The sequence below is a fragment of the Pseudomonas sp. GM30 genome, assembly GCF_000282275.2.
Taxonomy (GTDB): domain Bacteria; phylum Pseudomonadota; class Gammaproteobacteria; order Pseudomonadales; family Pseudomonadaceae; genus Aquipseudomonas.
Genome location: NZ_AKJP02000026.1, coordinates 287,961 through 344,223, shown reverse-complemented (window position 1 = coordinate 344,223; position 56,263 = coordinate 287,961). Strand labels below are relative to the sequence as shown.

The window sequence follows — 56,263 nt, the reverse complement described above, 5'->3', positions numbered from 1 at the left end:
GAAGACCACTTCGATATCAGCTATGAGCTGGAAAACCAGATCAAAGGCACCGACAAGGAGAAATACCTGGTCGGCATCCGCAAACTGCTGGACGAGTGCTCGTTCTCCTACACCCGTCAGACCGAAATGAAAGGCCTGGGCCACGCGATTCTCACCGGTCGCCCGCTGATCGGTGACGAGCCGTTCGCCGTGGTGCTGGCGGACGACTTGTGCGTCAACCTCGAAGGCGACGGCGTACTGACCCAGATGGTCAAGCTGTACAAGCAGTTCCGCTGCTCGATCATCGCCATTCAGGAAGTTGATCCGCAGGAAACCAGCAAATACGGCGTGATCGCCGGCGAGATGATCCGCGACGACATCTACCGCGTACACAGCATGGTCGAGAAGCCAAAGCCGGAAGACGCTCCATCGAACCTGGCGATCATTGGTCGTTACATCCTGACCCCGGACATCTTCGATCTGATCGAGCAGACCGAGCCAGGCAAGGGCGGTGAAATCCAGATCACCGACGCCCTGATGAAGCAGGCCCAGAACGGCTGCGTCATGGCTTACAAGTTCAAGGGCAAGCGTTTTGACTGCGGTGGCGCTGAAGGCTACATCGAAGCGACCAACTTCTGCTTCGAGAACTTCTACAAGACCGGCAAGGCTTACTGATAGCGCCGGACCTGCATCGCGAAGGGTGTGAGAGCACCCAAGTGAACGCACCCACAAACGCCCCGACTTGTTCGGGGCGTTTGTTTTTGTGCCGGGAAAAGCCTTGAGCCCTGCGGCGCGATTGACTGTCGCCCTCTGAGCGCTCTGGCTGCTTTTTCAGGGAGGAGGGTACGTGCGAGCATGCTGGCTGCTCCGATTTCCCTCAGGCGGCACAGTAGAGCTCCGTAGGCGCAGGCGACCTGTCCGCCCAGAACGGAAAAAGCTCCGTATCGCAAGATACGGAGCTTTTTCTTTATGCGTTACACCGGTTGCGATCTCGCGAAACCGGCGCCTTTCGAGCGGTTACTGTTGCACGACATTCGCAGCGGTGGGGTCGACCTTTTTCGGCTTCATCAGGCTGAAGTCGATCAAGGCGCGCTGCTCGCGTTCGTACGGGTTGCCGATCATCAGTGGACGCGGTTTGAAGCTGTCGCTGACCAGGCTTTTGCTGCGGTCCAGTTCATCGAAACTCAAACCGGCCAGGTCCGCCCAGGTGTGGATCAGGTGCGAGCTGCTGTACGGCCGGCCCAGGTCGGCGGCAAAGTTCCAGTCGTGGGTCTCGCGCCATTTCGGCGACGCCCAGGCCATGAACGGAATGGTGTACATCGGCGCGGTCGGTTTGTTCTCGTTACGGCCAAGGGTATTGTGGCCGGCGGAGTCAAACACGTCTTCACCGTGGTCGGAGAGATACAGCAAGAAGCCGTTCGGATCGGACTTGGCGTAGTCCTTGATCAGGCTCGACACCACGAAATCGTTGTACAGCACGGCGTTGTCGTAGCTGTTGTAGGTCGGCACCTGATCGTCACGCACGCCGGCCGGCACGCCGGTACGGTCCTGGAACTTGTCGAAGGTCGGCGGATAGCGGTACTGGTAGCTCATGTGAGTACCGAGCAAGTGCACGACGATCAGCTTGCGCTGCGCCGGGTCGGTCAGCGCCTTGTTGAACGGCTCGATCACGTCACCGTCGTACTGCGCGGCGTTCTGGTTGCGGTTGTTGTTCAGGTACACCTGCTCGTCGGCTTGCTCGGAGAAGGTCGTGAGCATGGTGTTGCGCTTGGTCATGGTCTGTTGGTTGGTGATCCAGAACGTCTTGTAACCGGCCTGTTTCATCATGCTGACCAGCGACGGCGTGGACAGGTACAGATCAGGGTTTTCTTCATCGGCGAAGGTCAGGACCTGCTGCAGCGCTTCAATGGTGTAGGGGCGTGGGGTGATGACGTTGTCGAACACCGCGAGCTGATCCTTGAGCTTGTCCAGCTCGGGGGTGGTCTTGCGTCCATAGCCGTACAGGCTCATGCGCTGACGGTTGGTCGACTCGCCGATCACCAGCACCAGGGTCGACGGTTTATCGGCGTCGGCAGCTTTCAGGTTATGCAGCGGCGGCACCTTGCTGGTGCTGTGCAGCATGTCCTGCATGCCGGCCAGGGTGTCGAGGTAACGGTGGTAAGCCACTGCCATCTGCCAGGGCACGGCTGGCTCGATGCGGTCTTCGAACTTCTCGAAACCGCCGGCGAAACTGCCGGTACGCTGGGTCTGTTTGATCAGCGGGTAACCGACCACGGCGAAGACGATCGCGATCGCGGCCACGAACGCACGGCCTCGGGGCATGTACACCGGGCGCAGGCGGGTCCACAGGAAATAGGCGAAAGCGGTATGGGCGAGGAACGCCGGGATCATCCACCAGGCGAAGTACTGCGTCATGTATTCGCCGGCTTCAGAGATGTTCGACTCGAACATGATGAAGATGACGCTTTGCGAGAACTCCTGCTGATAGATGAAGAAGTAGCCCAGGCTGGCCATGGAGCAGGCCCACAGGACTACGCCGATCAGCGCGGCCAGCAGTTTGGTGCGTTTGGGGAACGCCAGCATCGGGGCGAGCCACAGCGCACTCATCACGAAAGCCTGACGGAAACCGCTGAAACCGGAGGTGCCGGTCAGCTGGATCAACAGTTGGGTGATACCCGAGAAATACCAGAAGAACGCGAACAGCCAGAGAACCCCGGCCCAGTCGAAACCTGTCGCAGTCGTTTTGCTGCGTTTGAACAATGCCATTCAGCACTCCAGCTCATCGTCACTAACCACCGTCGGAGCGCTACATCAAACCGACGAACGGAAGCCGCGCGCAAACGCACGGCCAGAATGGGCCGGAGTATCACCAAGGCAATGTGAAAACTTCGTTAGTTGCTGATCAGGGGCAGGGGAGCATCATGTCGGGAACGACAGGCGCCGTTCCCGAAGCTGGCGGGGCAGGTCAGGCGTGCGGATGGCGCTGGACCACCGGCAGAGGTTTGGGCTGAGCGCCCTGGGTCAGCGAGCGCAGCTGCGCCAGCTCCTGCTTCAACTGGTCGCGCTCGTCTTTCAACTGGCGCAATTCATCGCGACGGATTGTGACGTACAGGGTTTGTGGCGGCATTGCTGTGTGTACTGTGCCCATTGCTCACCTCGCAAATGGCGTGTCTCAACTGCAAATCGTCCCCGCGTCGGGGCTACTGACTTGCTATCGGCGCCAATTTTGATTTCTTTTGCCCATGAATGGAACTTTTTTATTTTTCATGGTCGGTGTGTCTTCGGCAGGATTCGGGGCGTTATCAGTCTGGATCGGGCACAATGCCCGGAAACTTCATCGCAACGCTCTGGACTAACCTCCATCAGTCGCGTTGGGCTATAACCAATGACACACATTTATTTGTAGTAAGGAGCATCAGCACATGCAACTCGGGATTATTGGACTGGGCCGCATGGGCGGCAATATTGCGCGACGTCTGATGCTCAACGGTCACACCACCGTTGTTTACGACCGCAATACCGCTTTCATCGATAACCTGGTCGCCGAGGGCTCCACCGGCGTTGCCGACCTGCCCGCTCTGGTGGCAGGCCTGGCCAAGCCACGTGCCGTATGGGTCATGCTGCCGGCCGGCGCGCCGACCGAAGACACCATCAACACTCTGAGCGACTTGCTGGAAGCCGGTGACACCATCATCGACGGCGGCAACACCAACTATAAGGATGACATTCGCCGGGCGAAAACCCTGGCCGAGAAGGGCTTGCACTACATCGACGTCGGTACCTCCGGCGGCGTCTGGGGCCTGGAGCGCGGCTACTGCATGATGATCGGCGGCGACGCCGAGACCGTGAACCGTCTGGACCCACTGTTCGCAGCGCTGGCGCCGGGTATGGGCAACATTCCGCGCACCAAGGATCGCAAATCCGAGGATCACCGCGCCGAGCACGGCTACATTCACGCCGGTCCTGCCGGTGCCGGGCACTTCGTGAAGATGATTCACAACGGCATCGAATACGGCATGATGGCCGCCTTCGCCGAAGGCTTCGACATCCTCAAGACCAAGTCCAGCGAGCGTCTGCCGGAAGATCAGCGTTTCGACCTGAACGTGGCCGACATCGCCGAAGTCTGGCGCCGTGGCAGCGTGGTCTCGTCCTGGCTGCTCGATCTGACCGCCGACGCACTGGCCAGCGATCCGAAACTCGACGGTTTCTCCGGTTCGGTGGCTGACAGCGGCGAAGGTCAATGGACCATCGAAGCGGCCATGGAGCAGGCGGTGCCGGTTCCGGTGCTGTCCAACTCGCTGTTCTCGCGCTACCGCTCGCGCGGTCAGGGCACTTTTGGCGACAAGATTCTTTCGGCCCAGCGCTTCGGCTTCGGCGGCCACGTGGAGACACCGAAGAAATGACCCATACGATCCGCAGAAAATCCAAGGCAGAACCCGCACCACCGACCACGCTGTTTCTGTTCGGTGCCCACGGCGACCTGGTCAAGCGCTTGCTGATGCCGGCGCTGTACAACCTCAGTCGCGACGGCTTGCTGGACGAAAATCTGCGGATCGTCGGCGTTGATCACAACGCCATTACCGATGAAGCCTTCGCGCAAAAGCTCGAAGACTTCATCCGCACCGAAGTGGCGGCGAAAGTTGGCAAGGGCGATCAGATGCTTGATCCGGCCTTGTGGGCCAAGCTCGCCAAAGGCATCAGCTACGTCCAGGGCGACTTCCTGGACGACAGCACTTATTCCGCGCTGGCGGCAAAAATTGCCGACAGCGGCACTGGCAATGCGGTGTTCTACCTGGCCACCGCGCCACGTTTCTTCAGCGAAGTGGTACGCCGTCTCGGCGCCGCCAAGTTGTTGGAGGAAACCCCGGAAGCATTCAGAAGGGTGGTCATCGAGAAGCCGTTCGGCTCCGATCTGCAAACTGCCGAAGCGTTGAACGCCTGCCTGCTCAAGGTCATGTCCGAGAAACAGATCTATCGGATCGACCATTACCTGGGCAAGGAAACCGTGCAGAACATTCTGGTCAGCCGGTTCTCCAACAGTCTGTTTGAGGCCTTCTGGAACAACCATTACATCGACCACGTGCAAATCACCGCGGCAGAAACCGTCGGCGTTGAAACCCGTGGCAGTTTTTACGAGCACACCGGTGCGCTGCGTGACATGGTGCCCAATCACCTGTTCCAGTTGCTGGCGATGGTCGCCATGGAACCGCCGGCCGCATTCGGCGCTGACGCCGTGCGCGGCGAGAAGGCCAAAGTGGTTGGCGCGATCCGCCCGTGGAGCGTTGAAGAGGCGCGAGCCAACTCGGTACGCGGCCAGTACCGCGCCGGCGAGGTCGATGGCAAAGCGTTGAATGGCTATCGTCAGGAAGCCAACGTGGCGCCTGACAGCAACACCGAAACCTACGTCGCGCTGAAAGTCATGATCGACAACTGGCGCTGGGTCGGCGTGCCGTTCTACCTGCGCACCGGCAAGCGCATGAGCGTGCGCGACACCGAGATCGTCATCTGCTTCAAACCGGCGCCGTACGCGCAGTTCCGCGACACCGAAGTCGACGAGTTGCAGCCGACCTATCTGCGCATCCAGATCCAGCCCAACGAAGGCATGTGGTTCGACCTGCTGGCCAAACGGCCGGGGCCGGCGCTGAACATGGCCAACATCGAGCTGGGTTTTGCCTACAAGGATTTCTTCGAGATGCAGCCGTCCACCGGCTACGAAACGCTGATCTACGATTGCCTGACGGGCGACCAGACACTGTTCCAGCGCGCCGACAACATCGAGAACGGCTGGCGTGCGGTGCAACCGTTCCTCGATGCCTGGCAACAGGATGCAAGCGTGGAGACTTACGCTGCCGGGGAAGACGGCCCGCAAGCCGCCAATGATCTGCTGACTCGCGATGGTCGCGTCTGGCATGGTCTGGGATGAGTGACTCGATCCGCTTTTTACTGAGTGATATGGACGGCACGCTGTTGCTGCCCGATCACAGCCTGAGCCAGCGCACCATTGACGCCGTGCGTTCGCTGCGCGAGGCCGGCGTGTTGTTCAGCCTGGCCACCGGGCGCCCGCCCAAAGCCATGTTGCAGCAGATCGAAGCCTTGGGTGTCGATCTGCCGACCGCCGCCTTCAATGGCGGCACCATCGTCAATCCGGATGGCAGCCTGTTGGTGGCGCACTACCTGCCGGTGCCGACGGCGCTGATTGCCCTGGCGTTGTTTGCTGACCAGTCGGATGTGGAAATCTGGGTGTTCAGCGGTGGCGACTGGCTGCTCAAGGATCCGCACGGGCCGATGGTGCCGCGCGAGCAGCATGGCCTCGGTTATCCGCCGGTTGTGGTCGAGAGTTTCGAGCCGTACCTGGAACGCATCGACAAGATCGTCGCCACCAGTAACAACACCGATTTGCTGATCGAGCTTGAGGCGCGTCTGCTGCCCAAGGTCAACGGTATGGCGCAGGTTTCGCGCTCGCAACCGGTGTATCTGGACGTCACAGCGCTGGAAGCCAATAAGGGCACCGCACTGACGACGATTGCCGCACATCTGGGCATCCCGCTGGAGCAGACGGCGGCGATTGGCGATGGCGGCAACGACCCGGCGATGTTCCATTGCGCGGGCCTGTCGATTGCCATGGGGCAGGCGGAGGAGGCGGTGAAGCGCCAGGCTGATGTCGTTACAGCCCCCAACACCGAAGACGGTGTGGCGCAGGCAATCGAGAAGTACATCCTCCGTCGCTGAACTCACCCCAAAACAAATGTAGGAGTGAGCCTGCTCGCGATAGCAATGTTTCAGTAACCTTTCTGGGCTGACACACCGCTATCGCGAGCAGGCTCACTCCTACAGTTTTTGCGCGGCGGAATTACAGCCAGTAGCTGACGGCGTACCAGCCCAGTAACCCCATCACTACGGTGTACGGCAACGCCATCCACACCATCCGCCCGTACGACAGGCGCACCAGCGGCGCAATCGCCGAGGTCAGCAGGAACAGGAACGCCGCCTGACCATTCGGGGTCGCCACGCTTGGCAGATTGGTACCGGTGTTAATCGCGATCGCCAGGTTCTCGAAGTGCTCGCGACTCATGTGCCCGGACAGGAAGGCCTGTTTCACTTCGGTGATGTAGATCGTGGCGACGAACACGTTGTCGCTGATCGCCGAGAGCAGGCCGTTGGCGATGAACAGCATGCCCGGCTGTTGCTCCGCCGGCAGCGCCAGCACCCACTGGATCAGTGGCGCGAACAGTTGTTGATCGTGAATCACCGCGACCACGGCAAAAAACACCACCAGCAATGCAGTGAACGGCATGGCGTCCTTGAACGCGCTGCCGAGGCGATGCTCGTCGGTGATGCCGGTGAACGCGGTGATCAACACGATCACCATCAGGCCGATCAAGCCGACTTCAGCAACGTGAAACGCCAGGCAGCCAATCAGAATCAACGCGGCAGTGCCTTGCACCAGCAGGGCGGCACGCTGACGCGGAGTGCGTTCGGCGTTGTCTTCGGCGGCGTAATTGGCCAGTACGGCGCGGACGTTGTCCGGCAGCAGGGTGCCGTAGCCAAACCAGCGCAGTTTTTCCAGCAGCAGACAGGTTAGCAGGCCGGCCACCAGTACCGGCAGCGAGACCGGCGCGACTTTCTGGAAGAATTCTGCGAAGTGCCAGCCCATTTCATGACCGATCAGCAAATTCTGCGGCTCGCCCACCAGGGTGCAGACCCCGCCGAGGGCAGTACCGACCGCGCCGTGCATCAGCAGGCTGCGCAGAAATGCGCGGAATTGCTCCAGATCTTCATGGTGCAGGGCCGGCAGATGGCGGTCGTCGCTGAATTCGCTGTCCTGACGCGGATCGTTGCCCGAGGCCACACGGTGGTAGACCGAATAGAAGCCGACCGCCGCGCTGATGATTACTGCGGTGACGGTCAAGGCATCGAGAAACGCCGACAGAAAGGCCGAGAGGAAGCAGAACATCAGCGCCAGCAGCGCCTTGGAGCGTACGGCCAGCAACAGTCGCGAGAACAGAAACAGCAGCAGGTCTTTCATGAAGTAGATACCCGCGACCATGAACATCAGCAGCAGGATCACCGGGAAATTGTGCAGCAACTCATCGTACAGTGCCTGCGGGGTGGTCATCTTCAGCAGCAGGGCTTCGATCAGCAACAAGCCGCCGGGCATCAACGGATAGCACTTGAGCGCCATGGCCAGGGTGAAAATGAACTCGATCACCAACAACCAGCCGGCGGCGACCGGGCCGACAGTGAACAGCACCACGGCGTTGAGGATCAGGAACCCGACGATGCACGCCTTGTACCAGCGGGGCGAATGCCCGAGGAAGTTATGCGCGAACGCCTGGGCCAGTGAACCGGACATCGGTTGCTCCTTGTATTAAGAAGCGCGCAAGTTGCCGCAAGTGCCTGGCAAGTTCAAGTCCGGGGGGAATTATTGATTCAGATAGCGCGCGACCATGGCGCGGTAGTTGCCGTCCAGTGAATAGCCGCCGACCAATATGTGTCCGTCCGCCTGCACCGCGAGGGAATTGGCGGTGTCGAGGCTGCGTCCCAGCCGCGTGCGCAGCCAGCCGTGGCCGTTGCCAAACTCGCGGTCAAGTTGGCCATCAGGCAAATAGCGCGCGACGATGAAATCCGCTTCGATTCCGCCAATGGTCGCGCCCACCGCGATGATGCGGCCATCGGCCATGCACTGGGCGGCGCTCCACTGGCAACCACTGGGGCCGATTTCCAGCAGATGCGGATGACCGGCGTTGTTGCGCAACTCCGGTCGGCCGTTGTTGTGCAGGCTCAGTGCCAGACAGCGGATCGGATCGCGGCTGCTGCCAAAGCAGTGCAGATGCTCCTGCGACTCGATGACCTGACTGACCATGGCGCTTTGGCCGTGGGCCTTGAAGGCGAGGAAACCATCCACCGCGAAGCGCTCATCCAGACGCCCGTCAGGCAGATAGCGCGCCACCAGCCCCTCTTGGGGGAAGTCGATGGAGCCGGCGACGAGGATCCGCCCGTCCTGCTGCAGTGCAAGGCTGCTGAGCCAGGTGTTGAGCAGCAAATGACGAATCATCACGAAGCCGCGGCCATTGAAGCTCGGATCAAGCGCACCGTCTGGCATCAGGCGAATCAGCATGCCGGCATGGTCGGCGAGTTCGAAATGATGATTGGCGATCAGCAGAATGTGCCCGTCGTCCTGCACGGCAATGTCGCAGGCTTCGGCGCCAGGCACGCCGGGCGGCAGCCAGGCATCGCGGGAGCCGATGGACAGGTCGCCGGGCAGGCGCACCACTTTACGGCCATTTTCACCAAAGCTCGGGTCCGGGATGCCGTCGGCGCTGAACAAGGCAAGCGCGGGCAGGGTGCGATGGGCGGTTTGATAATGCAGACCGGCCAGCAGGATACGTCCGTCGGGTAACACCTGGATTTTGCCGGCGGTGGCTTCGAAACCGGGTTCAAACTCGCCGATGACGCTGCCTTGTTGACCGAAAGCGAGGTCGGCCGAACCGTCAGCGAGTATTCGCGCCAAGCCAAACCGGCTGCCCTGAGCGGTGCCGATCTTGGCCGCGACCAGCACGCGCCCCTGTCGGTCCAGCGCAACACCCTGGGTCATGCTGGATACACTGCCAGCGAAATAGACCTGAGCAACGCCAGTCTTGGCGAATTGTCTGTCCAGTTGTCCGCAGCGATTGAGTAGTGCCGGTCGCGCAAAGGCGTTCTCGGAGGACATGCATGCTTCTCCTTGCAAGTTGACCAGGCCCGAATCGGGCGGGTAACTGCATGAGCGGAACATTCAATCCCTGAATACACGCAAGTTCAACTGACAGAACTAACAGGTGGAGGGTCGCACTGTGCCATAACAGTGTCTTTTTGAACCAAATGAAAGCATGCCAAGCAGTGGCGCCTGATGCTTTAAGGGAAGTTGTACAAAAGTACTGGAGACGAACTACCGCAGGTAACTAACAGAACAGAGGGCGGATGACCTGAGCGTCATCCGCATGATCCTCTGATCAATGTGGCATCGACCACGATTGCAGCAGGTAACCTTCTTTGCTCAATTCGGCGCGGGCCTGTTGCAACAGCAGTTCCAGTTGCGCCGGATCGGAGTAGGCGCTGCTCGGGATCTGCTGGCGACCAATGTGCGAGTTGGTGCGATCGATGACGGTCAGGTTCAGTTCGCCGTTGCCGTCTTGTGGGGCCCAGGCCACGCACTGAAAGGGTTTGAACGCGTGGTTGGCAATCAAAAGAGCTTCGTTGATACGGAGCGGGGCGGTCATTGGGGTCTTCTCTCTGTCGTGCCCAATCAAGTGATGTGCCGTCGGTTGGGCTTACCGTTCGGCTGGTTACTTGTACTGATGCACGCAACCCCGTGGCAGGTCACACACGAAACAAAGAAATTTCAACTTAATTGCTCAGGCTCAACATTCTGAACGTTTTTGAAAGCCTGGTGAAAGATAGCAACTCGATAGCTGACTAATAAACTCCCTTCTTATAACTCGTTAGCTTGTACACCTATAAGCAATCGATACAAGGCGCTGTCAATTTCTTGCTAATGTTACAGTCGGGTCTGCCAAATGACTGTTTTTACAATAATTTCCTTAAATTTGGCGCCAAGGAACAGTCATGATCGAAGCGCCAGCGTTACGACGTTTATTGGTAGTCGACCCTTGTGACGACTGCCATCGCCTGTTACCCGGATTGCGCACGGTGGGCTGGGATGTCGACAGTTGTACCCTGGAAAATGCCGCCGATCGGACATGCGATGTCGGGCTGCTGCGACTGCAACCTTTTCACCTTGAACGTCCCGAAGCGGTCAAGGAATTGATCAGCCGCAGCGGCACCGAGTGGATCGCGGTGTTGAACCAGGAAGTCCTGCGGTTGCAGAACGTCGGTGACTTCGTCTGCGAATGGTTTTTCGATTTCCACACCTTGCCGTTCGATGTCTCGCGGGTCCAGGTGACCCTGGGGCGCGCATTCGGCATGGCGCGCCTGCGCGGGCAAGGCACGATTCACGTCGATCAGCCGGAACATGAACTGCTCGGCGACAGCAAGCCGATCCGCGAGCTGCGCAAGTTATTGAGCAAACTGGCGCCGACCGAATCCCCGGTGCTGATCCGCGGTGAAAGTGGAACCGGTAAAGAACTGGTAGCGCGCACGCTGCACCGCCAGTCCCAGCGCCACAGCAAGCCGTTTGTGGCGATCAATTGCGGGGCGATTCCCGAACACTTGATTCAGTCCGAACTGTTCGGCCACGAAAAAGGTGCCTTCACCGGTGCGCATCAGCGCAAGGTCGGGCGCATCGAGGCCGCCAATGGCGGCACGCTGTTTCTCGATGAAATCGGCGATCTGCCGCTGGAATTGCAGGCCAATCTGCTGCGCTTTCTGCAGGAAAAACACATCGAGCGCGTCGGTGGCAGTCAGCCGATTCCGGTTGATGTTCGCGTGCTGGCGGCCACCCACGTCGACCTCGAAGCCGCCATCGAGAAAAAGCGTTTTCGCGAAGACCTGTATTACCGCCTCAATGTGCTGCAGGTGGTGACCGCGCCATTGCGCGAGCGCCATGGTGATCTGTCGATGCTGGCCAACCATTTCTCGCACTTCTACAGCCACGAAACCGGCCGCCGTCCGCGCAGCTTCAGTGAGGATGCGTTGATCGCCATGGGCAAGCACGACTGGCCGGGCAATGTGCGCGAGCTGGCCAACCGCGTGCGACGGGGTCTGGTTCTGGCAGAAGGTCGACAGATCGAAGCCCGCGATCTGGGATTGCTCAGCCAGCACACGATTTCTACGCCGATGGGTACGCTGGAAGACTACAAGACCCGCGCCGAACGCCAGGCGCTGTGCGATGTATTGAACCGCCACAGCGACAACCTCAGTGTGGCGGCGAAGGTGCTGGGGGTGTCGCGGCCGACGTTTTATCGGCTGCTGCACAAACATCAGATTCGCTAGAGACCAAAGCTCAAAAGATCGCAGCCTGCGGCAGCTCCTACAGTTGTAACCCTGTAGGAGCCGTCGCAGGCTGCGATCTTTTGCTTTAGAAGTAGTACGGGAATTTCAGGCTGAAGGAAAAGTCCGGGGCATCGTCGGTCATGCCGATCGACAGGTTGGGCACAATGGTCAAGTTATCCGTGGCGGCAATGGTCATGCCGACGTTGAAGTAACCGGCGTTGGCGTCACTGGACACCACCGATTGCCAATCACCGCCATCCTGTTTCAGCTTGCTCTTGCGCTGCACCAGGTCAGACACCGAGAACGACATACTCATCTTTTCGTTCAGAGCGAACGCAATACCCGCGCCGATCTGGAAGCTGTCGCCAATTTTTACCTTGCCCGGGTTTTTCTGGTTGACGGTCGAACTGATGTCGTCGAACGACTCTTCCAGGTTGTGGGTGTAGGACAAGCTGCCGAACAGAACAGCCGGGTCGAAGGTCTTGACCAGCGAGACGCCGGGGGTGATCGACCAGACGCCGTTGCCGGTTGGCAGCGTGTCAGGCACGAACAGGTTGGAGTTGGCGTCGGTCTGGCGCAGTTTGATACCGAACGGATCCTTGCCGGTGGGTGCCTTGACCCGCAGGGTGACCACGGCGTCCGGCGTGTTGACCGACTCGTCGAGGAACTTGTACGCGATGCCGAAGTTGACGTCGCCGATGGTCGGGTCGCGCGAAACATCCTGTTCCGTCGTGACGTTCGATGCACCACCGTTGCCGCCGCCAGACTGGTAGGTCGATTCGCGGTAAACCACCGGCACGTTCACGTCGAACTGCCAACGGTTGTCGAAGTTGTAGCGCCCGGTCAGGTCCAGCGTCCAGGTGTCGGCCTTGATCCGGTCGAGGTTGATGTTGCCGAGAAAGATCGAGTCCAGCGCGAGGAAGCCGTTGAGGATCAGCTGCCGGGTGTCGTAACGCGAGTAGGTCACGCCGGTTTCAAAGCTGAATTTACCACCGCCGAAGAAGCCGCTGGCCTCGTCGTAGAGGTTGGACACGCTCTGTGCCGGTTGCGAATCATCGGCCAGCGATTGACCGTACGAAGCGCCACTACCCCCGGCCGCGCCCCCCGACGCTGCTGCGGCACCAGTACCAGGCGCTCCGGTACTGGTAGCGACTTTCGGATTGCCTTTCATGTCAGACGGCGACTTGGCCAGGCGTTTGGGTTGCGGGGCTGCCGGTTGATCTTCGACCTGACGGACCCGTTGCTCGAGCACCGCCAGGGCCTTTTGTTGTACTTCGTATCGTTGCTTCAGCTCCAGAAGTTCCTGTTTCAGGGTCTCCACATCTGCGTCGGGTGCTGCTTGCAGCATCGCCGCGGGTAGAAGAGTACTCAGACATACAGCGGCACGCAGTGATACTGATCGATACATGAATAAGCCGTCCCTTTAAGCCCAATGATCGAGACTCAGCGTAGTTCAATATCCGATATTGCGTAGTGCCCTGAGTTGAGTCAGGTTGCAGTCCAATGCGCCGGGGCTGATACCGTTATTGTTAAGCACAACATTGAGTTGGGTCATGTTGTTGACCACGTTGGCGCTGCCCAGCAGGCGAGTGTTCTGCAGCAGGCCACCCTGGGCCACTTGTTGCAGGGCGGTGCCTTGATTGCCCGAGGCCTGAATGGCCATTTGCACGCCACTGTTGCTGGCCGAAACGGCGACACTGCCGGCGGCATTGCTGGCCCCGATGGTCTGCCCGGCCATCAGCGCCTGGCCTTGTGCGGGGGCCAGTGGAGGAGGGGTGTTGGCTTCTTTGACGTTGATCGCCACGTTGTTGCTGGCGGTGTTGCCGTCGCCGGCGGCGCGTACGCTTTGGGTCACGCCCTGGCTGCTGTTGAGTGCCGCGCCACCAATGACATTGCCAGTACCCGGAGTCGGGGTGCTGCCGTTGCCCTGTTCCTTGATGGTCGAGACATAGAATTCCGGTTTGATCGTGGCGGCCTGGATTTGCATCGACGTCGCAGCGCCGATCAGATCACCGCTGGCGTTGCGCCAGGTACTGCTCATGACAATGCCGAAGCTGATGATCCGCCCCGGCATGACGTAACGACCACGAAGCTGGGACAGCTCCTGATCCTGAACTTCGATGGGTTTGAATCCTGCATTGGCATAGCCTGACACGCTCGCTGCCAGGCAGGCGGCGGCCAGCCAGTATGAGGTTTTCATCTGCTGCTCCCGGGACATCCAGTCCCATTCTTTATAATCGGCGATTAAAAGAAGTCGCTCTGTATGAACCCGAAGTCCATCAATTCAGCATCTCTGACAGGGTTGAAGTTATCCAGCTTGTTCTTCGCGGTCAGCGGGGTCGGTGGCATGCGCAATGCATTGGTTTTGTCATAACCGGGGCCGACGATGGCGAAGACGATGCCGTTCCAACCTTTGACAAAGTCATCATGGGCGTAGCGTTTGTGGCCTAAGACGGGATCTCCGATATAAACCCAATCCTTGTCCGAACGCTGCAGCACCACGAAATGCTTGTAGCCGCGAATTTCCATCAGTACCACCACCGGGATTGTTACGTCGTCGAGTTTTTCCGGTGGAATCTTGTAGCCCCTGGCGCGCATGCCGATGCTTTCTATATAGCGTTTCATGTCCAGCATGGAAAAACCTTGCGTACGCACAAGGTCCTGGTCAGCGTTGACCAGCATGCCTTTGATGATGTGCTCTTCATCGACGTCGAGCCAATAAGCCTGGCGCAATACCGTGGCCAGTGCGGCGGCGCCGCAGCTGAAATCGGTTTTCTGTTCGACGATGTCGGCAAACTTGCGTTCACGAATGCTTTGCACGTTCTTGTAGACGAGTACGCCGCCGGGCAGGGCAGCGACGGGCATCTGGGCAGCCTGGGTCAGGCCGGACAGGCAAAGCAGGGCGATAAAGGCAGTCTTACGCATGATCGATACGCCTTTGCGGACTGAGGAAAAGCCCCGTTTCCGGGGCTTTCGTTTCGATCGCGATTACATGCAGGCTTTGCAACCTGCAGCGATGGACAGCGAGTTGCTTTGTTGGTTGCCAACACCGGCGGCGTTGTTGTAACCAGCGTTACCGGAGAAGTTGTTACCAACGTTCGAGATGTTCGCGTTGTTGGTCACAGGGTTTTTCCAGCCATCAGGGGTCAGCACTTGTTGAGTGGTGACGCCAGCCAGGCCGAAGACACCGACAGCTTCGAAGGTGGCTTTCTGATCTTTGCTGCCGCCGTTACCGCCATGGCCGCGATCGTTGTCGCCATAGCCGCCACCGCCGTGGCCTTTATCACCTTCGATGGTAGCCTTGCCAACGGCAGCGAACGCGCCGACGGCGGCCACGGTGCCGGTGAGGGTATCTTTTTTGTAGGTTTGAGTGCCGTTATTGGACACAGTCAGGCCAGTGGAGCTTTGGTTCGCAGCAGCAGCAGCGTTAGCTACACGACCACCCGATACAGCAATAGCCAGGTTGTTTTTCTGTTGGTTGAAGTTGCCGGCACTGTTGTTCACGCCAATGTTGCCGGAACCGCCGTTACCCACGTTGTTGAGGTTGGCGTTGTTGGTTGTCGAGTAGTTGGCAACCGCGTTGTTGTTGTTGACCTGAGTGGCGCTGGAGACAGATACCGCGCTGCCGAAGATAAAGCTTTCGTCGGCAGTCGCCAGTGCAGCAGCGTTGTCTTGCTGGTTGCCATCGCCGGCGGTGTTGTTCATGCCGACGTTGCCGTTGGTGCCATTGGCCGAGTTATTGACGTTGGCATCGTTTTTGGTGCCTTGGTTGCCCACCAGGTTGCCATCGCTGTTCTGCGTATCGAGTACGGCAGCCCCGGCGCCGGCTCCGATTTGCAGAAGTTGTTCCAGGGTAGGGCCTTTGGGTTCATGGTTGCCATGGCCATTGCCGTGCCCGTTACCATGATCATTGCCGCCTGCCTGAGCCGCCATTGCCATTACTGCTGCAAGTGCGAAAACCAGTGGTTTGAGAGCCATTGTAGGTTTCATGGTGTTTCTCCATCGTGCTTATTAGTTGGTTAAGTGTTGGTACTTTCTAATTGCACTGCTTTTGTTGTTTGGGTCAGTCAGCGACCCGGATGCTCAGGGTGTTAGCCATACGGTTCCCCACCCCGGCACTCTGGTTCACCTGAATCACCCCTCGGCTGCCGGTGAAGGCCTGATCACTTGTCGTGACCTGGCGACTGCCGGGTGAGGTGCCAGTTGCTCCTGAGCTCGGTAAAAGCGCCACGTTCTGTTGCGACAGGGCGCTGTCGTCAACGCTTTGCGGGGCAGCACTGATGCTGACGCGCGTCACGTTGGCCATCTGGTTGTTGGCACCGGCGCCCTGGTTCACGCCCAGGATTCCGTTGCCATTACTGAAAGAGGTGCCGCCAATGGTGGCGCTGGCGTTCATCGACGGGTTGGCAGGGGTGTCCAGCTTTTGCCTGACGATGGTGGTGGCACTGGCGTTGGTGCCAATGGCGATCGCTTTGGTATTGGTCTGTTGCATCTGGTCGCCGGCGGCCTGGTTGACGTTGAAGTTGCCGCGGTACTGCACACCGGTATCCTGAATGTCCGCGTTGTTCACGGAACTCGGATCGGCCATGACGCGGGCACAGCTGAAGAGGGCAAACAGCAGAAGGGAACGATTCATTTCATTGACCTCCAGCCATGCGGGTCAATGGCGCGAGACCGGTGCTCAACGAGCGATTGATCGTATTGGAGATCGTGCCGCCACCGCCGCCGCCATGACCGGCACTCATGCCAGGCAGGCCGTTGGGGTTGGTCAGCACGTTCATGCCGGGCATGTCCGAGTTTGGCGTGATTATGTTGCTGCGGATCGAAGCGCCACTGGCTACACTGGCAAACTCACCGTCATTGAGTTCGGTGCTGGTCATTGCTTGATGGATTCGATCGGAAGGGTTGGCGTTGACCGTGGTTGGGTAGGGGTCTTTGCCACCGCTGCGCCCGATGGGAATGGGCTGGACGTCGCGGTTGAGAACGATCACGCCATTGCCTTCGGCCTGAACGTTGAAACTGATGAATGTGCTGGCGGCTGATCCAATCAGCAGAAGGCAGGTCAGGCCTTTATTGATATTCCCCACGGCGGCAATTCCTTCTTCAGTGGGCTGGCTCTTGTCAGCGTTGGGAAGGAGAGAGCGAAAGCTGTGCCGCTTTTGAGTTGTTGTTGGTTTTCAACGGGTTGGCGATGGGCCGTGCAGCGCTGATACAAATGCTGTTTCAGCGCTGAAACAGTCACCCAGACACCCACAGGGTCAATGGCGGCGCAAAGCTCTGGAACAAGGGTTTGCCGGGGACTGTTTCACTGGCGTAACAGATGTCCTTGCAGAATGATGAAGGCCATTTAAACGGCTGCTTTGCGCGGGATCGGGTGTTTCAGGAATGGACACTTGGGTCCCGAAAGGAGCTGTTTGCCAGGTCAATCAGCCATCAAACGCGCGACTGCTTCGAAAGTCTGAAACCGCCGGTCATCCCAGTTGCCCTGAATGATCTGCAACGGTTGCCCGTGCTGTTCCAGCCAGTCGCGGGTGGCCTGAAAGAATGCCATGCGTTCGCTGAGCTGCGGCTGGCAGCGTTGGCCGTCGTCAGTCCAGTCGATCTGCTCCGGCGACAACAGCAGGTGCAGGTCGTAATGCCGGGCCAGCAGTTCGGTTTCCAGCCACGCCGGGCAATCGCCAAACAGGGTCTGGCTCCACAGGATGTTGCTCAGCAAATGGGTGTCGAGAATCAGCAATGGCGGTTGCTGCGCCCGAGCCTGATCTTCCCACTGCAACTGCCCACGGGCGATGTCGGGGATGTCGTTGAGGCAGGTATCGCGTGGATTCTGCTCGATGAACCAGCGCACGTATTCGTCCACCCGCAGGCCGCCAAAGCGCTCCTGAAGGCCAGCGGCCAACCAGCTTTTGCCGGTGGATTCCGGGCCGGTGAGGACAACCACCTTCATCGCTGCAACGCCGGATCGGCGCGCCATTCGCGCCAGCCCTGCACGGCGATCAGAGTGAACAGTGCATACAGCGCGGCGGTGAGGTACAGGCCCTTATAAAGGAACAGGCCGACGAAAATCACATCCAGCACGAACCACAGCGCCCAGCATTGCAGGCGTTTCTGCGCCATCCACAATTGCGCAACCAGGCTGAACGCCGTCAGTGCGGCATCGAGCCAGGGCTGCGCCGCGTCGGTCCAGTACGCCATGGCCGTACCCAGCAGCAGGCTGCCGAGGGCGCCTACGCTCAGGCCGAGCAGGATCGAGCGCCGGTCCAGACGCGTGACTTCACGGCCGTCATGCATCGTCCCGGCGCGGGTCCATTGCCACCAGCCGTAGACTTGCAGCGCGGCGTAAATCACTTGCAGCAACATGTCCGAGTACAGCTTCACGTCGTAGAAGATCCAGCTGTACAGCAACACCATGACCAGACCGATCGGCCAGCACCACGGATTCTGTTTGACCGTCAGCCAGACGGCGATCACACCGAGGGCGGCGGCAAACAGTTCAAGCCCGGACATGGGGGTTCCTTGGGGGAATTGACGAGGGAGCGGATTGTACCGAAAAACCTGCAGGAGTGAGCCTTGCCGATTTTGACGGAGCACCTGGTCCCTCTGTGGGAGCGAGCTTGCTCGCGAAAGCGTTTTATCAGTAACGACTCTATCGACTGACACCAAGCCTTCGCGAGCAAGCTCGCTCCCACAAAGTGAGTCAGGTCAGACGCGGAACTGACGCAGCAACTGATTCAACTGCTCGCTCAGTTGGCCGAGTTTGACGCTCGCCGCACTCGACTGCTCCGCCGCCAGCGCCGTGCTGTGCGACAGGCCGGCCGCCTGGGTGACGTTCTGATTGATGTCCTCGACCACATGCGCCTGTTGCAGCGTGGCGCTGGCAATCGAGGCGTTCAGGCCGTTGAGATTACGCAAGGCCTGGCCGATGGCATTCAGGCTCGCGCCGGCCAATCCCGCCTGTTCGATGGTCAGTTGCGAGGCCTTGCTGCTGTCGCCAATGACTTTCACCGCCGCTTCGGAATGATTCTGCAGGCGTTCGATCATGCTCTGGATTTCCGCCGTCGACTTTTGCGTGCGCTGCGCCAACAACCGTACTTCATCGGCCACCACCGCAAAGCCCCGGCCCTGCTCCCCGGCGCGGGCCGCTTCGATGGCCGCGTTGAGTGCCAGCAGGTTGGTTTGCTCGGCAATCGAACGGATCACTTCCAGCACACTGCCGATCTGCGTGCTTTCGGCTGCCAGGGTGCGAATCACTTCGACCGCCTGATCAATGGTTCCGGACAATTTGTCGATCTGTTGCAGGCTGCCGTCGATGTTGATCTGACCCTGCTGCGCCTGAGCTTCGGCATCGCGCATTTCCGCAGCAGCATGTTCGGCGTTCTTCGCCACATCCTGCACGCCGTAGGTCACTTCGTTGATTGCGGTTGCGACCAGTTCCATCTGCTGCGATTGCTGTTGGCTGCGCTGCTGGGCCTGGGTCGCATCGTTGCCCAGTTCACTGGACGACTGGCCCAGCGCGCTGGCCGAGATCTGCAGGTCACCGATGACCCGGCGCAACTTGGCGGTGAAGGCGTTGAAGTGATGCGCCAGTTGCGTGACTTCGTCCTGACCGTGGGTGTCGAGGCTGCGGGTCAGGTCGCTCTCGCCGCTGGCGATGTTGGCCATGGCGTTCACCGTTTCCTGCAGCGGACGGACGATGCTGCGGGCAATCAAAATCACCAGCAAGGCCATGATCACGGCGATCACCAAACCAATCACCGAAGCCTTGATCAACTGACCGCGGAACTCACTTTGTACATCATCGACGTAAACCCCGGAACCGAGCACCCAGCCCCACGGCTCGAACAATTTCACGTAGGAGGTTTTCGCCACCGGCTCGCTGGCGCCCGGCTTGGGCCAACGGTAATCGACCATGCCGGCGCCTTTGCTTTTGGCGATCGCAACCATCTCGTTGAACACCGCGAAACCGTCCGGGTCGCGGATCGCCGAGAGGTTCTGGCCTTCGAGCTTGGGGTTGGTCGGGTGCATGACCATCACGGGCGTGAGGTCGTTGATCCAGAAGTAGTCGCTCTGGTCGTAGCGCAGGCCACGAATCGCGGTCAGCGCCTGTTTCTGTGCGGCGTCGCGGGTCAGGGTGCCGGCGGTTTCCAGGTCGTGGTAGTAGGTCAGCAGGCCGCTGGCGGTCTGCACCACATGCTGGGTTTTCTGCGCCTTGGCGTGGTACAGGTCGTCGTGGATCTGCTTGAGCATCAACACGCCCAAGGTCAACAACATGACCACGGCCACAACCAAAATGAGCCACAAGCGTCGGCTGATCGACACACTGCGCAAGCTGTTCATAACGCTGTCACTCCGATTTCTTTTTCTTGTAATAAATCAACGCCAGCATCCAACCACGTTTGCAGTGGTCAGGCATACGCGACCCAAGTCGTATAACGCCGCAGCACTATTAAGGCTTGTCTGTTAGGATTTCGGCCCCGCGCGAGAAAACCTGAATCCAAGTTGATATTTCACGGAATTTTGACCGTTTCGTGTGGATGCTGTGCGCGCGGAATCGGTACAGCAACAAACAGCTACGCTGATCGCAGTGAACGAAAAAATATTATCGGGGCATGCCGCCGTGCATCGCTCTTTGGGGGACTGATGGATCTTTGGACCGCCTTGCAGGCACTGATTCTAGGAGTTGTAGAGGGGCTGACGGAGTTTTTGCCCATTTCCAGTACCGGACACCAGATCATTGTTGCCGACTTGCTCGACTTCGGCGGCGAACGGGCCATGGCGTTCAACATCATTATTCAGCTCGGCGCGATCCTCGCGGTGGTCTGGGAGTTTCGCCGCAAGATCCTCGACGTGGTGATTGGCTTGCCGACCCAGCCGAGTGCGCGGCGTTTTACGGCCAACCTGCTGATCGCATTTTTGCCGGCGGTGGTGTTAGGGGTAATTTTTGCCGACCTGATTCACCAATACCTGTTCAACCCGATCACCGTCGCAACTGCGCTGGTGGTGGGTGGCGTGATCATGTTGTGGGCCGAACGCAGGCAGCATGAAGTGCACGCCGAAACCGTGGACGAGATCACCTGGAAGGACGCGCTGAAAGTCGGTTTCGCCCAGTGTCTGGCGATGATTCCCGGCACTTCGCGTTCCGGCTCGACGATCATCGGCGGCCTGTTGTTCGGCCTGTCGCGCAAGACCGCGACCGAGTTCTCGTTCTTCCTGGCGATGCCGACCATGGTCGGTGCGGCGGTGTACTCCGGTTACAAGTATCGCCAGCTGTTCGTGCCGGCAGACTTCCCGGTGTTTGCCATCGGCTTCATCACCGCGTTCATCTTCGCCATGATCGCCGTGCGCGGTCTGCTCAAGTTCATCGCCAGCCACAGTTACGCGGCATTCGCCTGTTACCGGATTGTTTTCGGTCTGGTGATTCTGGCGACCTGGCAGTTCGGCTGGGTCGACTGGTCGGCGGCCAAACCATGAGTGATTCCCGCGTGCGCCGCCCGGATGGACGCCCATCCGGTGGCGGCGTTCAGCATCTGAAACTGAAACTCGCAGTGCTGCTGATCGTCTGCGCGCTGCCGCTGTTCGGCTCGCTGTCTATGTGGCTGCGCGGCATCTCGCTGGTGCCGTTGACGGCTTATGGCGTGGTCAGCGTGCTGGCGTTTTTCATGTACTGGGCAGACAAGCGCAAGGCCCGCGCCGATGCCTGGCGCACGCCGGAGAACATCCTGCATGCACTCGAATTGGCTGGCGGGTGGCCGGGTGCGCTGATCGCCCAACAGGTGTTCCGGCACAAGACGCGCAAGGTGTCGTTTCAGATTCTGTTCTGGGTGATTGTGGCGCTGCATCAGGTGTTCTGGATCGACCAGTTGTTTCTCGGTTCGAACCTGCTGTCACTGTTCTGAATCACCACAAATTCCCTGTAGGAGTGAGCCTGCTCGCGATGGCGTCGCATCAGTCAAGGAGATGTCGACTGAGACACCGCTATCGCGAGCAGGCTCACTCCTACAGGGATCGGGTTTAGAGCAGTAATCCGATTTGGGTTTTCTTCGGCAACTTGCTCACCACCAACTGATGCGAACGCGTCAGCAATCCCTGCAGTTCCTCGGCGCCCAGCGGGTAGGGCGGGTGCATGATGATCCACTGCGCCCGCGCCAGATAAGGTGCCGGGTGAATCCCCGGGCGGTCGCAATGGCCGAGAAACAGATCCTTGTCGACCTTGAATGCCAGTGAATCCCCGCGCAGCCCTTGCAAGGCGAACATCTTGTTGCCGGCAATCGAGAACACCCGCACGCCGCCCCATTTGTAATCCTCCCGCGCACCCGGCAAGGCCAGGCAAAAGGCGGCGACGTCCGCTTCGTTCATTTTTCCCTTGTTCATAACAACCGCTCCCCGCACGCATTGAACGATTCGACCAGGTGATCGATCCACGCCCGCACCGCCGGCATTACCCCGCGCCGATGCGGATACACCGCCTGCAACCAGCCGCCGGGCAACGACCACTCGGGCAACAGTTGTACCAGCGCGCCGCTCTCAAGGTCAGCTTCGCAATACATCATCGGCAGCAGAGTGAAACCCTGGCCGGCCAGCACACAGGCTTTGCGCACGATAAAGTCATCGATGCCCAGCCGCGCCTCCATGTTCAGTTCGACGCTGTTGCCTTGCTCATCCAGCAAGCGCACATGCACCATGCGATCGGCCTCCAGCGCGCCGAGCACCGGCAGGTTCTTCAGGTCCTGTGGATGAGTGATGGTTTTGCCCTCGACAAAGGCCGGGCTGGCGACGACGACCATTTGTGCCTGGCGTAAACGTCGAGTCACCAGCAACGGATCTTCATCGCCCAGCTCGCGTACACGCAGGGCCACGTCGAAGCCTTCGGCGACCAGATCCACCCGGCGATTGAGCAGCACCACCTCCAGTTGCACCTGAGGAAATTTGCCGAGGAATTCGCTGATCACCCACGGCAACATTTCCCGCGCCAGACCAGTGGGACAGGACACGCGCAAGCGGCCGCGTGGCTCGCTGGACATGCTGGCGACCGCTTCGTCGGCCATTTCCGCTTCGAGCAACATCGCCTGACAGTGACGCAAGTAGCGCTCGCCAACAGCGGTCAGGTTCAATTGGCGCGTGGTACGTTGCAGCAGACGGGCGCCGAGGCGCTCTTCGAGTTCGGCAATACGTCGTGACAGGCGAGATTTGGGAATGCCCAGCAAACGCCCGGCCGCCGCGAAGCCGCCGGCCTCGACCACCTTGGCGAAATAGTAGAGATCGTTGAGATCCTGCATGAAAAATCCACCGTTCTATCAGTGGGACGAACTATCGCATTGTCGGCGGCTAATCAGCTATTGGTTTCTTCCGTAGGATTGTCTCCATTCCGTCGCCGCCGGCGATTCTTTCCAGGAGATTCCACATGAAACTGCTGCACATCGATTCGAGCATTCTGGGCGACAACTCCGCTTCCCGTCAGTTGAGCAGCCAAGTCGTCAAAGCCTGGCAAGCCGCCGAGCCAACCGCCGTGGTGACTTACCGCGACCTGGCCGCCGACGCCATCAGCCACTTCTCGTCGACCACCCTGGTGGCTGCCGGCACTACCGCTGAACTGCGCAACGCCGCACAACAGCACGAAGCCGAGCTGAGCGCCTCGACCCTGGCCGAATTCATCGCCGCCGACGCCATCGTCATCGCCGCGCCGATGTACAACTTCACCGTACCGACCCAGCTCAAGGCCTGGATCGACCGCGTCGCCGTTGCCGGCCAGACTTTCCGCTACACCGAAGCCGGCCCTGAAGGCCTGTGCGGTGGCAAGAAAGTGGTGATCGTCTCCACCTCCGGCGGCATTCATGCCGGTCAGGCGAGCGGCATCGCTCACGAAGAATACCTGAAGCTGGTACTGGGCTTCCTCGGCATCACCGACATCGAAATCGTCCGTGCCGAAGGCCTGGCTTATGGCGAAGAAGTACGTAACAACGCGATGAGCGCTGCTCAGGCGAAGATCAGCGAGCAGCTGTTCGCCGCTGCGTAAGCATTGCGTAAAGACCAGCTGCCGTTCAGGTAGCGCCTCAAAAAACTCTGTATTCTGGTTCTGCAAGGGCCGGATGCAGAGTTTTTTGTTTCAGACTGTTGCATAATCTGGCCCGGGTTATGCAGTCAAACGATCAACGTCTGAGTGCACCGCTGTGCCGAATCTTCGAACCTCGGGATTTGGGGCGTGTCGGAACACAAAGGATCTTTCGATTGAGTAACACAGGGTGGGCCATCCGATGATGCGTCTTTGTGCAACGTTACTGATTTGCCTGCTTGGCAGCCTCGGTTCAGTGCATGCCGCGCCCGGGCGACACCCTGTCTGGAGTGTCGGTTACCACGAGATGACCTTCCTCGATCCGCTGGATCTGCAGCCGATGCGCGCCATCGCCTTCTATCCCTCCAGCGATCGCGAACACACCAGCCTGCTTGAGGGCTACACCGTCGAGGCGGGCGCCGACACCAAGGTGGCCATCGGCCGCTTCCCGATGCTGATGCTGTCTCACGGCAACACCGGCACGCCGCTGGCACTGCATGACCTCGCCACCTCGCTGGCACGCAAGGGCTTTGTGGTGGTCGCGGTGATTCATCCCGGCGACAACTCCAAAGACCACAGCCGCCTCGGCACCCTGAGCAATCTGTATGGGCGGCCAATCCAGATTTCCGAAGCGATCACCGCGACCCTGGGCGACCCGATGCTCTCGCCGTTCGTCAACGCTGATCAGGTCGGAGTCATTGGTTATTCGGCCGGTGGCGAAACCGCGTTGATCCTCTCCGGCGCGCAGCCGGATCTGGATCGTCTGCGCCGCTACTGCCAGGAACGCCCGGACGACCATGATGCCTGCAACACCCAGGGTGAGCTGATCGTCGACCGCGACGATTTGCAGCCAGTGGCCGATTCGCGCGTGCATGCCTTGCTACTGATGGCGCCGCTGAGCCTGAAATTCGGCCGTAGCACTCTGGCGGATGTGCATGTGCCGGTGCTGCTGTACAGCGGCGATGGCGACAAACTGGTGGCCTTCGACAAAAACGCCGCCGCTCTGGCGCGCAAACTGCCGACCGCGCCGGACTTCAAGTTATTGGCCGGGGCAGGGCACTTCGTGTTCATGGCGCCATGCAACGAAGAGCAGATCCGCGCCATGCCGGCCCTGTGCACCGACGCCGACGGCGTGGATCGCGAAGACATCCATCGCAACCTGATTTCCGAAGCCGGACAGTTCTTCTCGCGCACGCTGGGCAAGCCGAGCCGGGCGGGGATGCAGACTGCGGATCAGTGATTTTGGCCTTTTGTAGGAGTGAGCCTGCTCGCGATAGCGGTTTGTCAGCCATAATGATGCTGACTGAACCACCGCTATCGCGAGCAGGCTCGCTCCTACAGGGGGGGCAGCTCAAGATATCGCCCGGCGCTTGAGCACCAAGGTCAACCCCAACCCGATCACCGACAACAGCGCCGCATTGAAGAAAATCCACGCATACCCCAGATTCAACGCCACCGCGCCCATCAGCGGCCCGGCAATCGCCAGCGCCAGATCAAAGAACACCGCATAAGCCCCCAACCCCGAGCCACGGCTGGAACTGGGCACCTGCTTGATCGCCTCGACCCCCAGCGCCGGATACACCAGCGACAAGCCAAATCCCGCCAGTCCCGCGCCGATCAACGCGAACGCGGTGGAGGGTGCCAGCCACAACAACACCAGGCCGACGGTCTCGATGCTCATGCAGGCAATCGCCGAATTGAAGCCGCCAAAACGGCTGATCGCCGAAATGAACAGCAGCCGCGACACGATGAAACACACGCCGAACACCGTCAGGCAATACGCCGCGCCGCTCCAGCCACGGTTGAGGTAATAAAGGGTAATGAAGGTGGTCAGCGTGCCGTAACCGATCGACGCCAGACTCAAACTGGCCCCATACGGTGCAATGCGCCCGAACACCGCCCAAAAAGGCAGCCGTTCGCCGCGTACCACCGGCACCGAGGGTTTATTGCGGATCAACACCAAGGCACCCGCGGCCAATATCGACAAGGCGATACCCAGGCTGGCAAAGCCGTAGTCGGCGACCATCACCACGCCCAGTGGCGCGCCAATCGCAATCGCGCCGTAAGAGGCGATGCCGTTCCAGCCGATCGACCTCGCCGTGTGTTCGACGCCAACCTGGCCCATGCACCAGCTGATGGTGCCGACGCCGATCAGGCCCTGTGCAACGCCGAGCAGCAGCCGACCGATGATCAGAATGATCAGGCTCGGCAACGGGAAGTCCTGCAACAGCGTCGAAGTCAGCGTCAGCAGCCCGCTGAGCACAATCCCCGACAAGCCATAAACAATCGCCCGTTTGGTGCCCAGCGTATCCGACATGCGCCCGGCCATCGGCCGACTGAGCAGGGTGGCCAGATACTGCGAGCCGATCACCAGCCCGGCAATAATGGCACTGAAACCCAGCTGTTCATGCACATAACCGGGCAACACCGCGATCGGCAGGCCGATGCACAGGAAGGCGACAAAGGTGTAGAACACGATGGAGACGATCTGCAGGGTGATCGCCAGGGAGCTTTGCGGAGGCGGTTGCTGCGCAGACATGTGGACTCGTTCGCGGGCGGCGGTGGGAGAGTCGGCATCATGGCTTGGCATTGAAATAAAAGGAAGCAGGCTAACTATTAAAACGATCGTCCGTTCGCAGCCCGAGCCTCCGGCAGCTCCTGTACAGTTCAAAAGCTGACCATGTAGGAGCTGCCGAAGGCTGCGATCTTTTGATCTTCAGCCTCTGAAATGCAAAAGCCCCGTCACATGGACAGGGCTTTCTTCAAAACTGGAACAATTTAGAACACCACACCCTGACTACGCAGGTAGTCATCGTAAGTGCCGCTGAAGTCAGTCACGCCATTGGCGCTCAGCTCGATGATACGCGTGGCCAGGGACGATACGAACTCACGGTCATGGCTGACGAAGATCAGCGTGCCCGGGTAGTTTTCCAGCGCCAGGTTCAGCGCCTCGATCGATTCCATGTCCAGGTGGTTGGTCGGTTCGTCCATGATCAGCACGTTCGGCTTTTGCAGGATCAGCTTGCCGAACAGCATGCGGCCTTGCTCACCACCGGAAATCACTTTGACCGACTTGAGGATCTCGTCGTTGGAGAACAGCATGCGGCCCAAAGTACCGCGAATCATCTGCTCGCCCTGCGTCCACTGACCCATCCAGTCGAACAACGTGACGTCGTCTTCGAAGTCGTGCGCATGGTCCTGAGCGTAGTAGCCCAGTTCCGCGGCGTCGGTCCACTTGACGCTGCCGGCATCCGGGGTCAGTTCGTTGACCAGGGTGCGCAGCAAGGTGGTTTTGCCGATACCGTTCGGGCCGATGATCGCTACGCGCTCGCCGGCTTCAACCTGGAAGCTGAAGTCTTTGAACAGTGGCTTGCCGTCGAAACCTTTGGCCATCTTTTCGACCATGACCGCCTGGCGGTGCAGCTTTTTGTTCTGCTCGAAGCGGATGAACGGGCTGACGCGGCTGGAAGGCTTGACCTCGGCCAGCTGGATCTTGTCGATCGCCTTGGCGCGGGAAGTGGCCTGTTTGGCTTTCGAGGCGTTGGCCGAGAAGCGGCTGACGAACGATTGCAGCTCGGAAATCTGTGCTTTCTTCTTGGCGTTGTCCGACAGCAGTTGCTCGCGGGACTGGGTCGCCACGGTCATGTACTCGTCGTAGTTGCCCGGGAACAGGCGCAGCTCGCCGTAATCCAGGTCAGCCATGTGCGTGCACACGCTGTTCAGGAAGTGACGGTCGTGAGAGATGATGATCATCAGGCTGTTACGCTGGGTCAGAACGTTTTCCAGCCAGCGAATGGTGTTGATGTCCAGGTGGTTGGTCGGTTCGTCGAGCAACAGCACTTCCGGATCGGAGAACAGCGCCTGCGCCAGCAATACGCGCAGTTTCCAGCCTGGCGAGACTTCGCTCATCGGGCCGAAATGCTGTTCCAGCGGAATGCCCAGACCCAGCAGCAGCTCACCGGCGCGGGATTCGGCGGTGTAGCCGTCCATCTCGGCGAACTCGGTCTCCAGCTCGGCCACGGCCATGCCGTCTTCTTCGCTCATTTCCGCCAGCGAGTAGATGCGATCGCGCTCGGCCTTGACCTTCCACAGCTCTTCGTGACCCATGATCACGGTATCGATCACGGTAAATTCTTCGTAGGCGAACTGGTCCTGGCGCAATTTACCCAGACGCACGTTCGGCTCGAGCATGACCTGACCGCCGGACGGATCGAGGTCGCCGCCGAGGATTTTCATGAAGGTCGACTTGCCGCAACCGTTGGCGCCGATCAGGCCGTAGCGGTTACCCGCGCCGAATTTGACCGAAACGTTTTCGAAGAGCGGCTTGGCGCCGAACTGCATCGTGATGTTAGCTGTAGAAATCAAAGGTTTTTCCTGCGAAGCATGCTGAGTAGCGAGGGTGCGGCTGGAGCGCTTGGCCCGAGTCAAAGTGCGCTGAGTCGGGACAGTCCCGTCATCAACCAAGGGGGGCGCGTAAAGTTTGGCGGCGATTGTACTGGTCTGGCTCTTTAAACGATAGGGCGATGACGTCGCGCCCGCCGTTTGGCAGATTCAGCGGACAGTTTTTCACAGATCAGGTTCACTATTGGTTACAAAGTATGGCTAAAATGCCATCCGATTACCCAATAGCCGCTAACGGCATGGGCTCAAGGAAGTGCCACCGGGATAGTATTTGTATTCATGCCACTGCATCAGACCCTGGGCCTCTGGCCGGCAGGCGCGCAGTTTGTTCACTTTTGACGTGTGACGATTTCCGTGAAACTCATCATTGCCGCTATTTATGTCATTTCGATTGCATACGTTCACCTTCGTGGCCGTGTGCGTCACAAACTGGGCCGTCAACTGAGCGATCACTCGACGTTTCTGGCACCGATCAACTGCTTCCTTTATCTGTTTTCGAAGAAGCCGAACAAACCGTATCTCGATCCGTCCGAGTTTCCGGACCTGAGCCCGTTGCAGGCGCATTGGGAAGAAATTCGCCAGGAAGGGCAGGATCTGCTGCGTGCCGGTGAGATCAAGCGCTCGAATCAGTACGATGACGTCGGTTTCAACTCGTTCTTCAAAAGCGGCTGGAAGCGTTTCTACCTCAAGTGGTACGGCGAGAGCCATCCGTCGGCGATGAAGCTGTGCCCGCGCACCACCGAACTGGTGCAGAGCATCGGTTCGATCAAGGCCGCGATGTTCGCCGAGCTGCCACCGGGGTCGAAACTGGTTCGCCACCGTGACCCGTATGCCGGTTCGTACCGCTATCACCTGGGTCTCGACACGCCGAACGATGCCGGTTGCTACATCAATGTCGACGGCGAGAGCTACCACTGGCGCGATGGTGAAGCGGTGATGTTCGATGAGACATACATCCACTATGCCGAAAACACCACCGACAAGAACCGCATCATCCTGTTCTGCGACATCGAGCGCCCGATGAAATATCGCTGGGCGGCGGCGTTCAACCGCTGGTTCAGCCGCACCGTGATGTCCGCAGCAGGTGCGCCAAACGATGCTGGCGACCGCACTGGCGGGATCAATCGCCTGTTTACCAAAATCTACAAGGTTCGCCTGCGCGGTAAAGAGCTGAAAAAGCGTAATCGCGCACGTTACTACATGGAAAAGTGGGCGATTTTCGGCGGTCTGCTGGCGATCTTCATTTTGATCTGACTGCTGTATCGCGCCTGTTTATGGCATCGCCAGCAGGCTGGCTCCTGCAGTGGAATGTGTGTTCGGCAAAGAACGAATTCCAACTGTTTGGAGCCACCTGCTGGCGATGAGTCTCTCAAAGCCAACCTGTCAGCTTCCTGACAGGAAACGGATCTGATTACGCCCCGAAGCCTTTTTGGTCTTTCTCGCCGGAGCTGCCTTACTGGCAGGCTTGTCTTTTGCCTTCGCTTTGGCCGGCGCTTTACCGCCCAGGCTGCGCTTAAGCAACTCGGTCAAGTCGATGACATCGGCAGACTTGCGCTCTTCCTCGCCACCCACGGTCTCGACATCCTCGATCTTGCCTTCATGGGCCTTTTTCTCGACCAGGGCCATGATCTTGTCTTCAAACTCGTCCTTGTAGTCTTCCGGACTCCAGTCGCCACTCATGTCCTGCACCAGACGTTTAGCCATGTCCAACTCGCCCTTGGCCAGTTGCGGTTTGGTCACTTCGCTGCCCAGTTCCAGTTCGTCGAGGCCGCGCACCTCTTGCGGCCAGCGCAGTTTGACCAGCACCAGCGCCGATTCCAGCGGCATCAGTGCCGCCAAGTATTGCCGAGTGTGCAGGACGACGCGGGCGAGGGCGACCTTGTTGGTTTTGCTCAATGTTTCACGCAGCAAGGCGTAGACCTTGCCGCCGCGTTTGTCCGGGGCCAGGTAATAAGGCGTGTCGATGTTCTGCAGCGGGATCTGCTCGGCATCGACGAAGGAGAAAATGTCGATGGTTTGCGTCGACACCGGGTGCGCCGAACGGATTTCTTCTTCACTGAGCACGACGTAGCGGCCTTTTTCATAGGCCACACCTTTGACGATGTGCTCCTTGGTGACTTCCTTGCCGGTGACCTTGTTTACCCGTTTATAACCCACCGGATCCATGCTGCGGTTGTCGAGCCAGTCAAAGTCCACGCCGTGCGAAGAGGTTGCCGACACCAGCGCGACAGGGATATGTACCAGTCCGAAACTGATCGCGCCTTTCCAGATTGCCCGAGCCATGGTGAGTTCTCCAAGTGATGTTCAGGTGACCTGTGGCGCCGTGTGAAAGTTTCCGGCATTTGCGTGGCGCGCAGCGTTGCCGGTCAAGCCGTGTTACATCTTGTTTAAGGGCGACGGGTTAACAAATCCGAACCCGGGGCGTAGCGTGGACTCGAAGGCTCTATCACCTGTGCATCGAGAGGCCACCCCATGAACCGAATACTGCCAGGCATTATTGTTCTGCTCCTTGGGGCCGGTCTGGCGCATGCCGACGTCGCGGCACCGTCCGCGCCGCTGTTACTGGCGCAGAACCCAGCCGGTACCAACAACAATCCCTACAACAGCCCGATCCGCCGGGCCAATCCCAACAGCATGCAGGGCACGCAGCCCAGCGCGCCGGCGATTCGCGGGCCGAATACCGTGCCGGTGCCCAGTACGCCCACCGTTGGCAATGGCGGCATCGGCAACGGTCAGCAGCAACGCTCGGTACCGAGTACGCCGCCCAGATTCATTCCCAACCCACCGCCACGCGATGGAGACAGCAACCGTTGAACGGCGGGACTGCGTTCCTGTCAGCCTTTGAAATGAACAAAAGGAATCGTGCATGTTGCGTAAAACCCTTCTAGCCACGTTGTGTGCCGGCGCGCTGATCAGCGCTCCCGCGTTCGCCGCTGCCCCCCAAGCGCTGCAAAGCGAGCAGGGCACCCTTGAAGTCACCACGATCACCCAAGGCCTTGAGCATCCCTGGGCGCTGGCGTTTCTACCGGATCGTCAGGGCATGCTGGTGACCGAGCGCCCGGGCAACCTGCGGGTGATTACAGCCGACGGCAAGCGTTCCGAGCCCATCAGCGGCGTGCCCAAGGTCTGGGCCAAGGGCCAGGGTGGTTTGCTCGATGTGGTGCTGTCGCCAGACTTCAAACAGGATCGATTAGTCTATCTGTCCTACGCCGAGGGCGGTGGCGCCGGGGACAAGGCCGGTACGGCGGTGGGGCGAGGCCGGCTGTCAGACGACTTGAAGACAATCAGTGATTTCAAAGTGATCTTCCGTCAGGAGCCGAAACTCTCGACCGGTAACCACTTCGGCTCACGGCTGGTGTTCGACCGCGACGGTTACCTGTTTATCACCCTGGGCGAAAACAACGACCGGCCGACCGCGCAGGATCTCGACAAGCTGCAGGGCAAGGTCGTGCGGATCTTCCCCGACGGCAAGGTGCCGGATGACAACCCGTTCGTGGGCCAGTCCGGCGTGCGTCCGGAAATCTGGTCCTACGGCCAGCGCAATCCGCAGGGCGCGGCGCTCAATCCATGGAACGGCACGATCTGGGAGAACGAACACGGCCCCCGTGGCGGCGATGAGGTGAACATCATCGAGCGCGGAAAAAACTATGGCTGGCCGCTGGCGACCCACGGCATCAACTATTCGCTGCAACCGATCCCCGAAGCCAAGGGCAAGAGTGTCGAAGGTGCGGTTGACCCCTATCATGTCTGGGAGAAATCACCCGGTGTCAGCGGTATGGCGTTCTATGACGCTGATCGGTTCAAGCCTTGGCAGCAGAACCTGTTTATCGGCGCGTTGGTCAGTCAAGAGCTCATTCGCTTGCAGTTTGACGGGGACAAGGTGGTGCACGAAGAGCGGCTGTTGGGTGAGCTGAAACAGCGGATTCGGGATGTGCGGCAGGGGCCGGATGGCTATCTGTACGTGCTGACGGATGAGCAGAACGGTGCGCTCTACAAGATCGGCCTGAAATAATTTCAGTTCAAATTTTCACAGATGTCCTGTGGCGAGGGAGCTTGCTCCCGCCGGGTTGCGCAGCAGCCCCAAAATCTCGTGAGCGCTACGCACTCATGCGGGAGCAAGCTCCCTCGCCACAAAAAAGTCTCTAGAACGTAACGACAGTTGGCGAAGTGCGGGCATACAAAACCACCGCCGCGCGCAATTTCCCCCGCCCAAAACGGCTCATCTTCTCAAACTCGCCATGGCTGACCGGCACATGCTGGCAGTCCATCGGCTGGCGATGCTGGCTGTGATCGACATCCGGATCGTGCAGATATACAAAGTCTTCATCGCAGTCGGTCACCATGACCCAATGCGGTGATTTGGAGCGGGTCAGGCGATAGCTGCTGATCAGCACCAGAGGCTGACCGCCAGCCTGCAGCAGGCGCGGCAAATCCAGGTGGGTACCAATCTTGCGCTCGATATCGGTCTCTTGCATTTGGGCGCTGAACTCCTCGTGCACCAGGCGCATGACGTCTTTTTTATGCTCATCGCGCACGCCATCGAGAAACAATGGCCCGGCCATACTCAGTTGCAAACGCACCCGGAAACCCCGCCGCCAGGCCGCCAGTGCCAAGCCTCGAGGGCTGCAGCCACCATGGCCGGAAGTCATGAACACCGTGGTCGCTTCACGCCAGATCTGCAATTCCTCACGCCGCTCCAGCAAGCGCTCAGGTTGCAGCGCGCCCATGGCCATCAGCAGACAGGCCGGGCCACAGGTGAACTCAGTGGTTTGCGGGTAATAGGGCACCTTGATGTTGCGCGAATCACGGTGCTGAACAATGCGCTTTTCCAGGCGCAGCGCATCGGCGTGGTCCTCGTAGTAATCGTGAATCAACGCAAAGCGTCGGTAGCCGTTGCGCTCGTAAAGCGCGATGGCGGTGGGGTTGTCGATACGCACTTCAAGGCGCAGGTACGCGCAGTCATGCTCGACGGCGCAGGCCTCGATACGTTGCAGCAACTGTTTGCCCAATCCGCTGCCGCGAGCTTCCCCGGCAATGGCGATCGAGTACAGGCGCGCCAGCGAGGTGCCGCGATGAAACAGCACCAGTGCGTAGCCGAGCAATCGACCGTCAAGCTCGGCGACCAGCAGTTGCGCATGGGCGCGGGTGATCATCCATTGAAAGCTGCGGCTGGTGAGCCGGTCGGTGGTGAAACATTGCATTTCCAGGGCCAGCAACGCTGGCAGATCTTCAACTACCGCCAAACGAAAAACAGCACTCATATGACCACCGTAAAAGTTGCGTAACGAAACGGGACTTTCGAAAAACTTCGTGCTTAATAGAAATGGTCTTGTTCTCCAACGGATCAATCTCTATGTCAGCGGTACAGGGTCATTGGCGCGAAGTATCCGAGCAAAGTTTGCCGACGGCAACTTTTTTAAATTCAGTCATCAGAACTTCCAGTCAAGTGTTGATTATCGTCGAACGCAAGGAAGACTGGGCCTCGTACTTTCCCAGCGAGGACATCGTCACGGCTCAGGAATACCTCGAGCAAACCCGTGACAGCGAACCTGGCAAACGGGTGCAGGTGATTAACCTGTGCCGCAGCTACAAGTACCTGGGGCACGGTTACTATTGCTCGCTGCTGGCAGAAGCCCGCGGCCATAAGGTGATTCCATCGGTGCGCACGATCAGCGAACTGACGAAAAAATCGCTTTACGGCCTGGCGCTGGACGACCTCGATAAAACCCTGGAAAAAGCCCTCAGCCATCATCTGTACAGCGATACCGAAGGTTTCACCCTGACACTTTACTTCGGCAAGACGCATATCGAGCCGCTGCAGGATCTGGCCCGGCAATTGTTTGAAGTGTTTCCGTGTCCGATTCTGTTAGTTGAGTTTCGTCGCACTAACGGTTGGCACATCGAGGGTATAAAGTCCGGCGCGCTGCACAAGTTGCGCGACGATCAGGAAGATCAGTTCGCCAATGCGCTGGACGGCTTCAGCCGTAAAGTCTGGCGGGCGCCACGCTCGCCACAAGTGGCGCGTTACGACCTGGCGATCCTGCACGATCCGCAGGAGGCCTTGCCGCCATCCAACGCCAAGGCACTGGAGAATTTCGTCCGGGTAGGCAAACGCATGGGCATCGACGTCGAACTGATCGAGCGCAAGGACTACGCGCGGATCGCCGAGTACGACGGCTTGTTGATTCGCGAGACCACCAGCGTCGACAACCACACCTATCGTTTTGCCAAGAAGGCTGAAAGCGAAGGACTGGTGGTCATGGATGATCCGACGTCGATCCTGCGCTGCACCAACAAGGTCTACCTGACCGACCTGCTCAACAGCCATCAACTGGGCATGCCCGCCACGGAAATTCTCTACAAGGAACGACCGGAAGACTTCGAACGGGTCGGCGAACGCCTCGGTTTTCCGCTGGTGCTGAAGATCCCTGACGGTTGTTTTTCTCGCGGAGTGATCAAGGTCGAAAGTCAGCAGGCGTTGCTGGAGGCCACCGCTGAACTGTTCGAACATTCGGTATTGCTATTGGCTCAGGAGTTTTTCTATACCGAGTACGACTGGCGCATCGGCGTGCTCAACCGCAAACCGATCTTCGCTTGTCAGTACTTCATGTCCAAAGGCCATTGGCAAATCTACAACCACAAAGCCAAGGGCCAGGACATCAACGGCGAGTGCCGTACCCTGGCCGTTCACGAGGCGCCGCGAGCGGTGGTGGATCTGGCGGTAAAAACAGCCAACCTGATCGGTGATGGCCTTTACGGTGTGGATCTGAAACAGGCCGGCGACAAAGTGGTGGTAATTGAGGTCAACGACAACCCGAACCTCGACGCCGGCATCGAAGATGCCTACTTGCAGGACGATCTGTATTCACTGGTGCTGGAGGAGTTCGTGCGACGGCTGGAACTCAAGCGTCGCGGCCAGGCCTGGTGACGCGCCGATGATCAGCAGTTTCGCATTGAGTCATGGCGCGTTACAGCGGGTCGAGCGGCTGGACGCCGAGGTGATGCTGTTCAGTAATCCCGATGCCGCCGAGCGTGATTTGCTCCACAGCCACTACAAGGTCGACGAACACGCGCTGGCCTCGGCGCTGGACCCGGACGAAGTCTCGCGAATCGAGTTTCACCCTGATCATTTGTTTCTGATCTGGAAGCGCCCGGAAAACTATTCCGGCGGTGGCAGCCTGGCGTTTGAAGTGTCGTCTTGCGGCCTGCTGTTTGCGCCCGGGCAACTGCTGGTGATCGCCACCGACAACACGCCGCTGCACGGCATCGGCACACGGCAGCCGCTCAACGCACCGCTGGATGTGTTGCTCGATCTGCTGTTCAACAACATCCACCATTACCTTGGCCACCTCAAGGTGATCAAACTGGTGGCCCGCGAGCTTCAACAGAAGTTCAACGCCTCGATGCAGAACCAGCATCTGGTGCAGATGTTCAACCTCAGCGAAAGCCTGATCTATTACATCAATGCCCTGCACAGCAACGGCGCGGTGCTGACGCGGCTGCGCAATCATGCGGAAAAGCAGCATTTCGGCGGTGAAGCGATCGGGCTGATTGACGACCTGATCATCGAGAATAACCAGTGCTACAAGCAGGCGGAGATCTACTCCACGGTGTTCTCCGGATTGATTGATGCGCGTGGCAACTTGATGAACAACAGCATGAACAACCTGCTGCGCAAACTGACGTTGATCAACGTGGTGTTTCTGCCGTTGAACCTGATTGCGAGCATTGGCGGGATGTCGGAATTCAGCATGATGACGGCGGGTACGCCGTGGTGGATTTCCTATCCGGTGTTTCTGCTGGTGATGTTGTTGGGGGCGGGGGGAATGTTGTTCGGGTTGCGGCGGTTGGCCAAATAATCAGTGGTGACTTGGCCGACGCCATCGCGAGCAGGCTCACTCCTACAATTTGCCAAGCGTTTCTCTGTAGGAGTGAGCCTGCTCGCGATGGCGTATTCAGCAATACCGGAAAACCGGATCAGCTCGCCGGGTTCGCCGTCGCGACCTTCCCGCGCTCCCGAACCCCACGCACCACCAGATACAACAACGGCCCGATCGACACAAACACCGCCGTCAGCAACAAATACGGCACCACTGACCAGATCGACATCCCTCGCGAGCGCGCATCCTTGACCATCCACACCCCGGCCAGCGTCGCCAACAGATACAGATCGATCACCACCTGCGCCGTGTCAGGACGCGACATCAGGCTGATGCCGAAGTCGATCAACGACTGTTCGGCCTGGAGCATCACCAATACGGTGTAGCCGGTAAACGCGATCAACGCAGTGAGGGGCAGGGCGACAGACATCATGCATTCCTTCCTTGGGGTGATGAGCAGAATCGCCAGCCTACCTTGGCGTCCGCAAATAAGCCATTGACTCGCCGGCCGCCGCCGGGCTAATTTCAGGCTCATGACTTCCACCGTATTGCGCTGCCAGCCAAGCATTATTACCGCCATTCCTCATTTGGCGGGCTAGCTCACGACTGCAGCACCCAACCCGCCCTAGAGGCGGGTTTTCATTTTCTGTCTCCGGGGTTTTAACAACGATGGCTCCCTGTAGGAGCTGCCGAAGGCTGCGATCTTTTGACTTTGTTTTACTCGAATAAAAAACAAGATCAAGAGATCGCAGCCTTCGGCAGCTCCTACGCAGAGCGCCCGGAGATGACGATGAAATACAGCCCCGACCAGCAAGCCCTGCTTGAGCAGTATGTGAAAAAGATCCTCGCCGCGCCGGTCTACGACATTGCCGTGCGTACGCCGTTGCAAGCGGCACCGGCGCTGTCCGAAGCGCTGGGCAACCGGATCCTGCTGAAGCGCGAAGACCTGCAACCGACGTTCTCCTTCAAGATTCGTGGCGCCTACAACAAGCTGGTGCAACTGAGCGATGCGCAGAAATCGCGCGGGGTGATCACCGCTTCGGCGGGCAATCATGCCCAAGGCGTAGCGCTGGCGGCGCGGGAGCTGGGAATCGCGGCGACCATCGTCATGCCCTCGACCACGCCGGAACTCAAGGTGCTTGGGGTACGAAGTCGGGGTGCCGAGGCGCTGCTGCACGGCGAGAGTTTTCCGTTTGCCCTGGCCCATGCGCTGCAACTGGCAGAGCAAACCGGGCGCACCTTTGTCTCTCCATTCGACGATCCGGACGTGATCGCCGGCCAAGGTACGGTGGCCATGGAAATCCTCCGTCAGCATCAGGGCTCGCTGGATGCGATCTTCGTTCCGGTCGGTGGGGGCGGCCTGATCGCCGGCATCGCGGCGTACGTCAAATACCTGCGACCGGAGGTACGGATCATCGGTGTCGAATCGGAGCATTCGGCCTGCCTGAAGGCGGCGCTGCAAGCGGATGCGCGCGTTGTGTTGCCCAGTGTCGGAACGTTCGCCGATGGCGTGGCGGTGGCGCAGATCGGCGCTTATGGTTTTGAGGTGTGCCGGTTTTGTGTGGACGAGGTAGTCACCGTCAGCAATGACGAACTCTGTGCGGCGATCAAGAATATCTACGACGATACCCGCTCGATCACCGAGCCTTCCGGGGCATTGGCGATGGCCGGCATCAAGCAATACGTGGCGCGCAGCGGAGTTCGCGAGCAGACTTTCGTCGCGATCGACTCCGGCGCCAATATCAACTTCGACAGCCTGCGCCACGTCGCCGAGCGCGCCGCGGTGTGCGGCGGCGTCCCGGCGTGATAACGCTCAGGGCAGCAGTGGGCGCAGGAAACTGCGCTCGTAGCTGACGATGAATTTCTTCTGCACCAGTGATTCCACCAGCGCCGTGCTTTCCGGGTCGGTCAGCGCGATGTGCCGGTAGCTTTCGTAATCGGCCAGCGAAGGAAAGCTGAACAGGCAATAAGCGATATTGCTCGCGCCCTCGGAGGGCAGGAAATAGCCGTGATGCGTGCCGCCCAAGCGCTCGACGATGCCCAGCCAGGCCTTGGCGTAGGCCTCGAACTCGGTCAGTTGGTACGGATCGATCACGTATCGCACATGGCAGGTAATCACGTTTGGTGCTCCCTGTTCAGATCATTCCACGATGGCGGTGCCGACCTTGTTCGAAGCCGACCAGATGCGATAGCGCACCTCGACATCTTTCGGTGCGTAGATCACCAGTGGCAGCTTGCTGTTGTAGCGCAGCATGAAGCCGTCACCGACAACCGGGACAAAGGCGCGTTTCTTCGCGGTGCCGGGTGGGCAGGCCATCAGCGTGCTCATCGGGCCAATGACTTTTTCCAGGCGGTAGAAGGGATAGCCCCAGCCTTCGAGGTTTTTCTCGTCCAGAGCGCCGCCCAGACGCTGGCGATTGCAGTCGACTTCCAGGGTTTTGCCGGCGAGGACTTCAACCTGGAAGTTCTCTTCCTGATCCTGTTTGGGCAGGTAGATGACTTGGCGGCTAAAGCCGTTTTCCGCCTTGGGATACGGCGCGACATCTTCGAGTTTGGCCGCGTGGGCGAGTGTAGAGAGGCCGGCAACGAGCAGACCGATTGTCGCGCGAGCGCGTAAAGAACCCATGAAAGCCTCCTGGCGGGTGTAGGGTGGATGTCGGGCATTCTCACTGTCATCAGCGATGAATGCAAACCGGCGTCGACTTGCAAATTGCAGTGCTCAGGAAGGTCAATCTTGCATTTTGCAACTGGCCAACTGCTGGCCACCGTGCCAAGTGCTTGATTTCATGAGGGTCGAAATGACCCGATGAAAGGCACGTTTTATGCGTCGCTTTGGTGCAGCGCACCGGCTTCGGGCGCCTACACTCCAATGGGCATTTCGCAGTACAACCGTTTGCCGCACCAGGGAATCAGCGGGGACACACCCGTGCAGGGGCAGCAAAAGCGGTCAACGTGAAGAGTTGATTGGCAGTTTCATCAATAAGGAGATGTTCATCATGTTTCTGTCTGCCTTGGAACTACGCAATATCATCGAAAGCAGTTTTCTGCCTAAACGCTGCCAGTGCACGCTGTCGCCAGACCTGTCGATGACCGTCAAGGTCTTCGGCGACCACCAGACTGACCAGGTTGATCTGCACGTCAGTGGTATCGACGCCAGCCACCTCAATGGCTGTCGCGAGATCAACGAACTGATTGCCGGCCTGCGCTCGGATCTGGCGCAACAAACCACGCCACAGCATTACAGTCCTCGCTCCAGAGCGCTTTAACTCACCGTTTCACCCAGTTCGACCGTCACGCGCCGGGCCTGCACAAAGCCAAGGCCCAGCGCGAACTCGACCAGCACCGCTAGCAGAATCCCGGGGCCGGCATGGCCGTTCAGCCATTCGCCAAAACCCAGTACCGCCAGACCAAAACAACCGACGATAAACCCGTTGCTCAGGGCATTGCGACCCAGCGACGGCGGCGCGCTGCGCACCAGATAAAACATCACCCCCAACGCTGCAAACAGCACCGCACTGCGCCGCGCAACAAACCCTGCAGCGCTCGAATACTCAATGCTCCAGATCGCCAGCAACACCTGCGGGAAAAAGCCCCAGACGAGCGCCAGTACAAAACACAACGAAGCAGTGATGATCGACAACGTGCGAAACGACAACTGCATGGCGAGTCCTTGCGGCAGTGAGAAGTGACCCCGAGCATAACCCGCGAACCCTTCACCGCCTACCGCAAAGCCGCAAATCAGAGCCTTCTGTCAGTTTTGCTCGCTGCAGGCGTCAGACATTTTTCGGTAGGTGATTTCCTCGGGTTTGCCGGCATTGTCGATGTACTTCATATCAGCGCTCACGACTTTGCACTGGCGCGTGGGCTGCTCGGTCATGGAGATCACTTTGTTCACATGCAACGGCATACCGTACTGATAGGGAACGGGCTTGGTGTTAGCGGTGGTGTCATTGGCCTGAGCCAGCCCGGCGAACGCGGTGCAGGCGAGGGCGGAGGTGAGCAGTAGCGTGCGAATGTTCATGAATCAGACTCCCGTGCGACGGAATGAGCGTTCGGCGCATCTCGGCCGAACTTGCCGCACTCGGCGTCAGCCAGGGCTGAGGTGTGCGGTTCAGTACAGTCTTGGACTGCGGCGTTAAGCGATGGTTAACCTGGCTGAACGCCGGCTGTCTGGCAGAGGGATGATTTCTCGGGAATGCGGTGCCGATTCCTACAAGGATGGATGCTTTGTCTGCTTTCGGCGGCGGGAACGGGGCGGGTATGGTTTGGCGTCGCTGCAAAATCAGCGATTCGGGTTTGGTCACCTGAGCACGACACCATTGCAGATGTGCCATCATTTGCGCTGCGGACTTCTATGTCTTTGCAGTGCGCTGTTATGGCGGCTGTGTGCAGGGCGCCTTCGGGCGAGCTGAGTTTTGGCGTTGTCTCAGTTGACCAATCCTGCATGCGGCCGCCTCCCACTGTTTGGTCACGGTACTGGCGGTTACTTTCTAAAATATCGAGTAATCAAAATGCCAAGACTAAACTCGCTCCCAAACCGCTATCACCCGCTCAACAGTGGCGTCACCGACAGCGCGCCAATGGTCATCGACACCCACGCCAACCCCCAAGACATCCTCGAGTCCGCCGTCCAGCGCATCCGCGCCTGCAGCGACCTGCTCGAAACCCTGCATTGCATGTGCTTCCGCCATGGTGATGTTCAGGACATTCCACACATTACCCATGCGCTGTACCTGCTGGCGCAGGATGGCAATGATTTGCTGCAGGTGGCGCAGCAGCAGATGCTGGATTGGAAGGCGCCGGTTTGAAATTCTAGAATCAGGTTTGGAGGGAAGTCAGACGAGATTTCCCTCCAAATGCATAGGCCGTTTGCATCAGACCATTATCGTGATGCCGCCTCAAGCCATGCTTGTCGCGGTGGATCGCGGAATTTGTGCCAAACGTACCGACTCCTGATTCTCACGATGCTCAGCCCAACGATCGATATGCTTTTGCAGCTCCGGCAGTGCCGTGCAATCGCCGTAGATTTCAGCCAATGTCAGCTTTGTAGAGCTCAAGCGTGTGATCGTCAGGAGTGTTTCTTCAAGCGCTTTCAGTTCCTTTTGGTTATGTTTTAGTGCTTGCCTGATTGCCGTCTGGCGCTCCTGAAGGTCGGACATCGTCGAGCGGCGCTGGAATGCGGTGGCGCGATCTTGAGGGCGGCTTTCAATAGTGCCGCCGGGGAATTCCTTATCCGCCTCGCTTTGCCATTGCTGCAGTTGTGTGCGGTAGGTTTCCACCTCCAGCTTCAAACGGTCGGATTCGGTTTTGCTGACGATGTAGCCGCCGGTTTTCTCTGTATCCTGCCAGCGGCGTAACGATGCCCAGCATGCCGGAATATAACCGTCGAGCATCTTGTGATCGGCACCGTTGGCCGCCTGAACCAGGAATTGCTTGCGATCCGGTGTGTCGTTGTTCTTCAACTGAGCAACGCACTTGGCCATGGCTGCTTCTTCGTAGCCTTCGCAACCGGGTGTCCAAAGGACAGACGAGACCTCTCGACCGGGCAGGCGCAGTGGCATGAAGTAGCGCTGCTCGCCATGATGCCAATAAGGCTTGCCGCCAAAACGCGTCAAGCCGGCCGCAAACACCAGTCCCCCGGCGGCTGGCGTCAAAACGCCCGAGACAGTTGCCGCAAGGCCGGTGATCCAGATCGGCTTTTTGGTATCCATCCAGCCGGCGGGTACGCTCGGCACAGGGTCGTTCTGATTGACGATCCGGTGATGAACCAGGCCGCTGGCGGATTCGACGAAGTCTTTGTCGCCAGCACGCGGTGAGCCGAAGGTGTAGAGGATTACGTCGCTGGTAATCTCACGATGGAGCCATTCCGAAAGCAGCAAGGAAATGGCGCCGCCCAGACTATGGCCGCAGACGATGATTTTCTGGTCGGTGCGGAAGCGAAGAATGTAGCGTTCGATAAATGGCCGCAACGCCATGAACGCTTCATAAAAGCCTTGATGCGCCTTACCGGTTCCGCCCTCAATCGGTACCTGTTTGGCATCGGCATCTCGCCAGCCGTCCCAGCCTTCGGCCGTACCCCGTACACCGATAAGGATGATCCGGTCATCGTGGGTGGCATAGGCCTGGGTGTCGGTATTTTTCCAGTCCGCTGCACCTTGTCTCAAATCATTGAAAAAATGCACGTCTGAGGGGGTTTCCAGTTCTTCACCAGAGGATGAGTCATTCTGCGGGTAAAGTTCTGGATCGAAGGGGACGATTTCCAGGCGCTTGGAGTAGGGCACATCTTCTACGAGTGGAAACGATGGTTTCTTGGAGTCCGCGTAACTCGACGGCTCTTCGAAACACGCAAGGCAAGTATTCAGTACATGACCAATGGTGCCACGCGAGGGATAGGTGAACGCAAAATCTTTTTTCGGGGCCGCATCAGCTTTCTCAGGTGTCTGACCGAAAGCGCCGTAACTGAGCGTGGCGAGCAGAGACAGTTGATAAAGGTTCAACGCACTGAATTCCGGCGCCAGCGACAGAAGCGGCCTGAACGCGCGCAAGGCGCGAACTTCGAGGACATAGTGTTTTTCTGGTAGCAGGCCTACACCAAAACTCGGAACTTTGTCTCCGGCGAAATCACGGGCGAGTTTGGCGCAACCTGCTGGCACAGGATTTGAAAGCTTTGCAGCAGGGGGCAAATGTTTGCTGAATTCAACAAAGTCACGAACTTCAACGTTGTGAAACTCGCCTTTTTCTGCCGAGGCACGGTATGCACCCGTTTTGCTGGTGCTACCAATTGGTCGTCGTAGTGTTTGCTCTGCGGCAGCTTGCAGCTCTGTTATCGGCAATGGGTAATCTTTCCGGTTTGACAGATCGGCATAGATCTTTTCTCCACCCTTGTATGGAGCGGATAGTGTCAATATCAGCGGTCCGCTGTAAGTCCCTGTTAATCGAGCATAAGCCTCTCCGTCCAAGACCCCTTCGTATCTTGTACCTTCAGAGTCAGTCAATACATAGCTGAGGCCTGCATAAGGCGTGGCTTCTCCGAACTCGTCTACTAAACGGAAACTTATCCAGCCCCCCCGCAACGGGCATGTGCGCCCTTGATCAGAAAGCAGTGATTTTTCTTGGCTCTGCATAAAAATCCTTATTCATTACACCCGGGATACACGGAGCAATCGCGTCCATTCAGTTTGAAAGTTCTAAATTGAGGGGGCGAAGTACATAGTTCTTCTCGACTAGAGTTCCAGCGTCCAGTACATGGCTTCCAGCCACCTGGGAGCTTGATCCAGTAATTTTGATAGTATGGTTCTTCTAGTGGGGATAATTTGAACTCTACGTGGACTGACTTGTTCGATATATCGCCTCTTGCGATTACGCCACCAGGCTTGCGACGTTTAAAGCGATCGTGCGTCATTTCCCACTCAGGGCCTGTTGCTTCACAGGAAAGGATTTTTTCAATTTCGCCTTTTTTAATTTTTGATGTGCTTATCTGGAAGTACCAAGTGCAGATTCCGCGTTGCTCTATAACGCTAGGGGCCGACTCTTTTGTGATGGAGACCTTATCTGCAACTGAAAGCCCACCTGCTAACTCCATGTCGCGATCCAAGGAGCCTGGGCCGTATCTACCGCTTAACTCATAGCTAACGCTTGTAAGCTCCATCGAACAGTCCGCGATATTATATTCAAGCGGAATATCCGTAGATACTGTCTGCTCAACTTGCTTTGCCTCAGTCGTATTAGATTTTTGTTGTTGGCGTGTCACATTTCCACCAAGGCCGGGGCTGTAGACATCGCATTTTTCACCATCTTTAGGAGAGTATTTGGCTTTCGATGTAAAACCAAAATTCGCAGGAATGGTCGCAACTAATGTGAAGTGATCATTGCTGTAGTGGCTCGTAACACCTTCTACTGAGCTCTTCGCCATCTGACCGGCAAAACTGCATGCGCCTATCAATGGCAGAACAAGGAAAAACACAGTTCGGACACTGCGTGAGAAATTTCGGTTATTCATTAACTACTCCCTGTTCCGCGCAGTTGGGATAAGCGGTGCATACACGACCATTCATTTTGAAAGTTTTAAAGTCTTTGTTGCCACGACAAAATCCGAAAGGGTCATTTGGGCCCTTTCCAAGGCATGGTTTCCACCCGCCAGGAAATTTTATCCATGTATCGCCAATTGAAGGTTGCTCTTCATTGGAAAGACGAAACTCAATCTTTACAGTTGTGTTGGCAAGTCTATTTATTGCGACATAGCCACCTGGCTTCCTCGTTTCATATTTCGTTTTTTTCAACGACCAGTTGTCATCGGTTGCATGGCATGACAAAAGCTTTTCTATTTCTCCTAACTTGGCCTCGGATTTACTGATCTGGAACAACCAGGAGCACAAGCCTCTCTGCTCTATGGTGCTTGGTATTCTTTCTGAGCGACTGTCTACTGTAGACGTCCTAATAGATAAGCCACCAGCCTGATCATAATCGCGGTCTAAAGATCCTGCACCATACCTCCCGCTCACCTCATAACTAACCCTGCCAAGCTCCATCGAACACCCCGCAATGTGATATTCCAGCGGTATATCCGTAGACGCAGTCTGCGCTTCCGCTTTTGCTTCAACCGTATTGGACTTCTGCTGTTGACGGGTGACGTAACCGCCGAGTCCGGAGCTGTAGACCTCGCAGGTCTGGCCCGGTTTTGGGTAGTAGTGTGCTTTAGAGGTGAAACCGAAATTAGCCGGTACGGTGGCGACCAAGGTGAAATGGTCGCTTGAGTAGTAACTCACGCTGCTTTCGGCAATCTGTTGCGCGAAGCTGCATCCGGCCAGTGCCGGTAGCACTGCCAACGCAGGGCAAAGACTGATTCTCAAGCCAGGACGCCTGCTTTTGGATTACTGAACACTCGCTGACAACGCGCAAAATGTACTTCGGGCGTCTCCCCCGAAAGGGGTTCCCACGCGATATCAGCTTCGCATTGTGGCGATAGGCGCAGGCTCAGCATCAACTGACGTTGTTCTTCGGTCCGCCAGTCCCAAGCCTCAAGCAAGTCCATTTGCTCCTCAAGCCATTCACTGACAACTCGGGTTTCGGCCAGTGTGGCAGCCGCATCGACGTGATAGGTCAGCAACCAGCGCTTGAGGTTGTCTCGCAGGATGCTTCTGGCTTGCTCGCCTGATTCCGGAGTGCGGAGCCATGGCGCCGGATTCGGTACCGGATGCATCCCAGACCTACTGTTATCTGCACTTTTCCATTGATCCTGGTCCCAATACAGCACGCTGCTGATTGGCCCGAGCAGCAGCGGCCATTCGGTCTCTTTCATGTTGCCCAGGCAGCGGGCCAGAACCCGGTTGTCTTGAAAACGGAACAGCGAGCGCTCGCCGTCTTCGTCGATGACCATACGGGCAATCCAGTGCTGAGTAAGGCTGTCGAGATCAGCCTTGTCCATGCTGCCGATCCAGCCCCAGTTGCGCTGTGGGTCATCGAGCAGTCTGCGGAACGCATCGTTGCCCGGGTTCTGTAATTCGGTCAGCCATGGGCTGATGGCGGCGAACTGCGCGTATTCGGTACGGCGGTAAAGTTGTACCGAGCGTTGCATGACGCCAGCGCTGTACAGCGAGGTGACCGGATTGGGATCGGCGAGGCTGTCCAGTGCCAGAATCAGCACGCGATTGAGTCTGGACTGTTCGCCTAGCCAGTTGTTGAGTACTTCGCTCATGCTGTGGCTCCCAGATCGCATTTGCCTTCGCGGCAGGCTTCGCAGATCGGGCAACGTATGTCGCCGGCCGCGCGAGCGGCTTTGGCCAAGGCCATTTGTGCGGCGGCCGGGACGAGCAGGGCACCTGCTTTGTCTTTCGCTGCGGCCCACGGTATGACAGGTTCCAGAATCCCAATCCCGGTCCCCACACCCGGCGCACCACCGGTATTGACCTTCACCTCAGCCCCGCTGATGGTCACACCACCGGCATCCACCTTCACAAAGCTCCCACCCGCCTTGGCGGTCAGCTCCATGCCACCCTCGATCACCACTTTCTCACCCGCGTGATAGTGAATCTCGGTCCCGGCCTCGACAAATTGCGCCGTACCGACCTTCACATGCTGCGTCACGCCCACCGTCAGGTGATCGTCCGCGCGCATCTCGCTGATGCGATCCAGATGGGTAATCCGGTGTTCTTCAACCTTGAACTCGCTCAGGGTGTTGGCCTCAACCGTGTCATGCCGCTCATTGCCCACGCGGATCTTCTGGTCGTGCTCGATGTTCTCGTCCCAATCGCGCTGGGCATGGATGTAGATCTGTTCGACACCCTTTTTGTCTTCGATACGAAACTCGTTGTAGCCCTTGCCGCCCGGGGAGCTGAGGGTTTTGAAGGTGCTGCGGGTCTTGTTTGCCGGCAGGTCGTAGGGGACGACGTTTTCCTTGTGGTACAGGCAGCCGGTGACGAGTGGCTGGTCGGGGTCGCCTTCGAGGAAGGTGACGAGGACTTCCATGCCGATGCGCGGGATGGCGATGCCGCCGTAGGCGGCGCCGGCCCAGCCGCTGGCGACGCGCAGCCAGCAGGTGGTTTTGTCGTCGGACTGGCCGTCGCGGTCCCAGTGGAACTGGACTTTGATGCGGCCGTACTGGTCGCAGTGGATCTCTTCGCCGGCCGGGCCGGTGACGACCGCGGTCTGGCTGCCGAGGACTTTCGGTTTCGGGTGTTCGAGGGCAGGGCGGTAGTGCGCGTCCCACGGGGTGGCGAGGAAGCTGTTGCGGTATCCCTGGTGGAAATCGCTTTTGTTGTCGGTGACGTCGCTGGTGACGTTTTCACCGAGCACTTGCGGTTGTTTGCCTTCGTGGAAGACTTCCAGCAGCAGCCACAAGTCGTTCCATTCAGCGCGCGGGTGTTCGGCCAGGGTCAGGAAATGGCCGCTGGTCAGGGTCGGTTCGTCACCTTTGCCTTCGGCGAGTTTGTAGTCGCTGCGATGGCGCTCCAGGGCGCGGGTCGAGAGGAATTTGCCGCGCTCGCGGGTGGTGAAACGACCGGGGTAATCGTAGTCCTCAAGATCCGGGGCGAACTCGGATTTGACTGCGCCTTCGGGCAGGATCTTCGGTTTTTCGAAGTCGTAATCGCGGCGGCTGACGCGGGTGGTGCGGGTTTCCAGGCGCAGGTTGAAGCGCTTGATCACCGGTTTGTCGGCGCTCATGCCGGAGTCTTGCTGGTAGCTCACGGCCTTGAGTTTGCGGAACACCGTCTGATCGTCACCGAACACCAGTTTGTGCCCGCTGCTGCTGTGCTGGAAGTGGAAGTGAATGCCTTCCTCTTCGCACAGGCGCTGGATGAAGTGCAGGTCGGACTCGTCGTACTGCACGCAGTAGTCGCGCTGCGGGTACTCGGCATTGAGCTGGAAGCTGTAGGCGTCGGCGAGGATGCCGCGATCTTCGAGGACCTGAGCGATGATCTTTGGCACCGTGAGGTTCTGGAAAATCTGCTGGTCATGGTTGTGCCGCAGATAGGCCAGTTGCGGCACCAGGCTGATGCTGTAGCGGGTCAGGGTCTTGCCGGAATCGCCTTGCTCGATGCGGTACACCAGGCCGTGGATCTGGCCTTCGCCGGTGGCGCCGAAGGTCAGGACGCCGGGCTTGTGCAGCAGCTCTTCGAGTTTCAGGTCGGGGCGGGCGCTGACCAGTTCGAGGTCGAAACGGAAAGGCTCGTTGAGGGCTTCGCGACCAGTGAAGCTGAGCACTTGCAGGTCGGCGGAGGCGCCTTCGAGGGTAAGGGTAATGTGGGTAGCGTTGGCGTCCAGCATGCCTTGAATTCCGTTTTTCTTAACTGGTGGCGCTGATTTAAAGCCTGCTGCTCGCTTTAAATGTTTTCCTTGCATACTCAGCGCCTGAAAGTTGGCGCTGAGTAAGTAGCTAGGTTACTTATTCTTCGCCTGACCAATACCAAAGAGTATCGCCCCAACTCGAGCCGCTGAAGCTCGGTAAAATTTCTCCCTGATTGAAGTGTCGACGAGAATCTTTTTGTGCAGGGGTGAACCAGTAACCGGCAACACTGCAAGGTTGACCTGCCTCAAGCCTAGCGGGTGATTTAGAAAAGCTGTCGTCCTGATCGAACCGAGCGTACCAACGTACAGTGCTGTCTTCTTCGAAACAATTTCCATAAGGAGTATATGTATGCAATTGATTAGGTGTGGGGATGCGCAGTGGTTTAAAAACGCGATTTACTGCGACATACGCCGTCGGCAATGGCTCATTAATAGGGCCTAGATCGGGAAGTTCACCGGCGCGAACAATCAAACCATATTGATATTTCATTACTTCTACGTCGCCACGACCGCTAAACGAATGACTTATCGCATCTATACCGCCCAACTGTTCCGCTAATCGATTGCCTACGACGGTATACCAATTTACTCCTTTAATATGGTCAAGCAGTTCTCGTTTGAAATTTGTCACCAAAGAGTCAACTTCAAGGCCAGTGTATTGCTGAGCTAACTGGTACTCCATGGGCATATAGCTATCGAAGTCAAAGGGCAAGATGCTGGATAGTCCACCATATCCATGCTCAGCCTTGACTTTGTCGGCTAGGTAAACGATCCAGTCTCGATAGCGTGCAGCTCCGTCGGGAGCTTGCAGTATGCTCCATGGCAATGTCATTTTGATAAATGAGCGTTTTTGATCGCCATGAACTTCAAAAGAATTCAGTGCAGACAGGTTATACTCGCCGGCTTCGTTAGCCGTCGCAGCGCTACTGATGTGCCATTCGTACTGCTCATTTGGACCCGTCTCGAGGATTTTAGAGACTTTTTTATTGAAGCTCGCATCAGTAAGCTTTTTATATCGATCATCAAACTGACCTTTAAGATGCTGACCAAATTCCTCTTTGAATCTTGCGAAACACTGCATGACGGCCTGTTTGCTTTGCAGCGTATAGCCTTCTTTGAAGTATAGGGTGACGATCAATCCTAATCTGACAACCGGAGTACCATCCGGTAACTCAAACATCAGGTCAGGAGCTCGCTCAGTCAGTTTTTCCAATGTGTTCATAGTTTTCTCTGTTTATCCGGCAGACACCGCTGCAGTCACGGCCGCGCCACCCAAAATACTCGCTAACAAGGCCCAAGACACTTGTGCTAATCGGACGATAACCAGTATGGCGGCAACTATTGCAGCAGGAACCCCTGCTGCTACGAGTGCGGTCCCAATGGCGAAGGCAACGACCACCGTGGCTACAATGGTTCCGACACCAATCAATACTTGCATCCAGTCAATTTCTTTTAGCTTTTCAAGGGTCAGATCTGTGTAATGCTGAATCTCTTTCCACGCAGCGCGAAGTTGTTCATCCGTCCAACTAATGATTTGAGCGCCCGTTTCACTGACCCACTCCCAAGCTTTTTTAGACTCGCGTCTAATCCATTGCCCTTTAACTCCAAGCCAGATGGCAGCATCTTCCAGGTGTTGTTGAACCTCATTCGAAAGCGTACGAATGCCTTTAGCTCCCTGTTCCAGTAGTCCATCTACAGCCTCTTGTACCTGCTGGGTCCAACTCTCAACATGTGCGGGTTTGGGGGTAGCTGTCGGACCGTACGCCGGCACCGGAACAGGAGCCGGTCGAGGTGCTTGTCTTGGTCCATCTGCAGGTGGTAGTAAAACCGGCCATTGTAGAGGATTAAACTCTCCGGTCGGTTTATGTTCTTTATTGTATTGTCTATCGCGTTCACGTTCACCGTCATCACGACAATCATTTATTTCCAAGACCGAGAAACGATTAGAGTCGCCTGCTATGTCTAGATAGGCTTCACGCTGAGCCAGACCAAGAACATCTCCGGGAAATTTCACCTCTACAAGTCTTGCCAGATTATCTGGGTGTTGAACGCCTTGATGGTCTACTCCGGCTCGTCCGGGCCAGCGCAGGCTGCGACTTTTGACGATTATGACGTCCGGGCGCCGTAATAGTCCTTTCACTGATCCTTTCGGAAAGGGAAATAGAGTGTGCCGCCTCAAAGGATCAGGATTCGTGTCGTTACCAACCCATGATGAACTCAGAAATGGTTTGGGAGGAAGGGATGCCATGTCAAAGCAAACTTCTGCTTTGTAGTCCCAAAGAAAATCCCAGCGGTATTCGTCTGCGCGAATCAATCCGCTCATAACAAGTTGTTTAAGCTCCAAGCCTGTGACGCCACCATCTTTGGCTTTCTTTATAGATAATTTTGGAAATCGCGAGGCATAGTTCGCTTTCTCCATCAAATAAGGCTTATTGTCAGGGTTAGGCAGTGGAGCCTCTTTGATCGTACCTTCAATACTGGTGCTTGTGCATCCTTGCGGCGTCTGAGGTGGTTGCATGATTGCCATGTGTCAGCCCTCCAAGTTGGCGTTTTTGAAGTCCAGGATCATTTCCTTTGGCGCACTTTCACCTGCCCTTATCAGTTGCTCTTCCGGCTCAGGCTTACGAATTGGTGTTAACAGTTCTACTTCGGTCGGTTCAGCACTATGAGCCAGGAAAGTTTTTCCTTCTTTGTTTGTGTAGCCAGAAATCAGCGTGCCGTCGGCCAACTTCAATGTGTAAGGGCTTCCTACTAAAGGCTCTCCAGTTTTCTCGTCCTGAAGCAGATACCTCGCTTTGTGACTGCGCGGGGCACTCTCAAGTAACTTCCCGAACCTATCCTTGTCCGCCAACCCCGGAATCAACGGCACCAAAATCCCGATCCCGGTCCCCACACCCGGCGCACCACCGGTATTCACCTTCACCTCAGCCCCACTGATGGTCACTCCACCGGCATCGACCTTCACAAAGCTCCCACCCGCCTTGGCGGTCAGCTCCATGCCACCCTCGATCACCACTTTCTCACCCGCGTGATAGTGAATCTCGGTCCCGGCCTCGACAAACTGCGCCGTACCAACCTTCACATGCTGCGTCACGCCCACCGTCAGGTGATCATCCGCGCGCATCTCGCTGATGCGATCCAGATGGGTAATCCGGTGCTCCTCAACCTTGAATTCGCTCAGGGTGTTGGCCTCAACCGTGTCATGCCGCTCATTGCCGACGCGGATTTTCTGGTCGTGCTCGATGTTCTCGTCCCAATCGCGCTGCGCATGGATATAGATCTGCTCCACACCCTTTTTGTCTTCAATCCGAAACTCGTTGTAGCCCTTGCCGCCCGGGGAGCTGAGGGTTTTGAAGGTGCTGCGGGTCTTGTTTGCCGGCAGGTCGTAGGGGACGACGTTTTCCTTGTGGTACAGGCAGCCGGTGACGAGTGGCTGGTCGGGGTCGCCTTCGAGGAAGGTGACGAGCACTTCCATGCCGATGCGCGGGATGGCGATGCCGCCGTAGGCCGCGCCGGCCCAGCCGCTGGCGACGCGTAGCCAGCAGGTGGTTTTGTCGTCGGACTGGCCGTCGCGGTCCCAGTGGAACTGGACTTTGATGCGGCCGTACTGGTCGCAGTGGATCTCTTCGCCGGCCGGGCCGGTGACGACCGCGGTCTGGCTGCCGAGGACTTTGGGTTTCGGGTGTTCGAGGGCAGGGCGGTAGTGCGCGTCCCATGGGGTGGCGAGGAAGCTGTTGCGGTAGCCCTGGTGGAAATCGCTTTTGTTGTCGGTGACGTCGCTGGTGACGTTTTCACCGAGCACTTGCGGTTGTTTGCCTTCGTGGAAGACTTCCAGCAGCAACCACAGGTCGTTCCATTCAGCGCGCGGGTGTTCGGCCAGGGTCAGGAAGTGGCCGCTGGTCAGGGTTGGTTCGTCACCTTTGCCTTCGGCGAGTTTGTAGTCGCTGCGATGGCGTTCCAGGGCGCGGGTCGAGAGGAATTTGCCGCGCTCGCGGGTGGTGAAACGACCGGGGTAATCGTAGTCCTCAAGATCCGGGGCGAACTCGGATTTGACTGCACCTTCGGGCAGGATCTTCGGTTTTTCGAAGTCGTAATCGCGGCGGCTGACGCGGGTGGTGCGGGTTTCCAGGCGCAGGTTGAAGCGCTTGATCACCGGTTTTTCGGCGCTCATGCCGGAGTCTTGCTGGTAGCTCACGGCCTTGAGTTTGCGGAACACCGTCTGATCGTCGCCGAACACCAGTTTGTGCCCGCTGCTGCTGTGCTGGAAGTGGAAGTGAATGCCTTCCTCTTCGCACAGGCGCTGGATGAAATGCAGGTCGGATTCGTCGTACTGCACGCAGTAATCGCGCTGCGGATACTCGGCGTTGAGCTGGAAGCTGTAGGCGTCGGCCAGAATGCCGCGATCTTCCAGCACTTGGGCGATGATCTTCGGCACCGTGAGGTTCTGGAAAATCTGCTGGTCATGGTTGTGCCGCAGATAGGCCAGTTGCGGCACCAGGCTGATGCTGTAGCGGGTCAGGGTCTTGCCGGAATCGCCTTGTTCGATACGATACACCAAGCCATGAATCTTGCCTTCGCCGGTGGCGCCGAAGGTCAGGACGCCGGGCTTGTGCAGCAGCTCTTCGAGTTTCAGGTCGGGGCGGGCGCTGACCAGTTCGAGGTCGAAACGGAAAGGCTCGTTGAGGGCTTCGCGACCGGTGAAGCTCAGCACTTGCAGGTCGGCGGAAGCGCCTTCGAGGGTAAGGGTAATGTGGGTAGCGTTGGCGTCCAGCATGCCTTGAATTCCGTCCATTGAATAAGCAGGTGACGGATGATGGAGGATTAAACCGCCTCGTTCAAGGCGCAAATGCCGTAGGGACGGGGGCCGTGGGGTATAGGGAAAACCCCTATGACAGCGTTTACACCCAATGAAAACGGGGGCTTCGCTGCCGTGAGTCACAGGGCAGCACGCGGTTTGAGCCCATCGCAGGCCGAAGAATCGCCAGTCAGTTTCAGACTAAAGTCGCCTTCAGACCGTCAAAGCCATCTGCCATCATTGCAACTCACCCCTGCGTGTCCACTTCTTCCCGGCTGTTTTTGACCCGGGACGGGAGCTATTTTTCTGGCTGACTGCGCTCTCGCGCAAACGCTGTACTGTTGGAGTTTTTCATGCGTCCCCCATTTCCCCTTATCACCCCGCGCCAGTCGTTTGGCTTCGGAGCCGTTGTGCTGTGCGCCGGTTTTGCCGCGCAGGTTCAGGCCAGCGGTTTTCTCGAAGACACCACGGCGAAAATCGAATCGCGCACGGTGTATTTCAACCGCGATTTCCGTGATGGGCACACCTCCAGCGATCAGGGCGCTTCCAAGCGTGAAGAGTCGGCGCAAGGCTTTATTCTCAATCTGCAGTCGGGTTACACCGAGGGCACGGTCGGCTTCGGCATCGATGCGCTGGGCATGCTCGGCTTTCAGCTCGATTCCAGCCCTGATCGCAGCAACAGCGGCTTGCTGCCGTCCAGCGGCGAGAACCCGCGCGGCTCGAAGGGCCAGTACGCGAAAATGGGCCTGACCGCCAAGGTCAAGGTCTCGGACACGGTGTTGAAGTACGGCGCGTTGCTGCCGGATCTGCCACTGCTCAAGTACAACGACGGCCGCTTGCTGCCGACCCTGTTCAACGGCGCCATGCTGACCTCTAAGGAAGTGAAGGATCTGACCTTCATGGCCGCGCGTCTGGACAAGTACACCGCGCGCGATTCCACTGATTCGCAAGACATCCGCGTGCACTGCAAGAACAAGCGCTACGCCTGCAACACCACCGCCGATCATTTCGACATGTACGGCTTCGACTACAAGATCAACGATCGCCTGACCGCGCAGTATCACTACGCCGAGCTGGAAGACATCTATCGTCAGCACTTCATTGGTTTGCTCGGCAACCAACCGCTGGGTGACGGTGTGCTGAAGGCCGATCTGCGTTTGCTGAAAAGCGCCGACAGCGGTGATGCCAAGGCCGGCTCCATCGACAACCGCGCCTTGAGCGGCATGCTCTCGTACGGCATCAGCGGCCACACTTTCAGCGCCGGCTGGCAGCGCATGAACGGCGACAATTCGATGCCGTACCTCGATGGCAGCAATCCGTATCTGGTCAACTATGTGCAGGTCAACGACTTCGCCGCGGCGCAGGAGCGCTCCTGGCAGCTGCGTTATGACTATGACTTCAAGGCCATCGGCATCAACGGCCTGAGCTTCCTGACCCGCTATGTCAACGGTGATCACATCAAGGTGCCGGGCAGCGATCAGGAAGGCAAAGAGTGGGAACGCGACAGCGAGTTGAAGTACGTGATCCAGACGGGCACGTTCAAGGATGTCAGCCTGCGCCTGCGCAATGCGACTTACCGCACCAACTATGAAAAGTTTGCCCGGGATGTGGATGAGACCCGGTTGATTGTGAGTTACAACTTTTCGGTGTTGTAACCCTGAGAACTATGGCGCCTGGATGACCGCTATCGCGAGCAGGCTCACTCCTACAAAGGGATTTTGGTAGACGGGGATAGCGTGTTCGCCATCGATCCCTTGTAGGAGTGAGCCTGCTCGCGATTGGGCTCGAAAGTCATCCCTACAACCAATGCCAGAACCGGCTCCAGAAGCCACGATTCAGGTCTTCCTTGCACCCGGCATACTGTCGCGCATACACGTCGGAACGCGTCTGCACTTTGCGCGCAGTCGGCATCAGCCAGGCCTTGCTGGCGTAGGTCTTGTTGCGGAAACCGCCCCAGCCTTCGTGGTAGTTGAGGTACTGGTTGTAGGCGTCGTACTTGTACACGCCGTTGATCGAGGTGGTCTTGTCCATGTACCAGCCGACGAAGTCGATGGCGTCGTCGAAGTCTTCGCGGTCGGCGCCGTGTCGGCCGGTGCTTTTCTGGTAGTCGGACCAGACTTCATCCTTGGCCTGGGCGTAGCCCGACGCGGTGGTGACTCGGCCCCACGGGATCACCCACAACAGGTATTTGCGCGGCGTCTTGGCGTCGTAGCGATAGCCGGACTCCTGATATATGATCGCGAAGGGCACCTGGATCGGCACGCCCCAGCGCTTTTGCGTGACTTGCGCGGCGTCGTACCAGTCGCTTTTTTCGCGGAAGATTGCGCAGATGTCTTCCGGCGAACGCGGCGGCGAGGTGCCGCAGCCGCTGAGTAATCCCGCCAGTATCAAAAGTCCCGCCGTCCGCCCCGAAATCAAACCGTCATCCCCATGCGCGCAAAAAGGCCGACAGTCTACGCGCTCAGCTCAACTGGTGACGATAGGGCAAATCCGGACCGGTCTTGCTGCACGTAAGGGCGGCCGCCTGTACGGCAAACCTGAGCATCGCGTCGATCTGCTCGCGGCTGAGTTGTTGAACCCCTTCGACAGAATCCAGTTCTTGCTCGGTCAACCAGGTAATCAGCGCCGCTTGAAAGGTATCGCCGGCGCCGACGGTATCGGCGATCTTCACCGAACACGCTGGTACTGACCATGAACCATGGGCGCGACTGAACACGGTGGCGCCTTCGCCGCCACGGGTCAGGAACACCAACTGGCAGCGATGCTGCAGCCAGCCATCAATCACCCGTTGTGGATCCTGCTCGGGATACAACAGGCTCAGGTCTTCGTCGCTGACCTTGATCATGTCGGCCAGTTGCACCAGGGTCGCCACGCGCTCGCGCCACAGGTCGATATTTGGCTCGGGGTTCAGGCGTACGTTGGGGTCGAGGGTGATCAGGCGCTTGCCGCTTTCACGCTGTGCAAGGGTCAGCAGGGTATCGGCAATCGGCTGCACCACCAGCGAGAACGAGCCGATGTGCAGACCACGCACTTCAGCGCCGAGCTGCGGCAGATGCGCAACGCTCAACTGGCGATCGGCGCAGCCCTCGCCGCGAAAACTGTAATGCGGCGAACCGTTGGCACCGACCGCGACCATCGCCAGAGTCGTCGGCGCCGTGAAGTCCACCAGAAAGTCCGGGCGCACACCTTCATCCTGCAGCACCTGCTGCAGACGTCGCCCGAGATAGTCGGTGGACAGCCCCGCAAACAACGCCGAGTCCACCCCCAAACGGCGCAGACCGACGGCGACGTTGAACGGCGAGCCGCCGGCAATCGCCTTGAAATTGACCTTCGACGCCAGACCGCTGGCATCGTCTTCGCTGAAGAAATCGAACAGGGCTTCGCCACACACCAAATACATGATTGTTTGCTCTTTATAGGGTTGCGACATGCTGTTGATAGCGT

The 56,263-nt window shown here is 58.3% G+C and carries 53 protein-coding genes and 1 pseudogene (2 of these 54 only partly in view); 18 read left to right on the top strand and 36 right to left on the bottom strand.

Annotated features, from left to right (window positions below; all coding sequences use genetic code 11):
* On the top strand, positions 1–654 hold the 3' portion of the coding sequence (gene galU, locus PMI25_RS17185; protein ID WP_007912230.1) for a UTP--glucose-1-phosphate uridylyltransferase GalU. 186 nt of this gene lie to the left of the window's left edge; the window shows 654 of its 840 coding nt (coding positions 187–840); its start codon lies off the left edge, out of view; its stop codon occupies positions 652–654.
* Positions 655–996: 342 nt separating this feature from the next.
* Here galU and PMI25_RS17180 read toward each other — a convergent pair whose 3' ends face one another.
* Together PMI25_RS17180 and PMI25_RS17175 are read right to left on the bottom strand one after the other, a co-directional pair.
* Entirely contained in the window at positions 997–2,745 is a 1,749-nt protein-coding gene (locus PMI25_RS17180) for a phosphoethanolamine transferase CptA (protein ID WP_007964651.1), read from the bottom strand.
* Between the two features lie 199 nt (positions 2,746–2,944).
* On the bottom strand, positions 2,945–3,127 hold the full coding sequence (locus PMI25_RS17175; protein ID WP_007964649.1) for a DUF6026 family protein: 183 nt from the start codon (positions 3,125–3,127) through the stop codon (positions 2,945–2,947).
* 274 nt (positions 3,128–3,401) lie between these two features.
* On the opposite strand from PMI25_RS17175, the gene gnd reads away from it, so the two are divergent.
* The 3 genes from gnd to PMI25_RS17160 are packed head-to-tail and all read left to right on the top strand — an operon-like array spanning position 3,402 to position 6,708.
* Positions 3,402–4,382 carry a phosphogluconate dehydrogenase (NAD(+)-dependent, decarboxylating) gene (gene gnd, locus PMI25_RS17170; RefSeq protein WP_007964647.1) on the top strand — a complete coding sequence of 327 codons (981 nt, stop codon included), beginning with the start codon at positions 3,402–3,404 and terminating at the stop codon, positions 4,380–4,382.
* Positions 4,379–5,902: a glucose-6-phosphate dehydrogenase gene (zwf, locus tag PMI25_RS17165; protein WP_007964644.1), complete on the top strand. Its 1,524-nt coding sequence runs from the start codon at positions 4,379–4,381 to the stop codon at positions 5,900–5,902. The genes gnd and zwf overlap by 4 nt, the downstream gene beginning before the upstream one ends.
* Positions 5,899–6,708, top strand: coding sequence for a Cof-type HAD-IIB family hydrolase (locus PMI25_RS17160; RefSeq protein ID WP_007964643.1), 810 nt, complete (start codon positions 5,899–5,901; stop codon positions 6,706–6,708). The genes zwf and PMI25_RS17160 overlap by 4 nt, the downstream gene beginning before the upstream one ends.
* A 121-nt stretch (positions 6,709–6,829) precedes the next feature.
* Here the strand turns inward: PMI25_RS17160 and nhaB are convergent, their stop codons facing one another.
* The 3 genes from nhaB to PMI25_RS17145 all read right to left on the bottom strand — a co-directional run bounded on the left by nhaB (position 6,830) and on the right by PMI25_RS17145 (position 10,238).
* Positions 6,830–8,332: a sodium/proton antiporter NhaB gene (nhaB, locus tag PMI25_RS17155; protein ID WP_007964641.1), complete on the bottom strand. Its 1,503-nt coding sequence runs from the start codon at positions 8,330–8,332 to the stop codon at positions 6,830–6,832.
* Between the two features lie 69 nt (positions 8,333–8,401).
* Positions 8,402–9,691, bottom strand: coding sequence for a hypothetical protein (locus tag PMI25_RS17150; protein ID WP_007964640.1), 1,290 nt, complete (start codon positions 9,689–9,691; stop codon positions 8,402–8,404).
* A gap of 280 nt (positions 9,692–9,971) precedes the next feature.
* Entirely contained in the window at positions 9,972–10,238 is a 267-nt protein-coding gene (locus tag PMI25_RS17145; protein WP_003225374.1) for a hypothetical protein, read from the bottom strand.
* A 346-nt stretch (positions 10,239–10,584) separates the two neighbouring features.
* On the opposite strand from PMI25_RS17145, the gene PMI25_RS17140 reads away from it, so the two are divergent.
* Complete coding sequence (locus PMI25_RS17140) at positions 10,585–11,910, top strand: sigma-54 dependent transcriptional regulator (protein WP_007964636.1); 1,326 nt, start codon at positions 10,585–10,587, stop codon at positions 11,908–11,910.
* An 85-nt stretch (positions 11,911–11,995) separates the two neighbouring features.
* On the opposite strand, the gene PMI25_RS17135 is transcribed toward PMI25_RS17140, so the two are convergent.
* From PMI25_RS17135 to PMI25_RS17095, 9 genes are all read right to left on the bottom strand, one after another.
* Positions 11,996–13,318: a transporter gene (locus PMI25_RS17135; protein ID WP_007964634.1), complete on the bottom strand. Its 1,323-nt coding sequence runs from the start codon at positions 13,316–13,318 to the stop codon at positions 11,996–11,998.
* A gap of 45 nt (positions 13,319–13,363) precedes the next feature.
* Positions 13,364–14,110 (bottom strand): hypothetical protein, encoded by a 747-nt coding sequence (locus PMI25_RS17130; protein ID WP_007964631.1) that lies wholly within the window; start codon positions 14,108–14,110, stop codon positions 13,364–13,366.
* A 44-nt stretch (positions 14,111–14,154) separates the two neighbouring features.
* Positions 14,155–14,835, bottom strand: coding sequence for a C39 family peptidase (locus PMI25_RS17125; protein ID WP_007964629.1), 681 nt, complete (start codon positions 14,833–14,835; stop codon positions 14,155–14,157).
* 63 nt (positions 14,836–14,898) lie between these two features.
* Positions 14,899–15,900, bottom strand: a complete 1,002-nt coding sequence (locus PMI25_RS17120) for a hypothetical protein (RefSeq protein WP_007964628.1) — start codon at positions 15,898–15,900, stop codon at positions 14,899–14,901.
* A gap of 73 nt (positions 15,901–15,973) precedes the next feature.
* Complete coding sequence (locus PMI25_RS17115; RefSeq protein ID WP_007964626.1) at positions 15,974–16,546, bottom strand: hypothetical protein; 573 nt, start codon at positions 16,544–16,546, stop codon at positions 15,974–15,976.
* Between the two features lies 1 nt (position 16,547).
* Positions 16,548–16,997: a hypothetical protein gene (locus PMI25_RS17110; protein ID WP_007964624.1), complete on the bottom strand. Its 450-nt coding sequence runs from the start codon at positions 16,995–16,997 to the stop codon at positions 16,548–16,550.
* 335 nt (positions 16,998–17,332) lie between these two features.
* Positions 17,333–17,857 (bottom strand): AAA family ATPase, encoded by a 525-nt coding sequence (locus tag PMI25_RS17105; RefSeq protein WP_007964621.1) that lies wholly within the window; start codon positions 17,855–17,857, stop codon positions 17,333–17,335.
* Positions 17,854–18,417 (bottom strand): nicotinamide riboside transporter PnuC, encoded by a 564-nt coding sequence (pnuC, locus tag PMI25_RS17100; RefSeq protein WP_007964620.1) that lies wholly within the window; start codon positions 18,415–18,417, stop codon positions 17,854–17,856. The genes PMI25_RS17105 and pnuC overlap by 4 nt, the downstream gene beginning before the upstream one ends.
* Before the next feature lie 195 nt (positions 18,418–18,612).
* Positions 18,613–20,247: a methyl-accepting chemotaxis protein gene (locus PMI25_RS17095; protein ID WP_007964618.1), complete on the bottom strand. Its 1,635-nt coding sequence runs from the start codon at positions 20,245–20,247 to the stop codon at positions 18,613–18,615.
* Between the two features lie 303 nt (positions 20,248–20,550).
* On the opposite strand from PMI25_RS17095, the gene PMI25_RS17090 reads away from it, so the two are divergent.
* Positions 20,551–21,381: an undecaprenyl-diphosphate phosphatase gene (locus PMI25_RS17090; protein WP_007964616.1), complete on the top strand. Its 831-nt coding sequence runs from the start codon at positions 20,551–20,553 to the stop codon at positions 21,379–21,381.
* Entirely contained in the window at positions 21,378–21,806 is a 429-nt protein-coding gene (locus PMI25_RS17085) for a DUF1294 domain-containing protein (protein ID WP_007964614.1), read from the top strand. Before PMI25_RS17090 ends, PMI25_RS17085 begins: the two co-directional genes overlap by 4 nt.
* A 115-nt stretch (positions 21,807–21,921) precedes the next feature.
* Here PMI25_RS17085 and PMI25_RS17080 read toward each other — a convergent pair whose 3' ends face one another.
* Positions 21,922–22,281, bottom strand: coding sequence for an MmcQ/YjbR family DNA-binding protein (locus tag PMI25_RS17080; RefSeq protein ID WP_007964612.1), 360 nt, complete (start codon positions 22,279–22,281; stop codon positions 21,922–21,924).
* Complete coding sequence (locus tag PMI25_RS17075; RefSeq protein WP_007964611.1) at positions 22,278–23,186, bottom strand: LysR substrate-binding domain-containing protein; 909 nt, start codon at positions 23,184–23,186, stop codon at positions 22,278–22,280. The genes PMI25_RS17080 and PMI25_RS17075 overlap by 4 nt, the downstream gene beginning before the upstream one ends.
* A gap of 125 nt (positions 23,187–23,311) precedes the next feature.
* On the opposite strand from PMI25_RS17075, the gene PMI25_RS17070 reads away from it, so the two are divergent.
* Positions 23,312–23,923, top strand: a complete 612-nt coding sequence (locus PMI25_RS17070; protein WP_007964609.1) for an FMN-dependent NADH-azoreductase — start codon at positions 23,312–23,314, stop codon at positions 23,921–23,923.
* A gap of 238 nt (positions 23,924–24,161) precedes the next feature.
* Complete coding sequence (locus PMI25_RS17065) at positions 24,162–25,199, top strand: alpha/beta hydrolase family protein (protein WP_007964607.1); 1,038 nt, start codon at positions 24,162–24,164, stop codon at positions 25,197–25,199.
* A gap of 111 nt (positions 25,200–25,310) precedes the next feature.
* Here PMI25_RS17065 and PMI25_RS17060 read toward each other — a convergent pair whose 3' ends face one another.
* Both PMI25_RS17060 and PMI25_RS17055 read right to left on the bottom strand, forming a co-directional pair.
* Complete coding sequence (locus PMI25_RS17060) at positions 25,311–26,498, bottom strand: MFS transporter (RefSeq protein WP_007964605.1); 1,188 nt, start codon at positions 26,496–26,498, stop codon at positions 25,311–25,313.
* 239 nt (positions 26,499–26,737) lie between these two features.
* Positions 26,738–28,324: an ABC-F family ATPase gene (locus PMI25_RS17055; RefSeq protein ID WP_027612713.1), complete on the bottom strand. Its 1,587-nt coding sequence runs from the start codon at positions 28,322–28,324 to the stop codon at positions 26,738–26,740.
* 390 nt (positions 28,325–28,714) lie between these two features.
* On the opposite strand from PMI25_RS17055, the gene lpxO reads away from it, so the two are divergent.
* Complete coding sequence (gene lpxO, locus PMI25_RS17050; RefSeq protein WP_007964602.1) at positions 28,715–29,614, top strand: lipid A hydroxylase LpxO; 900 nt, start codon at positions 28,715–28,717, stop codon at positions 29,612–29,614.
* Between the two features lie 129 nt (positions 29,615–29,743).
* Here lpxO and ku read toward each other — a convergent pair whose 3' ends face one another.
* Entirely contained in the window at positions 29,744–30,643 is a 900-nt protein-coding gene (gene ku / locus PMI25_RS17045; RefSeq protein WP_007964601.1) for a non-homologous end joining protein Ku, read from the bottom strand.
* 189 nt (positions 30,644–30,832) lie between these two features.
* Here ku and PMI25_RS17040 point away from each other — a divergent pair, with 189 nt between their 5' ends.
* Positions 30,833–31,174 carry a hypothetical protein gene (locus PMI25_RS17040; RefSeq protein ID WP_007964600.1) on the top strand — a complete coding sequence of 114 codons (342 nt, stop codon included), beginning with the start codon at positions 30,833–30,835 and terminating at the stop codon, positions 31,172–31,174.
* Positions 31,175–31,226: 52 nt separating this feature from the next.
* A complete protein-coding gene (locus PMI25_RS17035; protein WP_007964599.1) occupies positions 31,227–32,372 on the top strand; it encodes a PQQ-dependent sugar dehydrogenase in 1,146 nt (381 codons plus the stop codon).
* A 130-nt stretch (positions 32,373–32,502) separates the two neighbouring features.
* On the opposite strand, the gene rimI is transcribed toward PMI25_RS17035, so the two are convergent.
* A complete protein-coding gene (gene rimI / locus PMI25_RS17030) occupies positions 32,503–33,621 on the bottom strand; it encodes a ribosomal protein S18-alanine N-acetyltransferase (RefSeq protein WP_007964598.1) in 1,119 nt (372 codons plus the stop codon).
* 92 nt (positions 33,622–33,713) lie between these two features.
* Between rimI and PMI25_RS17025 the strand changes: the two genes are divergently transcribed.
* Together PMI25_RS17025 and PMI25_RS17020 are read left to right on the top strand one after the other, a co-directional pair.
* Positions 33,714–35,288 (top strand): RimK family alpha-L-glutamate ligase, encoded by a 1,575-nt coding sequence (locus tag PMI25_RS17025; protein WP_007964597.1) that lies wholly within the window; start codon positions 33,714–33,716, stop codon positions 35,286–35,288.
* A gap of 7 nt (positions 35,289–35,295) precedes the next feature.
* Complete coding sequence (locus tag PMI25_RS17020; protein WP_007964596.1) at positions 35,296–36,219, top strand: magnesium transporter CorA family protein; 924 nt, start codon at positions 35,296–35,298, stop codon at positions 36,217–36,219.
* A 118-nt stretch (positions 36,220–36,337) separates the two neighbouring features.
* Here the strand turns inward: PMI25_RS17020 and PMI25_RS17015 are convergent, their stop codons facing one another.
* On the bottom strand, positions 36,338–36,673 hold the full coding sequence (locus PMI25_RS17015; protein ID WP_007964594.1) for a DUF2834 domain-containing protein: 336 nt from the start codon (positions 36,671–36,673) through the stop codon (positions 36,338–36,340).
* 351 nt (positions 36,674–37,024) lie between these two features.
* On the opposite strand from PMI25_RS17015, the pseudogene ilvA reads away from it, so the two are divergent.
* Positions 37,025–38,020: pseudogene (ilvA, locus tag PMI25_RS17010) on the top strand (threonine ammonia-lyase, biosynthetic); the annotation flags it as partial.
* A 33-nt stretch (positions 38,021–38,053) separates the two neighbouring features.
* Here ilvA and PMI25_RS17005 read toward each other — a convergent pair.
* Both PMI25_RS17005 and eco read right to left on the bottom strand, forming a co-directional pair.
* Positions 38,054–38,359: an NIPSNAP family protein gene (locus PMI25_RS17005; protein ID WP_003225174.1), complete on the bottom strand. Its 306-nt coding sequence runs from the start codon at positions 38,357–38,359 to the stop codon at positions 38,054–38,056.
* A gap of 21 nt (positions 38,360–38,380) precedes the next feature.
* Positions 38,381–38,866 carry a serine protease inhibitor ecotin gene (eco, locus tag PMI25_RS17000; RefSeq protein WP_007964588.1) on the bottom strand — a complete coding sequence of 162 codons (486 nt, stop codon included), beginning with the start codon at positions 38,864–38,866 and terminating at the stop codon, positions 38,381–38,383.
* Between the two features lie 370 nt (positions 38,867–39,236).
* Between eco and PMI25_RS16995 the strand changes: the two genes are divergently transcribed.
* A complete protein-coding gene (locus PMI25_RS16995; RefSeq protein WP_007964586.1) occupies positions 39,237–39,506 on the top strand; it encodes a DUF1652 domain-containing protein in 270 nt (89 codons plus the stop codon).
* Here PMI25_RS16995 and PMI25_RS16990 read toward each other — a convergent pair.
* Both PMI25_RS16990 and PMI25_RS16985 read right to left on the bottom strand, forming a co-directional pair.
* On the bottom strand, positions 39,503–39,901 hold the full coding sequence (locus PMI25_RS16990; RefSeq protein ID WP_007964584.1) for a hypothetical protein: 399 nt from the start codon (positions 39,899–39,901) through the stop codon (positions 39,503–39,505). The two genes, PMI25_RS16995 and PMI25_RS16990, sit on opposite strands and share 4 nt — an antisense overlap.
* A 90-nt stretch (positions 39,902–39,991) precedes the next feature.
* Entirely contained in the window at positions 39,992–40,261 is a 270-nt protein-coding gene (locus PMI25_RS16985) for a DUF2790 domain-containing protein (RefSeq protein ID WP_007964582.1), read from the bottom strand.
* A 490-nt stretch (positions 40,262–40,751) separates the two neighbouring features.
* Here PMI25_RS16985 and PMI25_RS16980 point away from each other — a divergent pair, with 490 nt between their 5' ends.
* Positions 40,752–41,048, top strand: coding sequence for a hypothetical protein (locus PMI25_RS16980; protein WP_007964580.1), 297 nt, complete (start codon positions 40,752–40,754; stop codon positions 41,046–41,048).
* 90 nt (positions 41,049–41,138) lie between these two features.
* On the opposite strand, the gene PMI25_RS16975 is transcribed toward PMI25_RS16980, so the two are convergent.
* From PMI25_RS16975 to tssI, 8 genes are all read right to left on the bottom strand, one after another.
* On the bottom strand, positions 41,139–43,364 hold the full coding sequence (locus PMI25_RS16975; protein WP_007964577.1) for a lipase family protein: 2,226 nt from the start codon (positions 43,362–43,364) through the stop codon (positions 41,139–41,141).
* 8 nt (positions 43,365–43,372) lie between these two features.
* Positions 43,373–44,239, bottom strand: a complete 867-nt coding sequence (locus PMI25_RS28170) for a hypothetical protein (RefSeq protein ID WP_007964575.1) — start codon at positions 44,237–44,239, stop codon at positions 43,373–43,375.
* Positions 44,232–45,089, bottom strand: coding sequence for a hypothetical protein (locus PMI25_RS28165; protein ID WP_007964573.1), 858 nt, complete (start codon positions 45,087–45,089; stop codon positions 44,232–44,234). The genes PMI25_RS28170 and PMI25_RS28165 overlap by 8 nt, the downstream gene beginning before the upstream one ends.
* The gene (locus tag PMI25_RS16970; protein WP_007964571.1) at positions 45,086–45,934 is read right to left on the bottom strand and encodes a DUF4123 domain-containing protein; all 849 of its coding nucleotides are present in this window, start codon (positions 45,932–45,934) and stop codon (positions 45,086–45,088) included. Before PMI25_RS16970 ends, PMI25_RS28165 begins: the two co-directional genes overlap by 4 nt.
* Positions 45,931–48,003, bottom strand: a complete 2,073-nt coding sequence (locus tag PMI25_RS16965) for a type VI secretion system Vgr family protein (protein WP_024164474.1) — start codon at positions 48,001–48,003, stop codon at positions 45,931–45,933. The genes PMI25_RS16970 and PMI25_RS16965 overlap by 4 nt, the downstream gene beginning before the upstream one ends.
* Positions 48,004–48,121: 118 nt before the next feature.
* A complete protein-coding gene (locus PMI25_RS28160; RefSeq protein ID WP_007962217.1) occupies positions 48,122–49,246 on the bottom strand; it encodes a type VI immunity family protein in 1,125 nt (374 codons plus the stop codon).
* A 12-nt stretch (positions 49,247–49,258) separates the two neighbouring features.
* Entirely contained in the window at positions 49,259–50,551 is a 1,293-nt protein-coding gene (locus PMI25_RS16955) for a VRR-NUC domain-containing protein (protein WP_007962215.1), read from the bottom strand.
* A 3-nt stretch (positions 50,552–50,554) separates the two neighbouring features.
* Positions 50,555–52,798 carry a type VI secretion system Vgr family protein gene (tssI, locus tag PMI25_RS16950; protein WP_024164473.1) on the bottom strand — a complete coding sequence of 748 codons (2,244 nt, stop codon included), beginning with the start codon at positions 52,796–52,798 and terminating at the stop codon, positions 50,555–50,557.
* A gap of 374 nt (positions 52,799–53,172) precedes the next feature.
* Here tssI and PMI25_RS16945 point away from each other — a divergent pair, with 374 nt between their 5' ends.
* The gene (locus PMI25_RS16945) at positions 53,173–54,474 is read left to right on the top strand and encodes an OprD family porin (protein WP_007963577.1); all 1,302 of its coding nucleotides are present in this window, start codon (positions 53,173–53,175) and stop codon (positions 54,472–54,474) included.
* A 142-nt stretch (positions 54,475–54,616) separates the two neighbouring features.
* Here the strand turns inward: PMI25_RS16945 and PMI25_RS16940 are convergent, their stop codons facing one another.
* The 3 genes in view from PMI25_RS16940 to xylB are tightly spaced (at most 43 nt apart) and all read right to left on the bottom strand, a layout consistent with a single transcriptional unit that may run on beyond the window.
* Positions 54,617–55,237, bottom strand: coding sequence for a transglycosylase SLT domain-containing protein (locus PMI25_RS16940; protein WP_007963575.1), 621 nt, complete (start codon positions 55,235–55,237; stop codon positions 54,617–54,619).
* A gap of 43 nt (positions 55,238–55,280) precedes the next feature.
* Positions 55,281–56,219, bottom strand: coding sequence for a carbohydrate kinase family protein (locus PMI25_RS16935; protein WP_007963574.1), 939 nt, complete (start codon positions 56,217–56,219; stop codon positions 55,281–55,283).
* A gap of 13 nt (positions 56,220–56,232) precedes the next feature.
* Positions 56,233–56,263, bottom strand: the 3' end of a protein-coding gene (gene xylB / locus PMI25_RS16930) for a xylulokinase (RefSeq protein ID WP_007963573.1). Its footprint extends 1,466 nt past the window's final position; the window shows 31 of its 1,497 coding nt (coding positions 1,467–1,497); its start codon lies off the right edge, out of view; the stop codon is at positions 56,233–56,235.

Coding starts and splice junctions, on each gene's coding strand:
- PMI25_RS17180 (WP_007964651.1), bottom strand. CDS start 2,745: ATGGCATTGTTCAAACGCAGCAAAACGACTGCGACAGGTTTCGACTGG.
- PMI25_RS17175 (WP_007964649.1), bottom strand. CDS start 3,127: ATGGGCACAGTACACACAGCAATGCCGCCACAAACCCTGTACGTCACA.
- gnd (WP_007964647.1), top strand. CDS start 3,402: ATGCAACTCGGGATTATTGGACTGGGCCGCATGGGCGGCAATATTGCG.
- zwf (WP_007964644.1), top strand. CDS start 4,379: ATGACCCATACGATCCGCAGAAAATCCAAGGCAGAACCCGCACCACCG.
- PMI25_RS17160 (WP_007964643.1), top strand. CDS start 5,899: ATGAGTGACTCGATCCGCTTTTTACTGAGTGATATGGACGGCACGCTG.
- nhaB (WP_007964641.1), bottom strand. CDS start 8,332: ATGTCCGGTTCACTGGCCCAGGCGTTCGCGCATAACTTCCTCGGGCAT.
- PMI25_RS17150 (WP_007964640.1), bottom strand. CDS start 9,691: ATGTCCTCCGAGAACGCCTTTGCGCGACCGGCACTACTCAATCGCTGC.
- PMI25_RS17145 (WP_003225374.1), bottom strand. CDS start 10,238: ATGACCGCCCCGCTCCGTATCAACGAAGCTCTTTTGATTGCCAACCAC.
- PMI25_RS17140 (WP_007964636.1), top strand. CDS start 10,585: ATGATCGAAGCGCCAGCGTTACGACGTTTATTGGTAGTCGACCCTTGT.
- PMI25_RS17135 (WP_007964634.1), bottom strand. CDS start 13,318: ATGTATCGATCAGTATCACTGCGTGCCGCTGTATGTCTGAGTACTCTT.
- PMI25_RS17130 (WP_007964631.1), bottom strand. CDS start 14,110: ATGAAAACCTCATACTGGCTGGCCGCCGCCTGCCTGGCAGCGAGCGTG.
- PMI25_RS17125 (WP_007964629.1), bottom strand. CDS start 14,835: ATGCGTAAGACTGCCTTTATCGCCCTGCTTTGCCTGTCCGGCCTGACC.
- PMI25_RS17120 (WP_007964628.1), bottom strand. CDS start 15,900: ATGAAACCTACAATGGCTCTCAAACCACTGGTTTTCGCACTTGCAGCA.
- PMI25_RS17115 (WP_007964626.1), bottom strand. CDS start 16,546: ATGAATCGTTCCCTTCTGCTGTTTGCCCTCTTCAGCTGTGCCCGCGTC.
- PMI25_RS17105 (WP_007964621.1), bottom strand. CDS start 17,857: ATGAAGGTGGTTGTCCTCACCGGCCCGGAATCCACCGGCAAAAGCTGG.
- pnuC (WP_007964620.1), bottom strand. CDS start 18,417: ATGTCCGGGCTTGAACTGTTTGCCGCCGCCCTCGGTGTGATCGCCGTC.
- PMI25_RS17095 (WP_007964618.1), bottom strand. CDS start 20,247: ATGAACAGCTTGCGCAGTGTGTCGATCAGCCGACGCTTGTGGCTCATT.
- PMI25_RS17090 (WP_007964616.1), top strand. CDS start 20,551: ATGGATCTTTGGACCGCCTTGCAGGCACTGATTCTAGGAGTTGTAGAG.
- PMI25_RS17085 (WP_007964614.1), top strand. CDS start 21,378: ATGAGTGATTCCCGCGTGCGCCGCCCGGATGGACGCCCATCCGGTGGC.
- PMI25_RS17080 (WP_007964612.1), bottom strand. CDS start 22,281: ATGAACAAGGGAAAAATGAACGAAGCGGACGTCGCCGCCTTTTGCCTG.
- PMI25_RS17075 (WP_007964611.1), bottom strand. CDS start 23,186: ATGCAGGATCTCAACGATCTCTACTATTTCGCCAAGGTGGTCGAGGCC.
- PMI25_RS17070 (WP_007964609.1), top strand. CDS start 23,312: ATGAAACTGCTGCACATCGATTCGAGCATTCTGGGCGACAACTCCGCT.
- PMI25_RS17065 (WP_007964607.1), top strand. CDS start 24,162: ATGATGCGTCTTTGTGCAACGTTACTGATTTGCCTGCTTGGCAGCCTC.
- PMI25_RS17060 (WP_007964605.1), bottom strand. CDS start 26,498: ATGTCTGCGCAGCAACCGCCTCCGCAAAGCTCCCTGGCGATCACCCTG.
- ku (WP_007964601.1), bottom strand. CDS start 30,643: ATGGCTCGGGCAATCTGGAAAGGCGCGATCAGTTTCGGACTGGTACAT.
- PMI25_RS17040 (WP_007964600.1), top strand. CDS start 30,833: ATGAACCGAATACTGCCAGGCATTATTGTTCTGCTCCTTGGGGCCGGT.
- PMI25_RS17035 (WP_007964599.1), top strand. CDS start 31,227: ATGTTGCGTAAAACCCTTCTAGCCACGTTGTGTGCCGGCGCGCTGATC.
- rimI (WP_007964598.1), bottom strand. CDS start 33,621: ATGAGTGCTGTTTTTCGTTTGGCGGTAGTTGAAGATCTGCCAGCGTTG.
- PMI25_RS17025 (WP_007964597.1), top strand. CDS start 33,714: ATGTCAGCGGTACAGGGTCATTGGCGCGAAGTATCCGAGCAAAGTTTG.
- PMI25_RS17020 (WP_007964596.1), top strand. CDS start 35,296: ATGATCAGCAGTTTCGCATTGAGTCATGGCGCGTTACAGCGGGTCGAG.
- PMI25_RS17015 (WP_007964594.1), bottom strand. CDS start 36,673: ATGATGTCTGTCGCCCTGCCCCTCACTGCGTTGATCGCGTTTACCGGC.
- eco (WP_007964588.1), bottom strand. CDS start 38,866: ATGGGTTCTTTACGCGCTCGCGCGACAATCGGTCTGCTCGTTGCCGGC.
- PMI25_RS16995 (WP_007964586.1), top strand. CDS start 39,237: ATGTTTCTGTCTGCCTTGGAACTACGCAATATCATCGAAAGCAGTTTT.
- PMI25_RS16990 (WP_007964584.1), bottom strand. CDS start 39,901: ATGCAGTTGTCGTTTCGCACGTTGTCGATCATCACTGCTTCGTTGTGT.
- PMI25_RS16985 (WP_007964582.1), bottom strand. CDS start 40,261: ATGAACATTCGCACGCTACTGCTCACCTCCGCCCTCGCCTGCACCGCG.
- PMI25_RS16980 (WP_007964580.1), top strand. CDS start 40,752: ATGCCAAGACTAAACTCGCTCCCAAACCGCTATCACCCGCTCAACAGT.
- PMI25_RS16975 (WP_007964577.1), bottom strand. CDS start 43,364: ATGCAGAGCCAAGAAAAATCACTGCTTTCTGATCAAGGGCGCACATGC.
- PMI25_RS28170 (WP_007964575.1), bottom strand. CDS start 44,239: ATGAATAACCGAAATTTCTCACGCAGTGTCCGAACTGTGTTTTTCCTT.
- PMI25_RS16970 (WP_007964571.1), bottom strand. CDS start 45,934: ATGAGCGAAGTACTCAACAACTGGCTAGGCGAACAGTCCAGACTCAAT.
- PMI25_RS16965 (WP_024164474.1), bottom strand. CDS start 48,003: ATGCTGGACGCCAACGCTACCCACATTACCCTTACCCTCGAAGGCGCC.
- PMI25_RS28160 (WP_007962217.1), bottom strand. CDS start 49,246: ATGAACACATTGGAAAAACTGACTGAGCGAGCTCCTGACCTGATGTTT.
- PMI25_RS16955 (WP_007962215.1), bottom strand. CDS start 50,551: ATGGCAATCATGCAACCACCTCAGACGCCGCAAGGATGCACAAGCACC.
- tssI (WP_024164473.1), bottom strand. CDS start 52,798: ATGCTGGACGCCAACGCTACCCACATTACCCTTACCCTCGAAGGCGCT.
- PMI25_RS16945 (WP_007963577.1), top strand. CDS start 53,173: ATGCGTCCCCCATTTCCCCTTATCACCCCGCGCCAGTCGTTTGGCTTC.
- PMI25_RS16935 (WP_007963574.1), bottom strand. CDS start 56,219: ATGTATTTGGTGTGTGGCGAAGCCCTGTTCGATTTCTTCAGCGAAGAC.